Below are 41,462 nucleotides of genomic sequence, written 5' to 3'. Positions count from 1 at the left end.
CCCCAACGCCGCCGCCGCGCCGCCGCGCCTGCCCGGCGCCCGCGAGCTCGGGCTGCCCCGGGCCGCGCGCGAGCTCTACACCAAGCTCAGCCAGGAGCGGCCCGGCGACTGGACCGCCCTCGCCGCCCGCTGCCAGGCCCACGCCGCCCGCTTCGAGGAGCTCACGGCGACCAACGAGTTTCTCCCGGTCCAGGAGGCCCGCAAGCTCGCCGCGCGCCTCCCTACCCTGATCGAGCGGGCCCGCGCCAGCGACGAGCCCTGCGCCACGCGCCTCGCCTGGATCGCCGGGCGCTACTTCGAGATCGCCGACGACGTGGGCGATGCCGGCGATGTGCGGGCGCAGGGGCTCGCGCCCGTGCAGGTCCCGCAGGGCGCGGGTGTAGGCGCTCACGCGGGTCACGCCCTCGCCCTCGTTGAGCAGGTTCATCATCAGCTCGGGCTGGGTCGGGATGCGGACGCCGTCCCAGGCGTCGAGGCCGATGCCCGAGCGGTTGGCGATGATCGTCGGTCGCGCGCGGGCGACGACGGCGACCATCTTGGGGCTCCACTGGGCGTGCTCGGGGCTGAGGGCGTGGAGCTCGGCGAGGGCCTGATGGAAGGACAGGCCGCGGCCTCGCTGGCGGAGCACGACCTCGAGGTGCTCGCCGGCGGCCTGGATGGCGTCGAGGCCACCGACGAGGTCCCGGGCCGCGAGGCCGAGGCGGCCGTCGCCGGTCGGGAACACCGGGAGCGAGGTCCGCAAGGAGTTGAAGGTTGTGTCGAGGACCTCGACGCGCTCGCTGAGGCGCTCGCGCAGCTGGGCCTCGGAGATCGGCCCGCCCGCGCGCTCGAGGATCTCGACGGCGGCGTCGAGGAGGTGGACCCGGGCCTGGGGCGAGCCGCCCTCGAGGGCGAAGCGCTGGCGGCCGAGATCCTCGACCTCGCCACAGCGCCGCAGCATGCTCGTGAGCAGCCAGGGGGTGATCCAGTCGGGCAGCCGGACCTCTTCGCCGGCCAGATCGAGCAGGTCGTGGGCCATCCACTGACGGTCGGGGCCCTCGCGCTCCATGATCCGCCGGGCCAGGGGGACGAGGCGCCGCTCCCAGAGGTCGAACTCGGGGAAGTGCCGGGCCAGCGCGACGTGGCCGCGACGGACGATCAGGCAGGCGTCGGGCAGCGCGCCGCGGCCGAACAGCTGCTGCAGCTCGCGCACGCTCACGGGGCCGTCGCGGGTGGCCATGTAGGCCAGGATCCGGCCGCTCCTCGACTGGCCGACGTGGAGGACCTCGGTCGGGTGATCGGCGTCGTCGAGGACCAAGGTGGCCTCGGCCCGCTGGATGAACAGGCCGCGCAGGTCCGACTCGTCGTCGCGGAGCTGCTCGCCGACGAGCTCGAGGAAGACCGAGTAGGGGGCCGGCCAGCTCGCGTCGCGCAGGGCCCCGGCGAGGCCCTGGTAGGCCAGCTCGGGCTCGCGCCCGCGCTCGCGGGTGAGCAGGAGGTCGTCGCGGTCCCAGCGGTAGGCCTGCCAGTCGTCGGGCAGCACGCGCCGGGTCAGGTAGCGGACGAACTCCGGGCGATCGACGAGGGGCTGGAGGAAGGGGTCGTCTTCGAGCTCGCTGAGCCACAGGTAGGTGGCGTCGCCGCGGGCCTCGGCCAGGGCCGCGCGGAGCCGGCTCATCCAGCTCGGGTCGGCGCGGAGCCGGACGAGGCCGCGCCGCTCGAGCTGGCGGACGCGCTCGCGGGTGACGCCGAGGGTCGCGCTGATCGCCTCGAGGGTCTCGGCGTCACGCAGGGCGCCGCTGCGGCGCAGGACGACCTGGGCGTCGCGCTCGTCGAGGTGCGAGAGCCGAGCCTCCCAGAGCTCGAGGACCGTGGCGAAGGCGTCGGGGTCGAAGCTCTGCTCGGGGTCGGCGGAGGTGCCGCTGTCGAGGTGGGCGGGCGTGGGGTAGCGGCGCGCGAACTCGACGATCTGCTCGAGGGTCCCGGCCAGGGTCGTGCGCCCGACCCCGCGAGCCTCGCGGATCTCCTGCTCGGGCCGGGCGACGAGCTCGCGGACGGTCTCGATCGCTTCGCGGTGGCAGAAGGTCAGCATCCGCGTGGGCGGATCGAGCTGCTCGATCCCCTGGGCCAGGATGTGCTCGGGCAGGACCTCGGCGAGCTGGTTCCAGCCGGGGTCTTCGAGGTCTTCGAGGTCCTCGAGGGTCGGCGCGGGCGCGCGGATGTTGGCGAGGTCGAAGCCCTCGGGCCAGGTGAGCTCCGCGCGCTCGAGCGCGGCCGCGAGCTCGTCGATGGTCTCGCCCGGCGGCTCCTGGGCGAGGAGCCCCTCGACCTCACGCAGCGAGGTCTGGCCGAAGGCGCGCAGCGCGAGCAGCCCGGCGCTGGTTAGGGCGACGGGCTGATGCACGTACTCGAAGCCCTCGCGCCGAAAGACGTTGGTGGTCCGGGCCGAGAAGTGAAAGCGCGACAGCGGCCGGGCCAGGAGCTGGCCGCGCAGCTGCTCCACGCTCGGGCCGCGGTCCTCGGGCGCCAGCTGCTCGAGCCAGGTCCGCAGGGTCTTGGCCCGGCGCTCGGTCGTCGCGGGCGCGAGGTCGGTGGCGTCGACCAAGAAGGCCTCGGCCGAGGCCGGGTCGACGCCCCAGAGGCTGGTCTTGGACCACCGCGCCCAGCCCTGGCCGATCGCGCTGCGCTCGAAGCCGCCGCGGAGGAGCTCGAGGGGATCGGCGCCGGTCTCGACGAACTCGATGACGCTGGCGCTGGGTTGGCCCGCCGCGTCGATGAGGCCGAGGATCTGGGCCGCGCAGCGGTAGTACATCGCGTCGCGGCCTCTATAGATGAGGTCGCGGAGGGCGAACTGGCGGTAGTGGAGTAAGACCGCGTACTCGAGCGCGCGCTCGACACGGTCGGCCTGGGGCACGGCGGATGAGGGCAGAGGCTCGAGCATCGAGGCGCCGAGCCTAACGTAAAGCGAGCCTCAGTGGTGATTTTCGCCGGTCACGACGGGTCGCCCTGTTCGGGCGTTGCGAGCAGTCCGCGCGCGCGCATGAATTCGCGCAGCTCGGGCCAGCGCCGGGCGAGATGATCGAAGCGCCCCGGCCGGATGCCGTGGAGCAGCGCGTTGATCTCGCGGCCCGAGTGGAGCCCGCGGTAGTTGTCTTGGCGCTCGCCGACGCGCGCGAGCGCGTAGGCCTCGAGCAGCTGGAGCATGCGGATCCCGGCGCCCGAGACCGTGCCCTCGATCGCGTCCCAGCTGGTCTCGAGCGCGCGCAAGAGCTCGTCCCAGTGGTTGCGGCGGGCGGCCATGAAGGCGTCGGCGACGAACCAGTGGCGCTTGAGGTTGGCGGCGCAGCGGTGGCCCTCGGCCCGCCAGCGGTCGGCGGCCTGGGTGTCGCCGTCGAGCACGCAGGCCAGCATCGCCGAGGCGTAGACGGCCGGGGCCAGGCTCTGGAGGGTCCGGCGGTTGCCGAGCCAGCCCGACTCGACGACCGCGCGGATCCTGGCCCGGGCGTCGCCGAACTCACCGCGGCGGATCGAGACCAGGGCCCGGTAGTAGGCCGCGAAGGGCCGAATGTTGGCCGGGGTTTGGCGCGCGCTCAGGAGCTGGTCGAGCAGCGCCGTGGCCTCGTCGGTCTGGCCGAGATCGAGCAGCTCGCGGGCGCGCTCGTTGGCTGCGATCGCCCGGTGGGTGTTGCCGCGGCGGCGGAAGGTCCAGGCCAGCAGCCCCGCGAACAGCAGCCCAAAGGAGAGCCAGGGCCAGCCGGTCAGGTACCAGCCGACCAGCGCGAAGAGCTCGGCGCCAAGGACCGCGCCGAAGGCCCGCATCGAGACCTCGCGCGGCTTGAGCAGCCGGGGCAGCGGGGCGTCCTCGCGCACGGCGAGCTCGGCCTTGTCCGTGGGCTCGCTGGGATTGTCCTCGGTCGTCTCGTCGACCACGAGCGGGATGATAGTCGAAGCGAGTTCCACGTGCCCGAAGTCCGTTCCGGGTCATGCAGGGGGCTGAGCCGCACCCCGGGCTGCGAGCTCTTCGCTAGGTGCGAGTCGCGCATGGTCGATGTGGGCGTCGACCCCCTCGAACACGACGCCGTCCAGTAGGTGCCGCAATCGCTGCTTCGAGAAGTGACCTACGAAGCACCGCCTCCAGCCCGGCTTTGGCTATTCGAACTCACGGAAGGTGAGGTTGACTCGAGGCTCGGTGACCCGCTTGCGCCTCGGGATAGCGTGTTGCCAATTCCCTTGGGTCTCTCCGCCCATCACCAACAGGCTGCCATGGGTGAGCTTGATGTTTCGCTTCTCGGTCTTGTCGTCGGTGCGACGCAAGAGAAAGTCCCGCTCGGCCCCCACGCTCAGACTGGCGATGAAGGGCGACAGGCCGAGGCCGGGCTCGTCGTCGGCGTGCCAGCTGACTGTGTCGTTGCCGTCTCGGTAGTAGTTCAGGAGGACCGAGTTGAAGTCGCGCTTGGTCGCTCGCTGGACCGCCTCGCGGACCTCGAGAAGCTCGGGGATCCAGGGGAGCGGCCTCATCTCGATTCCCGACCACAGGTAGACCTGGCCTGGGTCGCCGTACCACTGCTGCAGCCGCGGGAGGTCGTGCTCCTTCCCGAATATCTTGATCTTGTCCTGGCGCCACGGGACAACGTCGATGAGCCGGCGCAGGAGCTTCGTGGCGGCCACCGGGCCCAGAAAGCTTCGCTTGATGCAGATGAGCGCCCCAGGCGCAGAGATCTGCTCCCAGCCACGGGTTGAGGGCTCTGCCGGGGCGGCTGGTGGCTCGATGAAGAGGGCGGGCTGGGTCATGGCTGTACGGATGACTAGATCACATTACCCAAGACCGCGCCACCCTGACCTGGGGCCGTGGTCTGGGTCGGATCAGCGGCTCAGCCAGCGCCATCCAGAGTCAGCTTCGAACCAGCAGGCGGTGACTTGGGTGAAGCTGTTCCACCGAAGGCCAGTCCGCCGTCGCCGCTCCTGGACTCCCCGGCCTTCAGGGAGCAGGCGATCTCTGTAGCAGGGCGCGAAGCTCCCGCCGTAGTCTTGAAAGCTGATGACAGGCGGGCGGCCCGCCAATCCCAGTACGCTCGAGACGACCTGCCAGAAATCCTTTGTTGAGTGCTCGTGCTTCATGTCCACCAGGACGACCCGCTCGACCCTGGCCTGGAGGTCTTCGAACCACCGCGCGAGAGAGCTTGTGTCCGCCACCGGATCGATGAGCCCGACGATGTGGTTCATGACCATCGGCAGCAAGACTGTCGACCCCTCGGGAAACGACCTGGCCTCGACCGGCCGTGTGCGCCTTGCCGAGCACTGCGGTGGCGCGTCGGCGGGGAAATGATAGCCCGAGTAGGTCTTGAGCTCTGTGGGCCCGATGATGTCCTCGAGCAGCCGCGCGTGCGACGAGAGCTTTCTGACCCACGACCAGTCGAGGGCATCGAGGGCCCACAACTTGCTCTCCGGTATGGGAGGCTGATCGAAGAACCAGCCCATGAGGCAAAACTGGGGCCCCGCTCCGACAGAGACGACTCGCGTTGAAGATGGTGTCCCAACAGGCTCGACGAGGTCCCGTATCGCCCACCACGTCGCCACGGACTTGGCGAAGTACATGACGCTGTAGGTCGCCTGGTTGACTGGGTGTGTGTAGGTTTGGACGGTGTTCTCGTGGCCGCGGAAGTCTGAGCGATCATCATGCTCGGCGTAGCAGTCATCCAAGAACACTCTGCACAGCTCCAGGCGGTCCTCTGAGATTTCCATCGACTCAGAGTAGAACGGCCGAGGAGGCCGCGTAAACTGCGCAAGCGCTCACCCGCTGTGTGGCCGGTCCACACAAGACTTTGCTCGCGCTAGCGAAAGTCCTCGGCCCGGACGCCGTACTTTCGCAGCAGCCGGTAAAAGCTCTCGCGCTCGATCCCGGCCCGTGTCGCGGCGGCCGCGACGTTGCCCTGGGCGGCCGTCAGCACGGCCTGGAGGTAGCGGGGCGCGATGTGGTCGCGGGCTCGGTCGGTCGTCTGCTGCCAGGTCAGGGTGCTCAGCACGGCGTCCTCGCCGAGGTCCGGATCGAAGACCGGGTGACTGCGCAGCTCGGGCGGCAGGTCGTCGACGTCGATCACGGCTCCGGTCGCGAGGATCGCGGCTCGCTCGACGGCGGCCTTGAGCTGGCGGACGTTGCCGGGCCAGGGGTAGGCGCGGAGCAGATCGAGGGCCGCGGGGCTGAACCCGCGGGGGACCTCGGCGCGCTTGTCGGCCTCCTCGGCCAAAAAGCGCCGCGCGAGCAGCTCGACGTCGCCGCCGCGCTCGCGCAGGGGGGCGAGGCGGAGCACGGCGACGTTGAGCCGGTACCACAGATCTTCGCGGAAGGTCCCGCCCGCGACCATGCGCTCGATGTCGCGGTGGGTCGCGGCGATCAGCCGGACGTCGATGTCGCGCTCGCGGGTCTCGCCGAGCCGACGAATGCAGCGCTGCTCGAGCACCCGGGTCAGCTTGGCCTGCAAGCTGGCCTGCATGTCGCCGATCTCGTCGAGGAACACGCTGCCGCCGTCGGCGTCCTCGAACAGCCCGGGGCGGTCGCGGGTCGCCCCGGAGAAGGCCCCGCGGACGTGGCCGAACAGCTCGCTCTCGAGCAGCTCCGAGGGGATCGCGGCGCAATTGACCGCGACGAAGCGGCGCTCGGACCGGGCCGAGAGCGCGTGGAGGGCCCGGGCGATCCGCTCCTTGCCGGTCCCGGTCTCGCCGAGGACCAGCGCGGTCGCGTCGCTCGGGGCCACGCGCCCGACGAGCTGGGCGAGCTCGGCCATGACCGGGGCGCGACCGTAGACGCCCGGCAACAAGGTGTCGGTCTCGGCTTCGGCGGCGGCGGTGTGGCTCGCGGCGCGGCCGAGGGCGCGGAGGATCACGGCGCGCAGATCCTCGGGGTCGAAGGGCTTGGACAGGTAGTCGTAGGCGCCCATGCGCATGGCCTGGATCGCGGTCGCGACCGTGGCGTAGGCGGTCATCAGCACGAACACCGCGCCGGGCTGGGTCCGCTTGCAGGCCTCGAGCACCGCGAGGCCGCCGACCTCGCGCATCTCGAGGTCACACAGCACGACCGCGACGGCCTCGCGCTCGAGCAGGTTGATCGCGGCGGCGCCGTCGTTGGCGGTCAGGACGTGGGCGTCGGCGCGGAGGATCTTCTGGACCAGGCGCAGCATGTTGGGCCGGTCGTCGACGACCAAGACGCGGGGCAGGGTGCTCATCGTGGGCCTGGCTCGCTTCGTTTGGGGGGCAGCGGGAGCTCGATGACGACGCGGGCGCCGGGCTCGTCGGGCTCGTCGGGCGCGGCGGCGTAGATCCGGCCGCCGTGGGCCTCGATGATCCCACGGCTGACCGCGAGGCCGAGCCCGCTGCCGCCGCGGCGCTCGGAGAAGAAGGGCTCGAACACCCGCTCGCGCTTGTCGGGGGCGATGCCCGGGCCGCGGTCGCGGACCTCGAGCACGTAGCTCGACCCCTGGGGGCGCCCGCGCAGCTCGACCGTGGTCGCGTCCTCGCTGGCGTCGGCGGCGTTGCGCAGCAAGTTGGCCAGGACCTGATGGATGCGCACGGGGTCGAGCTCGAGGGCCCCCGGCTCGACCTCGGTCGACGGCGCCCGCCCGCCGAGCTCGTAGGTCGAGCAAAAGCGCCGGACCGCGTCTTCGACGAGCTCGTCGATCTGCACGGGCTCGAGCTCCAGCGCCGGCTCGCGGGCGTAGCTGAGCAGATCCTCGACGATCCGCTGGCAGGCCGCGGCCTCCTCGTCGAGGATCTCGAGCTCCTCGCGCAGCTCGGACGGCTCGACGGTCGGGAGCATGGTCTTGAGGTAGCCGCGGATGACCCCGATCGGGTTGTTGATCTCGTGGGCGATGCCCGCGGTCAGCTGGCCGATCGCGGCGACACGCTCGGTCCGCAACAGCTCGGCCTCGCGGGCCTCGAGCTCGACGGCCATCCGGTCGAGGGCGCCGCCGAGGGTCGCTAGCTCGGTCGTGTCGAGGGCGTCGTCACCGACGCGAAAGTCGAACTCGCCCGCGCCGAAGCGGCGGGCGGCGGCGGTCAGGCGCGCGAGCGGGGCGAGCACGGCCTTGCGCAGCTGCACGGTGATGACGACCGCGGTGACCCCGAGCAGGACGACGCCGACGATCCCGACGACGATCGCCAGGCGCGACAGCTCCAGGGCCTCGCGCCCGGTCTGCTCGGCGCGACGATCGAGGGCCTCGACGATCGCGTCGGCGGCGGCGGTCGCGGTCCGCAGCAGCTGCGCGGAGCTGCGCTGATGGGCGCGGATGGTCTCGCGGTCGCCGGCGAGCGCGGCCGGGACCAGGCGCTTGCGATACTCCTCGTCGATCGCCCGGCTGGTCTCGCGCAGCTCGATTAGAGTTTCGCGCTCGGACTCGGGCACCCGCGGGAGCAGCTCGCTGACGCGGTGCTCGATGTCGGCGATCCAGTCGTGGTGGTGAGGGACCTGCGCGCGGTCGCCCTGGATGACGGTGTGGGTCTCGTGGAGGTAGTGCTCGCGGACCGCGAGCGCGAGCCCGAGGGCCTCCTGGGCGGCGAGGCCATCGGCGCGGGTCGTCTCGAGCGCGGCGGTCACGCGGACGTGGAGCGCGAGGATGCCGGCGCTGAGCAGCCCCGCGATCACGACCAGCAGGGCCAGCGAGGCCGCGATCCGACGGCCGAGGGTCGGCCCGCTCGGCGGCCCGGTTGTCGCTCGCGACGGCGCCACGCTTGGGTTCATAGCATTGGAGGATATTCTCGCCCCGTGCTCTCTCGTGCACGACCCCGGACGCGGCCGCTGCGGCGCGCACATGGCCGCTGCGCGCTGCCGCCTGGGTTCCTCGCCCTGGCCTTCTTGCTCCTGACCCTGCTGCTGCCCCGCTTCAGCGCGGCCGCGCCGGCGGCCGAGCCGACCGACCTCCGCCCGGTCATCGTCCCCGGGCGCGAGGCCGAGATCACCGCGCTGTTTCAACCCTACGCCGTCGGCGAGGAGCTCGCGCCGGGCTGGGCGCTGCACTCCTTCTCGCTCGACGTCAGCACGATCAACGTGTGGATCTCGGGCCCCGACCAAAGCTACGCCCAGCTGAGCCTCGATCACCTCGACTACGCGCCCCCCGACGCCCGCGCCCTCGACGGCTTCGCGCTGAAGGTCGTCGAGCAGCCGCCGGGCAGCGCGGCGGCGGTCGAGGCCCTGGTCGCGGCGATCGAGCGCAACGACGACGGCTCGTTTTGGTCGACCGACGTGGTCTACGCCGGCGAGCCGCGCGAGCACCCCTACGACCTGGCCTGGGATCGCAAGAAGCTGGTCAAGACCCTCGGGATCTGGGCTCGGGACGGCGTCGTGTTCTTGGTCGGGCTCACGCTCACGCTCCTGGTCCTCGTCGCCCACAAGCTCCGCGGCGCGCAGACCTGGATGAAGTGGTCGCTGCTCGGCGTCGTGATCCTGGCCGGGGGGCTACGGCTCACGCTCTCGCCCGAGGTCGCGCTGGCGCCGTGGCCCTACACCCGGCTGCTGATCTCGGCCGGCAAGATCTTCCACGGGCCGGGCCTGGCCGCGCTCCACCCGGACCCGGTCTGGCTGAGCGACGCGATCCTCGACAGCACCTTGCTGTTCTCGCTCCTGGCCCCGCTCGCGGTCTACGTCCACGCCCGCTACCTCCTCGACGACTGCCGCGCGGCGCTGATCGCCGCGCTCGTCGTCGCGATCTTGCCGCTGCACCTGCGCTTCTCTCACAGCGACGCGGCCTTCATCCCCTCGATCACGGTCAGCTCGACCGTGTTCGCGCTGATCCACGCGGCGACCCGCGAGCGCTCCCAGCTCGGCGGCTGGATCGCGCTGGCGCTGCTCGGGGCTCCGCTGGCCCTGATGTACGACGTCCGCCCGCTCAACATGATGTACTACCCGCTGCTGCTGGCGACGGCCTTCGTCAACGGCGGGCTGCACACCGACAAGCCCAAGGCCGACCGCGTCCGGGTCGTGGTCGCGTTTGGGGTCATCAGCGCGGTGACCTTCGGGATCGGGGTCCCGAACCTGCTCGAGCATTTTGGCGCCCAGGTCAGCGAGGGCATGAGCCTCAGCACCTTGAGCTCCGCGCTCAGGGTCATCTTCAGCCCCCGGCTCAACGAGCTGATCAACCCGATCTTCACGCCGCCGGGGCTCACGCTCTTGGCCGTGCTCGGGGCCGTGGATCTGTGGCGACGCGGCCGGCGTCCGCTGTTTTGGTTCCTCGTCACCTGGCTGCTCGGGTTCCTCGTCGCCCACGCCTACGTCATCCCGAGCTCCATCTACATGCAGGCCCGCTACCACCTGCACCTGATCGTGCCCTACATGCTCCTGGTCGCGTGTGGGGCCGACGCGAGCTTGCGCTGGCTCGCGGCCGAGCGCGAGCGCAGGCCGTGGCTGGCCGGGCGTCGCTACGACCTCGTCCGCGGGGTCGGGCTCGCCTACGTGCTCGCCTCGCCGCTGATCCACCTGCACGGGGTCCGCTACGTCGGCTTCAACGACGCGCAGGAGTGGCTCTTCGTCCACGCCCAGCGCGAGCGGATCCCCGCGCAGTGCACGGTCATCGAGTACACCGGCGACGGCGCGGACATGCGCTTTCGTCGGGTCGGGAGCTGGGTCGAGAACGGGGTCCCGCGCGAGCGCTGGCGGGTCGTCGAGATCCCGCGCGCCGAGGCCGGCGAGCCCGAGCTGCCCGAGAACGTCCGCGCGCTGCTCGAGGATCCGCCCGAGTGCCTGTACTGGTACGAGGGCCTGCCCTGCGTCGGGGCCAAGCCCGTCGAGGAGCCCAAGGCCGCGGCGTGTGACGCGATCGAGGGCTTCGTCGAGCTCGAGGAGGTCGCCGCGACCCGCTTCGAGTCGGAGCCCTACGACGAGAACCTCGGCGAGGGGCTCGGCGACCGCACGCACATCGAGCTGGGCCTGTTTCGTGCCCGAGCTCGGGACTGACCTAGCCGCACGCTTTGCGACGCTCTCGGGTGCCCCGTGGTGATTTAATCGGACCCGCGCGGCCCGATAAAGCTCGTGCAGTGCCGGCTCGTATTCTAGCTTGAAAGTAGACAATTCGTGGTCGAGGCGGCCACGCGAGCGCTGCATCGCAGTGCCAATTGTATCCTGAAATGTTCTGAGTCCGATCGGCATCTCGCCGGTCGGAGGGTTGCTGTGGATCGCCCTCCCCGCAGGCCCTCAATCGCCAGGGCATCGAAAGCAACCATATGAAACGCAACGCTGCCGTTCTAGCCTTAGCACTCACCGCCAGCGGAGGGTGCGGCGACAATGACCCGAATGACACGGGCGAGAGCCGATACTCGAATGGGAGTCTCGGCGCGGATGGCGAAACGGGAGCGAGCGACGAGGCCGCGCCTTCGGATGGCGACGGGGATGGCGACGGCGACGGAGACGGGGACGGCGACGGAGATGGCGACGGGGATGGGGACGGGGACGGCGACGGCGACGCGGACGGCGACGGCGACGCGGACGGCGACGGCGACGCGGACGGCGACGGAGACCCGGACGGCGACGGCGACGGCGACGGCGACGGCGACGGAGACGGCGACGCGGAGTGCCCCGAGGTCTCCGAGGCCGCCGACATCGTCGCCGTGCCTGTCGACATCATCTTCATCGTCGACAACTCGGGCAGCATGACCGCTGAGGCGGGCTTCGTGCAGGCCGAGATGAACGGCTTCTCGAGCCAGATCGAGATGAGCGGGATCGACTACCACGTCGTCTTGATCTCCTCGTATCCCAACAACGGCAACGGGATCTGCATCGATCCCCCCCTCGGTGGCGGCGGCTGCCCCAACGACGACGAGGATCTGCCGGTCTACCGTCACGTCAACGACCTCGTCGGCAGCCACGACGCGCTCATCACGATCATCCAGACCCACGAGCAGTGGGAACCCTCGATTCGCGAGGACTCGATCAAGCACATCGTGGTCGTCACCGACGACGAGTCGGGCCTCACCGCGAACGCCTTTGACACCCAGTTCAAGGCCCTCGACCCCGCCTACGAAGACTACGTGTTTCACGCGATCGTCTGCCCCTGGGACTGCCTGCAGGCCGCGGGGATCGGGCAGAACTACATGGACCTCATCAATCAAAAGGGCGGAGTCCTCGGCGACCTCTGCGCCCAGGACTTCCAGCCGGTGTTCGACGAGCTCGCCGACGCCGTCATCCAGGGCACGCCCTTGTCGTGCAAGTTCGACATCCCCGAGCCGCCGATGGGCATGATCCTCGATCCGGAGCTCGTCAACGTCGAGCTCACCGACGGAAACAACGGCGCCGAGGTGATCCCGAAGGTCAGCGACGAGCTCGACTGCATGAACTCGCCCGAGGGTTGGTACTACAACAACCCGAACGATCCGATCGCGATCTATCTGTGCCCGCAGACCTGCAACAAGGCCCAGAGCTATGCCGAGGGCACGCTCAACGTCAAGTTCGGCTGCGAAAGCCTCATCCCCCAGTGAGGGCAATGAGGGGATAGCTCGCCGCCAGCCAAACGTCCGAACGCCCTACAGCTGAGCTTGTAGGGCGTTCGAGCATGGGCCTCGAGGCCTCGAGCCTTCGAGGCGTCAAGGATAGCTCTCGCCGTTGGGGATCGACACGCTGGCGAGCTCCTCGGTCCGGCCCTCGGCCGGTCGCTCCTCGCGGACCTTTCCGATCCCCGGCGCGTACCACGACAAGACCCGCTCGCCGGCCTTGGTGCCGACGGTCCGGACCCGCTCGACCTTGACGCAGCTGAAGGTCCCGGCCCCGACCGTGACGGTCTCGTCGACGGCCAGGACCGTGTAGCGGTGGCCCCGAGGCTCGACCTGGGGGTTCAGCCCCGCGCCGTCGGTCTCGGTCCGCTCGTAGAGGAACTCCTCCATGTGCCCGGGGGTCTCCCAGCCGTCGTCGGCGCGGACGAAGCCCGGATCGTAGTCGACGATCTCGATCGGGCCGCCTTGGGTCATGATCTCTTTGTGGACCCGGGCGGTGATGTCGCCGTCGCGGGCGATGACGCTCTTTGTCCACTCACCCTTGTCGTTGGGGTTGTCGGTCAGGACCCAGGCTGGCTCGCCGTCCCACTCGACCTCGGTCGCGTCGACGACCTCCATGCCGAGGACCTGGCCCTTGTCGTTGCTCGCGATGTAGACCCAACTGGCGCCGTCGACGAGGGGGTAGAGGCTGCCGTCGGGGTCGGACGGGCCCTCGTCGCCCTCGGTGTCGTCGGTCTCGGCCTCGCCTCCGTCGAGGCTGTCCTCGCCGTCGAGAACGCCGACGCCCTCGTCGGTGTCACCGAACTCGGATCCCGGCGGCGGCTCCTGGCCGCACGCGAGGCTGAGCGAGGGCAGGACGAAGAGCGCGAGCCGTGACCATCGAGCGCGAGCGCTGGAGGTGGAAGAGGAGGAGGAGGAGGAGGAGGAGCTTGGAGTGGTGTTCATGTCATACCAGCCCGGGCAGCGGGCCCGTACCGAACTCTGGGTTGCCGAAGGTCTCGGTCTCGATGCCCATCGCGTTGAGCAGCGAGACCATGAGCTTGTTGTGGCCGACATCGCCGTCTTGGGTGATGTAGCGGCCGGTCTTGAAGTAGCCGCCAGCGCTGCCCGCGAGCAGGTAGGGCATGTCATGACGCGAGTGGTTGTTGCCCTTGGCCTGCTCGTTGGTCCACAGGATCACGGTGTTGTCGAACACCGTGCCGTCGCCCTCGGGGATCGCCTTGAGCCGGGTGATGAGATAGGCCAGCTGCTCGGCGTACCAGGCGCTGACGAGGGTGTTTTGGGCGATCTTGACCGTGTCTTGATCGCCCTTGTGCGCGAGCGAGTGGTGGCCCTCGACGATCATCGGATCCACGAACGAGAACACGTGGTTCGCGGCCGAGCGGGTCCACATGATCGTGCCGACCCGGGTGATGTCGCAGGCGAAGGCCATGGCCATGAGGTCCATCTGGAGCGCGCCGATGACCGGCATGTTGGCGACGACCTCGGGGTCGATGTACGCGCCCTGCTCCAGCGGCTGGCACGCGCCGTCGAACTTGATCACGCCCTGGTCGAGGCGCGTGCGGATGTCCTCGATCGCAATCAGGTGGTTGTGGAGCTTCTCGCGGTCCTCGACCCCGAGCCGGTCACGCAGCGCGCGATGTTCGTCGGCGACCGAGTCGAGGACCGCGCGCTGGCGAGCCGCGCGGCGCTCGACCGCCATCGGATCGGCGATCGCGTCGCCGAACAGGCGCTCGTAGGCGGCGTAGGGGCTGTTCTCCGGGGGCAGGGGCTGGCCCGCGGAGCGGTAGTTGATGCGCGAGCCGACGTCCGAGCCCTGGACGGCGACGCCGAGCTCGAGCGAGGCGAAGGGCGTGGCCTGGCCGACGTGGTTGGCGACCTCCTGGTCGAGGGAGATGCCGCCGGCCCAGCCGGCCGAGAGGCCCGCGTCGCCGGGGAAGTCGCCCTCGAGCAATTCGGTCGCCGTCAGGCACTGGCCCGTGCCCTTTTGGTGGGCGTCGCCGGGCCCGCTGAGCGACGAGAGCATGTCGATGCCACCGAGCACGAGCAGGTCTTGCTTGTGAGCCTCGAGCGGGGCGAGGATCGGCGAGAGCGAGAAGTCGGTCTCGGACCCCGTCGGCCAGAAATTCTTCGCGATCGTGCCGTTGGGCGTGTACATGATCAGCAGGCGCTTGGGCGGGTCGCCCTCGCCCGCGCGAGCCCGGCGGCCGCGCATCGCGTTGAGCAGGGGCAAAGAGATCGCGACGCCGCCCAGACCCCGCAGGATCGTCCGACGGCTGAGATGATGACGCTTGTGCTGGCTCATGACGCCTCCTCGGCGCTGACGGCTCGGCGGTAGCGGAACGCGTCGGTCTGGGTCAGGGAGATGATCAGCTCCTTGATGTCGTAGTCGGCCGCGGCGAAGGCCTCGTTGATCTCGTCGATCGAGCAGGCGTCGTCCTCGGTCTCGACGCGGCCGTAGCCGAAGCGAAACCACTGGGTTGCGACGCAGTTCTTGACCTGCTCGCTGCGCCCGAGCAAGGTCGCGAGCTCGACGACGCCGTCGTAGGGTCCGTTGATGTCGAGGGTCTCGACCAGCTCACCGCTGGCGTCGATCTCGAGGCCCCACTCGGTCTCGCGGTAGCGGCCGATCCCGTCGAAGTGCTCGAAGCCGAGGCCGATCGGGTCCATGAGCCGATGGCAGCCCTCGCACAGCGGGTCGGCCGAGTGCTGGGCGAACTGCTCGCGCGTGGTCTGGCTCTCGTCGACCGAGGGCGGCTCGGGCACGATGTCCGGCGGCGGCGGCGGGGCCTGACACAAGAGGGTCTCGCGCACGAACTTGCCGCGATGGATCGGCGATGAGCGATCCGGCTTGGAGTAGAGCGCGAGCAGGCCCGCGTGGGTCAAGAAGCCGGCAAATTTGCTCGGGTCACGGTTGACGCGGACGAACTCCGACCCGCTCGGACCCTCGACCCCGTAGAACTCGGCCAGGGCCTGATTCATCATGGTGTAGTCGGCCGTGAACAGGGTCTCGACGCTGGCGTCCTCCTCGAACACCGCGTAGTCGATGAACGCCTCGGTCTCCTTGCGCCACAGCGGCAAGAGCCCGTTGTTGAAGTCAGGGTAGATCTCGGGGTTCTTGCCATTGGCCGAGATCAGGGGCTCGATCTTGCCCAACTGCAGCCATTGCCGGTGGAAGTTCTTGACGGCCTCGCGGGCGCGCGGGGTGTCCATCATCCGCCGGGCCTGCTGCTCGATCTGCGCCTTTGTCCGGAGCTCGTCGGCGTCGGCGGCCGCGAACAGGGTCGCGTCGGGCATCGTGTTCCACAGCAGATAGGACAGGCGCGAGGCGACCTCGTAGGAGGTCAGCGGGACGACCTCGTTGCCGTCGGGGTTGGGCATGCCGAATTCGACGCGGTACAGGAAGTGTGGCGATTGCAGCATCGCCTGGATCACCATCTCGACCCCGACCTCGGGGGCGTAGTCGGTCTCGCCGAGGGTCGCCCCTTGTTCGAAGAGCGCGAGGTGGCCGTCGACCTCGGCCTCGGTCAGCGGCCGTCGATAGGCCCGCTTGCCGAAGCTGCGGATGAAGGCGTCGGCGTCGCCGCTGCAGCTGTCGGAGTTGGCGCCCCCGCCCGCGCAATTTGGCAGCTGGGCGATGAGTGCCGGCGTGTGGGTCGCCGCGAGCTCCTCGGCGGCGCCCATGTAGTGCTCCGCGAGCAGCGGGCTGACGACGAGCGCGGCGGCCTGGTTGTCGAAACCGGCGGCCTCCTCGTCGGGCGGGAAGGCGTTGGCCGGATAGCTAGAGTCGCCCAATAGCTGATATACGGTGTTGTTGTATTCGACGCGCGTCAGCCGACGAATTGGCGTCGGGCCTGGTTGGGTCGAGCCCGCGCAAGACGGCGGGCGAATATCGGTCGCGGGCTCCGCCTCGCATGCGGCGAGCGCCGCGGCGGGTAGGGCCATAAGACCGAATAGGATGTGCGCGTTGATACGCATATAAACCTCGCTACAGTGCCAAGCTAATCGCCCGTGCGCCGCCGGGCAAGCTTCCAAACGCCGGCAACAGATGCGGCGCGCTTGGAATTGTGTACAGTTGATCAAAATGTAGAAAATGAGGATTTGTGTGACACTGTAAGGGGCGGAGTTGGCAATGGACACGCGTCTCCCTCAACCATCCTATCACCACTACATGATCTCCTGTTCGGCCGCGCTGCTATTGAGCTTCGGTTGCGAAGCTCGAGACGAGCCCGACGACGTGGTCGCGCTCGAGTGCGACATCCCGCAGTTGTTCGCGGACCGCTGCGGCGGGTCGACCTGTCACGGGGCCGGCGAGTCGACCGCCGCGGGCTTGGATCTGACGACGCCGGGTGTCGAGGATCGGGTCTCGAGCATGCCAGGAATGAGCTGCGTCGGGGTCCTCGCCAATCCTGCGGTCCCGGAGCAGAGCTTGCTCTACGAGAAGGTCGCGGGGGCGCCGAGCTGCGGCGCGCCGATGCCAGTCAATGGGGATCCGCTGACCGAAGACGAGCTCGCGTGCATGCGTGACTGGATCTCCGGGCTGCTGCCCCCAGGTGGCGGCGGCGGTGGCGGCGAGGGGTCCGAGACCGGGATGGACACGGGCGGTCAGGAGACCGTGTGCGAGGCCGGGGCGGTCGAGGACTGCTACAGCGGCCCGCCCGAGACCGTGGACGTCGGGATCTGCGTGGGCGGGATGCGGACCTGCGCGGCCGATGGGACCAGCTGGGGGGCGTGCGAGGGCGAGGTCACCCCGCGGGGCGAGGACTGCCTCACGGCCGATATCGACGAGAACTGCGACGGCAACACGCCGGCCTGCACCGAGCTGTGGAGCCGGAGCTTCGGCGACCCGATGTCCCAGGGCATGCGCAGCGTGGCCGTGGACTCGGCCGGCAACATCTACAGCGTCGGAGACTTCGAGGGCGTCGTCAGCTTCGGCGCCGAGCCCCTCGCGGCCGACGGGGTGAAGCACGACCTCGTGATCGCGAAGCACGACCTCTACGGCAACCCCATTTGGAGCAAGCACTTCGGCGACACCAGCAATCAATACGCGTCCAAGGTCGTCGTCGACGCCGCGGACAATTTCTATTTCCTGGCCCGGATCTTCGGCAACGTCGACTTCGGCGGGGGCAAGCTCCACGGCGAGGGCCAGGGCGACCTCGTGATCGCCAAGTTCAACCCCAGCGGTCAGCACATCTGGAGCCGGCGCTTCGGTGACCTCGACCCCGATCGCGCCGAGCGGATGGCCGTCGACGGCCAGGGCGACCTGCTGATCACCGGCAGCTTCGCGGGCAGCGTTGACTACGGCGCGGGCTTGTTCAGCAGCGCGGGCCTCCGCGACGCGGTCGTGATCAAGCTCGACGGTGACACGGGGGCGCACATCTTCTCGCGCCAGATCGGCGGGGCCGGGGATGACTACGGCTTTGGCATCGGCGCCGATCAGGCCGGCAACGTGGTCATCGCGGGCCGCTTCCAGGAGTCGATCGAGCTCGGCGGCACCCTCAACAGCGCGGGCGGCATGGACATCTACGTCGCCAAGCTCGAGCCGAACGGGGCGCTGCTGTGGAGCGAGAGCTTCGGCGGGTCCGGAGACGACGGCGTCCACGACCTCGAGGTCCAGCCGGTCACCAACAACATCGTGCTGACGGGCTACATGTCCGAGACCATGAGCTTCGGCGGCCCCGACCTGGTCAGCGCTGGCGAGCGGGACATCTTCCTCGCAACCCTCGACCCCGACGGCGGCCACGTGTGGAGCGCCGCCTACGGCGACTCGACCGACCAGTTCACGAGCACCTTCGAGATCAACACCTGGCTGACCCTCGCCCTCGGTGCCAACGGTGACATCTACCTCGGGGGCTCGCTGATGGGCGTGGCCAACTTCGGCGGCGCCGACGTGTCGTCGGCGAGCGAGAAGCCCGACGTGTTCTTCGCCAAGCTGAGCGCCGACGGCTCGCTGATCGCCAGCAATCGCTACGGGGGCATCGGCACCGACATGGCCCTCGACATCGCGGTGACCGCGACGGGCCACAAGATCCTCGCCGGACGCTCCTTCGCCAGCTCGATCGACTTCGGGGTCTCGGGCGTGGTCTCCTTCAACGGCGGGAGCGACGGCTTCATCGTCAAGCTGGCCCCCTGAGCGCGGACGGCACTCGCGCGCCTCGGGCTCGTCGCCGTGGCTCGATCGGCGAGGACGGCGAGGAGCCCGAGGCGGGCCCGCCGATCCGTAGTAGGCTGCGGCGGATGAGCGCCCGCAACGGAGGCGAGACGGCCGCGCGCCTGAGCGTCGAGCTCGAGGCCAAGCTGGCCAAGCGCCTGCTCTACGAGTGGAACGCGATCAACTACACCTACTTCAAAGAGGCGCTGCGCCAGCCGGTCTTGCGCCTCTCGGACACCCGCCAGCGCCTCGGCCAGTGGCACGGCGAGCTGCGCAGCCTCGAGGTCTCGCGCACGCTCGTGCTCGAGCGTCCCTGGGCCGAGGTCGTCGAGGTCCTCAAGCACGAGGTCGCCCACCAGTTCGTCGACGAGTGCCTCGCGGTCGAGGAGACCGCCCACGGGCCCGCCTTTCGCAGCGTCTGCGAGCGGCTCGGGATCGACGGCCGGGCGACGGCGAGCCCGGTCGCGGGCGAGCCCGACGACGACCCGGCCACGCGCACGGTCGCCCGGATCCGCAAGCTGCTCGCGCTCGCCCAGAGCCCCAACCAACACGAGGCCGAGGCCGCGGCCACGGCGGCGCGGCGGCTGATGCTCAAGTTCAACATCGAGGTTGACCAGTCCGAGACTCGAGAGCCCGAGGGCCGCCGCTACGGCTACCGCCACCTCGGGCGGCCCTCGGGCAGGATCTTCGAGCACGACCGTCGGCTCGCCGTGATCCTGACCACCTACTTCTTCGTCGAGGGCCTGTGGATCCCGGTCTACCGCCCGCTCGAGGGCAAGCGCGGCAGCGTGTTCGAGATCTGCGGGCTCGAGGCCAACCTGATCATGGCCGAGCACGTCCACGCCTTCTTGACCGCGACCGCGGCCCGGCTGTGGTCCGAGTACAAGCGCGAGACCGGGCGCAGCTCCAACCGCGATCGCCAGGCTTTCTTGGCCGGCGTGATGAAGGGCTTCGCGGCCAAGCTCGCGGCCCAGAGCGTGCAGTTTCAGGAGCAGGGCTTGATCTGGGTGCCCGGGGCCGAGCTCGGCGCGTACTTTCGTCGCCGCTACCCGCGGGTCCAGACCGTGCGTCGCGGCGGCGCCCGGCGCAACGAGGCCTACAGCGAGGGCCACCGGGCCGGGCGCGACATCGTGCTGTCGAAGCCGGTCGAGTCGGGCTCGAGCAAGGCGCGGCCCAAGGCGCTGCGCTCGGGCGGGTGACGCATGACTGACGCCGGGCAGCGCCGCGCTCGTCGGACCTGGTATCGCGAGCCGCTGATCCAGTTCGCCGCGATCGGGCTCGCGCTGCTGGGCGGGGCTCGGCTCGTCGGGCTCGCCGAGCCGCGCGCGACGATCGTCGTCAGCGACGACACCCTCGCCCGGCTCGAGGCCGACCTGACCCGCTCGCTCGGTCGCGCGCCGACCGAGGCCGAGCTCGACGCCTCGCTGCGGGCCTGGGCCGACGACGAGATGCTCTACCGCGAGGCGCGAGCGCGGGGGCTCGACCGCAGTGATCCGATCATCCGTCGGCGTCTGACCCAGAAGATGCAGTTTTTGCTCGAAGACACCGCGGGGGTCGAGGCCATGGACGAGCTGCGCGATCGCTACGAGGTCGTGATCGAGGAGCCTCGATGAGCCCGGGCCGCGCCGCGTTTGCGCTGCTGCTCGCCGTGCTGGCGCTGCTCGTCGCGGCCCCGGCCTCGGCCCACGAGTTTCGCTCGGGCTTGCTGCGTGTCGAGCCGCTTGACGAGGCCGCGCACCGCTACGAGCTGGTCTTGCTGACCCCCGAGCTCAGCAGCGCCGGGCCGATCCCCGACGGCGAGCTGCGCCCGATCGTGCCCGAGCACTGCGCGCTCGAGGCCCGGGGCGCGGTCACCTGGCAGCTCGACTGCGGCGAGCGGGGCCTGGTCGGGACGCTCGGCGTCGACGGCCTCGACCGCCACCCGATCGACGTCGTCGTCGACCTCCGCTACGCCGACGGCACCGAGCTGAGCGCGGTCCTCGGCCCCGACGAGGCCAGCGTGACCCTCGACGGCGCGGCGACCCGCGCGGGCTCGGTGTTCGTCGACTACCTCGGCCTGGGCGTCGAGCACATCCTCCTCGGCATCGATCACCTCCTGTTCGTGCTCGGGCTCGTGTTGCTGGTCGGCGATCGCAAGACCCTGCTGTGGACGATCACCGCGTTCACCCTCGCGCACAGCCTGACCCTGGCCAGCGCCGCGCTCGAGCTCGTCACGCTGCCCGGGCCGCCGGTCGAGGCTGGGATCGCCGTGTCGATCCTGCTGCTCGCCCGCGAGCTCGCGCTCGGGCACGACGACGAGCAGCAGCGCGACACCTTGACCTGGCGCTACCCGTGGCTGGTCGCGTTTGGCTTTGGGCTCCTGCATGGCTTCGGCTTCGCCGGGGCCCTCGGGGAGATCGGGCTGCCCCAAGACCAGATCCCGAGGGCGCTGCTGGCCTTCAACTTGGGCGTCGAGGCCGGGCAGCTCGGGGTGATCGCGGTGTTGTTGCTGAGCTTCGCCGGTCTTCGGCGGCTCGCGCTCATCGTCAAGCCGAGCGCGAGGACCGAGGAGCTGGTCCGGCGTGCGCCGATCTGGGCGATGGGCGGGCTCGCGTTCGCGTGGACGGTCCAGCGGGTGCTTGGCTTTTGGACCTGAGCCCTACTCGGGGCCCTGCCGCGCTCCTTCGAGCACGCTGCCCAGCGTCTCGAGCAGGCGATCGCTGAGATCGACGGGCGCCCGCGGGCCGACGCTGAGTCGGACCACGCCCTCGGCCGCGGTCCCGAGGGTCTCGTGGGCGAGGGGCGCGCACTGTCGACCGCCCGAGACGATCACGCCGCGGGCAGCGAGCGCGCTCGCGAGCCCACTCGCGGACCAACCCTCGACGGTCAGGGCCAGGGTCGGCATCCGCGAGCTCGGCGCGCGCGGGCCGTGCAAGGTGACGCCCGCGAGCTCCTCCAGACGATCGGTGAGCTGCGCGAGCGCGGCCCGGGCTCGGGCGAGACGCTCGCGCTGCTCGGGCGCGTCGAGCCACGCGAGCCCGGCGACCAGGCCCGCGAGGGCCAGCCGATCGACCGAGCCCGTGTCGCAGTAGCCGGGCGTCGGCGCCGGCTCCGAGCCGCGCCGCGGCGAGCTCATCTCGACCCGAGGCGCGACGTAGAGGCCACCCACGCCCCACGGGGCCTGGAGGCCCTTGTGGCCGGCGAACGCGAGCAGATCGACGTCGAGCTCGGCGACGTCGAGATCGACCCAGCCGGCGAGCTGGGCCACGTCGAGCAGGACCATCGCGCCGTGCGCGTGGGCGAGGCGCGTGAGCTCGTCGACCGGCAAGACCGCGCCGGTGACGTTGGCGGCCGCAGACATTGCGACCATCCGGACCCGGCCGCCACCGAGCACGCGCTCGAGCTGCGCGAGGTCGAGGGGCGCGCGGCCGTCGGGACCCACCACGACGTGCTCGACACCGCGGGCGGCGAGGCCGAGGACGGGCCGAAGCAACGCGTGGTGCTCCCAGCCGCTGGTCACGATGCGGTCACCTGGTTGCCACGGATGATCCTCGATGCCCACGTTCAGCGCCGCCGTGCAGCCCGGCGTGAGCAGGAGGCGCTCGGGATCGCTGATCCCGAACGCCGACGCCACGGCCCGATGCTGACTCGCAAAGGCCTCGGCCCAGCTCCGCGGCGAGCTCTGCAGGGCCTCGCTCACCGCGCGTTGAACCGGGGCGGGCTTGGGCCAGCTCGTGCCTGCGTGGTTGAGGTACAGCACTGGAACAAATCAGAGCACACTCTCTCGACTCAAACGAGCGGCGTTCGGCGCGGTGCGCCCGCGGGCTCATCACCGACTGGACTCCGACTGGTCGAGGAGCCGCCAGCCGTGCGACCTTCCCTGTCATGAAGACGTCCATCACCAAGGTCCTCCTCTCGCTGACCTGCGTCCTCGGCCTGACCGCTTGCGGCGGATTGATGAAGGTTCAGCGCGCCGTCGAGGCCAAGGGCTACGAGGTCGAGAAGGTCGGCGTCAGCTCGGCCAGCGGCCAGGGCCGAACGCTCACGGTCTACACCGAGGACACGCTCGACTCGGCCCAGAAGCAAGAGGTCGTCGAGACGGCCAAGGAGGTCTACCCCAAGGCCGAGACGGTCAAGGTCGTCAAGGGCGACGGGTCCGGCGTCGGCTCCAGCAGCGGCAGTAGCGAGAGCAGGCCCAACACCGGACCCAAGTCCAAGCCCAACCAGTAGGGCGTGAGCTCGACCGAGGGGCCGCGCCCGGGATCGGGGGGGCGCAGCTGTGTTCAGCACAGCGTGCGTCCGCGCGCGCCCACGTAGGCGGCGCGCGGGCGGATCAGCCGACCTTCGCGTTGTTGCTCCTCGTAGTGGGCGATCCACCCGGCCGTGCGCCCGATCGCGAAGATCGAGGTGAACACCGCGGGCTCGAAGCCGAGGCCGTGGAGCAGCAAGGCGGTGTAGAACTCGACGTTGGTCGCGAGCACCCGCCCGGGCTTGTGGGCGCGGAGGACCTCGAGCACGGCGCGTTCGTGGATCTGCGCGTCTTCGTAGAGCCCGGTGCCCGCGAGCAGCTGCGCGGCCGCGGCCCCGAGCACGTCGGCGCGAGGATCTCGGGTTCGATAGACGCGGTGGCCAAAGCCCATGATCCGCTCGCCCGCGGCCAGCTGAGCGGTCGCCCAGGTCCGGGTGTTGGCCTCTAGATCGCCGGGCTGCTCGCGCAGCTCGAGCAGAGCCTCGAGCGCCGGGCCCGGAGCGCCCCCGTGGAGCGGGCCGCCGAGCGCCGCGATCGCGGCCTCGATCGCCGGGCCGAGCTCCGCCCGGGTGCTGGCGACGACGCGGGCCGTGAAGGTCGAGGCGTTGAGCCCGTGGTCGGCGATCGTGCTCAGGTAGGTGTCGAGGGCGCGGGTCTGGCCCGGCGTCGGCGCGGTGCCGGTCGCCATGCGCAAGAAGTCGGCGGCCAGGCTGAGGGCAGGGTCGGGCGCGAGCGGCTCGGCGCCTCGACGCAGGCGGTCGTAGGTCGCGACGATCGTCGGCACGGCCGCGAGCAGCCGGGGCCCCGAGACCGGCCCGAGCGAGAGCGAGGCGACGCCGAGGCGCAGCGCGTCGATCGGCGCGACCTCGCGCGCGGCCGCGCGGCGGAGCAGATCCACGGTCACGGGCTCGAGCGCGCGCTGCCCGGCGAGCTCGGCGACGAAGGCTTCGAGGGGCGCGGGCGCGAGCACGCTGTCGGTCCACAGCAGCGCGGCCACGCCCTCGAAGCCCAGCTTCGGGGCCAGGTCCTCGAGCTCGAAGCCGGCCAGGGTCAGGCGCCCGGCCTCGCCGTCGACGCGAGACAGGCGGGTCTGGGCCACGACCGCGCCGTCGAGGCCGGAGCTCGTCGATGTTGATGTTGATGCTGACGTTGTTGCCGATGCCGATGTCGATGCAGCCATCGCTTCAAGCTGGGCGAGGGCCATATGGTTGTCAATCTTGATTGATTAATCAATGATTGAGAAGGTAATCAAGATGTCCGCGTTCATCAGCGCCGAGCAAGCCATCGCCCGCCTCGGGGTCACCCGGGCGACCCTCTACGCCTACGTCAGCCGCGGGATGATCCGCTCCCAAGCAAGGCCCGGGAGCCGCCGCCGGGCGTACCTCGCGGCCGACGTCGAGCGCCTCGTCCAGCGCAAGCGGGGTCGCCAAGATCCGAGCAAGGTCGCGGCCGAGGCCCTCGGCGTCCATGGGATGCCGGTCCTGCGCTCGGGCTTGTCGTTGATCGACGCGGGCGAGCTTCACTACCGCGGGCGCCCGGCCTTGACCCTCGCGCGCGAGGCCACCTTCGAGGAGGTCGCGGCGCTGCTGTGGGATGCCCCCTTTCCCGCCGACGCGGCGCCGGCCCCGACCCGCGCGGCCCAGCGAAAGCGCTGGGCGAAGCTGCCCTTTGTCGCCGCGGCCCAGGCCTGCCTCGCCCACGCCAGCGCTGACGACGTCGGGGCCTACCACCGTTCGCCCGCCACCGTTCGCCGGGTCGGCGCGGGGATCTTGCGGGCCCTGGCTGGCGTCGCGACCGGGCAAGCTCCGTCGCGCATGGCGATCAGTCAGACCCTCGTCGAGGGCTGGGGGGTCCGGGGCCGCGGGGCCAGGGCCAAGCTCGAGGCCGCGTTGGTCTTGTCTGCCGATCACGAGCTCAACGCCTCGGCGTTCACCGCTCGCTGCGTGGCCTCGACGGGCGCGACGCCCTACATGGCGGTGATCGCCGGGCTCGCGGCCCTCTCGGGTCACAAGCACGGCGGTCACACCGAGCGCGTCGCCGAGCTCGTCGACGAGGCAGGCGAGCCCCGGGAGCTGCTCGCCGCTCGGCTGCGGCGCGGCGAGCTCATCCCCGGGTTTGGGCATCCGCTGTACCCCGACGGTGATCCCCGGGGCGCGGCGCTGCTGGAGCTGTGCGAGGGCCGAGGGGCTGCGCGGGCGCGGGCGGTGGCCGAGGCGGTCGAGGAGCTGCTCGGGATCCGGCCCAACCTCGACTTCGGGCTGGTGGCGCTGGGCCGGGCGCTGGGCCTGCCCCGCGGGGCGCCGCTGATGCTGTTTGCGGTCGGGCGCTGCGCTGGGTGGATCGGGCACTGCCTCGAGCAGTATGAGGACGATCAGCTGATCCGGCCGCGGGCTCGCTACGTCGGGCCAGCGCCGGGTGAGGTCGAGGAGGCGGGACTTCGCTGAGCGATCAATGAGCTGCTTGCTGGGATCGGGCCGGAGGTTGGGTTGTGCGAGTGTTCGCGACAACTGCCGCTAAACGCGGATGAGGTGACGCCTGAACTCGATCTCCGAGTCAGGCCCCGCCAGGCTGGAGGCGGCGAGAACGAAGGGCTACGCGTGGGCTGCTATCGTCCATCGATGAAGCTCTCAATCATTCTCACCACCATCCTTTCCAACTTCGCGACGACGACCCCAAATTTATGTGACCTCGTATACACGGCCGCAGACGGTTCGCCCTACACCGACAGGCTCGGACAGACGCTGTCACGCTACTGCGCCTGGGCGGGGCCAGATGCGCCGGTCTGGGACGCTGACGTCTGCTGTACCGTCGACAGCGATGGGGCGGCGTGCACGGCGCCTGACGCCAACAACCGTTGCTTCGATGGCACGCGGTACTCCTGCGACCACGGCGAGGAAGTGCCGGGCGGCGGCGTGGTCTGCTATCAGCCCTTCGGCAGCATGTGCGACCAAGGTCTATGCATTCAGGCCCCCGAGGAGAGGCCGCCGGTCGCGGCGCTCCTGACCGCGTGCTGCAGTCCTGGGGGGGTGTGCATTCATCTCACATCCGAGACGATCGGCGACTGCCAGGGCACCTTCCTCTACTGCGGATACGGGATGGTCGACGTGGACGGCTACCTCGAGTGCTACGAATAGCTTGTCGACTATGGCGGCCGCTACGGCACGGGAACCAACTCGAACTCGAGTTCGAGCGCGAGTCCTTCGTCTAGCACCCCGGGCTGCTAGCGCGCCGCTCCATCGAAGCCGGTACGTAGCTCGCTGGAGGGGCGCCGACTCGTCGAAGGGCCGCGGCAGGAGATGGGCGTCGTCACCCGGCATGGGCTCGCACGCGCACTCCTGCACCGTGAGGCTCGTCCATTCAGGCACGGTCCCGACCATCTCGAAGCGTTGGCTGGAGTCCAGCGTCAGCGTCCACTCGACATGTGTACGAGGTAGTTGCGTAGTTCGTCTGGAGTGTTCGCAGATCGACGTAGCCTTCCACAATTGCAAGATGCGGCATTTCTTGCGGTTGGGTAATTGCGGTGTTTGTCCGCTCATGGGTCGATTGATGTCGTCGGCCGGGCCTGGCGCAGTCTGCTTTTGGCGCCTCCGGCGTTCCCGGTCGCCTTGGCGCTGAGGCCTGATATTCAACCATGCGGATCAGCGGGTAATGGCCCCAGAAATAGGTCCGGTAGCCCCGAGAACTTGCGGGGACGAGTCATGCGCGGCACTTCTCTCGTTCCCCGGGTCGCTTAGCGCGGGGGGCCGCCTTCGCACTTGTCGGGACCTCGAGCGCGGGCTGCCGGGACGCGACAACGGCAGCCCGCGGCCCCAGATGTGTCTGGCGGCGTGAATTCAAGCTGGTCACCGCTCCACAGCGGCGATCACCCCGCGCTCCCCTCACTTTCGTGTTAGAACAGCGACCACTCTCGCTATGAATGCCCGTGCAACCCAGACCGAACCAAGATCCACGCGACGTCGGGTCTTCCTTGGTGCCCTCGCCCTCGGTGCTCTCCTCGTCGTTCCCGGGGCCGGGTGCGGGGGCGAGCCGAGCCCCGCGGAGATCCCCAGCGGCTACAGTCCGAAGCTCGGGCAGGCCTTCGAGTCTGCGGCCGCAGGCCTGGACATCCGCGACGCCTCCGCTGGCGCTGTGCCGCGCTGGAGTGCGCCGCCGGAGGATTGCGAGCTTCGCTATCGCTACCGCGCCATGACAGACATCGGCGCCGGGGAATTGGCCAGCGAGGAGTCGACGCAGCTCCACACCTGGTGGGAAGAGGGAGACTGGACGGCCAGCGATCTCCGTGGGGCCATGCGTCTCAACCTCCGCCACCGCCACGGAGACCTACGAGACGGCGTCTACGAGAGCAGCTCTGGGGTGGGCGACGAGACCCTGCAGTTGAAGAGCCCTCGTGGTCGAGCCTGGGTCGAGACCTCGCAGGTGAGCGAGATCTGGACCGATTTCGGCATGTGGTCGGGCGTCAACGAGTATTTCCCGCCCTTGCCCGAGTCCGACGCGGCGCTCGAGGTGTCGCTTCCGCTGCGCGGCGGCGCCAACGACAAGACCCGCGCGCTGGATCTGCCCACGCCTCGCGCCGAGGCGATGCCCACTCGCATCGAGCTGTTTCGCTGGATCGAGGTCGCCGGCCAGCGCGCGGCGGTGATTCGATCGCGCTATGCCTACAGCGGCGGTTCGGAGCTCCTCGGCTACAGCGACCCCGAGAGCGGCTGCGGTCTATCCCGAACCATCAAACTCGAGGGCGAAGCGCAGTACGTCGTGCTCGAGTCGGGCATCTTGCTCCACGCCGAGATCCGCGAGGAGATCGTTCAGGGCGTGGGCAACGTGATCCTCGGCGGGGCGTTCACGTCACCGATCCGCAGCGAGGCCCGGCTCGTCGCAGGCTGCGGCCAGCCGGAGCTGGCCGACTTCCCCGAGCTCCCCGGCGCCGGGCCGATGCCGGAGGCGCAATTGTGACGTCTCCAGGGGCCTCGCGCGAGCACCAGCAGGACGTCAGAAAGGTCCTCGCCTGCGAGCCCAAGCCTGGATTGTCTCGGTCGCTACACTTGGCAAGGCGGCGACAAGACCCTGACACTCGAGGAGCTGTGACGCTTGGGATCTTCTTCACCTGACGAGCGCCCGGCCGGGGTCCCGCCGGAGGCGTGGTGGTCGGCCGACGACAACGAGTGGGTCCTTGGCCCCAAGGACGCCGACGGCGAGTTTCACGGGGAGGTCCGCTATTGGCGACCCGACGGGACGCTGTGCGAGGTCGCGCAGCATCGCCATGGCCGGTGTCACGGGCCCTTCGAGCGCTTTCACGAGACCGGTGAGCGGTCCCGGACCGGCAACTTCGAGGACGGTAAGCTCCACGGCCAGCATACTTATTTTCACGCGTCCGGGCCCACGACCGAGAAGATGCACGGGCCCAGTCTCGATCGAGCGGTCGCACGCGCAGAGTTCGACTGCGTCCACGGCGTCATCGTCACCTACCGCTACTACGGCGCCGACGGGGCCGCGCTCGGGGGAGATGGCCGCCCGCTCCCCGACCGCCCCGCGGGCGTCCCGGCCCACGCAATCTATCGCTGCAATCGCGGCGATTGGGTGGTCGGGACATGGGAGATGGATGGCCACCGTGACGCGCGGCTCGAGGTGTTCGAGTCCGACGGTCGGCGAAGCATGATCGAGTCGTTGCGAGCGGGGCGCCTCCACGGGCCCACGACTCGGTTCTATCCCGGTGGTGGCAAGTGGGCGGTGCTCGAGTACGAAGAGGGGGAGCTCCACGGGGTCTGCGAGCACTACCGTCGAGATGGCAGCCTCGCCCGCCGCGCGCACTTCGAGGCCGGTGCGTGGGCAGGGACCTTGACCGACTTCGACGCGAAGGGCCGCGTGTTGGAGGAGCGCACGATCATCGCGCCTGCGTCGGCACCCACGCCGGCCACTTCGTTGGCCGCGGCCAGCGGTGAGCCTGATGACAGCGAAGTCTCGGAGCCGAGCGCTCCTGCACGACTCGCCCGCTTGATCGCGTCTGGCTGGGGGGGCGACGAGACCCGCGATGCCGACCTCGCTCGCGCGGCTCGGCGTACGATTCGGGAGCACGAGGACCCCGCGCTCGCCGAGGCTCTAGCAGCCCGGGGTGCAATGCATCGCGCCGCCTCGCTTGGCCTTTTCGCCGAGGGCTTTGTCGCCAAAACTTGCAGTACGCCCGGTACAGCGGCGTTTTGGCTTCGCGCCCTCGGCGAAAATTCCGGCGCGAGGCGACACGATGCATTGCACCCCGGGCTGCTAGCTGCGACCGGACTCGACACGGCGCCGCGCCTGCTCACCGCGACTCGGGTCCGTCGCGTGCTCACGGAGATGGGCGCGGTAGCGACCGTCGACGTCGAGGTGCTGACCGATGCGCTCGGGCAAGGTGGCGGGGCCGGGGCGGCGGCCATGCTCACCCGCGACGACGCGCGCGGCGTGGACGCGCTGCGTGCTCGGGTTGTGGACGCTCGCCTCAACCTGCTTGGTCAGGGCCTCGTTGTGCTACCTCGCGCGGTCCAGCATCTGCCGTGGTTGGACACGATCGCCGCCAGGAGAAACGCGATCGAGACGGTCCCCCCCGAGATCGGCCACGTGTTCTTGTTGCGCGAGCTCGACCTCCAGGGCAACCGGCTCACGACCTTGCCCGCCGAGCTCGGACGGCTCGGTGAGCTCCGCTCGCTGTCGCTGGCCGAGAATCACCTCCGCGCGCTGCCCGAGGTCGTCCCCGAGCTCACCGAGCTCGTATCGCTGTCTGTGGGCAACAACGAGATCGCGGCGCTGCCCGAGCGCTTCGGCCAGCTCGGGCGTCTTCGTCAGCTGGGGTTGGAGGGCAACGCCCTCACGAATCTGCCCGACTCCTTCGCCCAGCTGACCTCGCTGAGCTTCCTCCACCTCGGCGGTCTCCCGTGGTCAACGCCGCCGGCCGTGATCTACGAGCTCTCGTCGCTGCGCGTGCTGTGGATCGGGTCGCCCAGCTTGACTCACGTGCCCTCCGCGATCGCGCGCCTGACCCAGCTCGAGTGTCTGTCCCTGTGGTCTTCGGCGCTGACCGAGCTACCCGAGGCCCTGTTCCAGATGACCACACTCCGCGAGCTTCGGGTCCGCCGCAACAATCCCCTGCCCGAAGCCACGATCGACCGACTGAAGGAGGCGCTCCCTGACTGCAAAATCTACTAACGGCGATGACGCCGGGCCGGACGAGACCGAGCTCGAGCTCGCGCGCATGGCGATCGAGGCCGGCGAGGTCGAGCTCTCCGACGTGCTGTGCCTAGCAGCCCGGGGTGCAATGCCTCGCGCCGCCTCGCTTGGCCTTTTCGCCGAGGGCTTTGTCGCCAAAACTTGCAGTACGCCCGGTACAGCGGCGTTTTGGCTTCGCGCCCTCGGCGAACATTCCGGCGCGAGGCGACACGATGCATTGCACCCCGGGCTGCTAGCGAGCGCTGAACCCCCGTGGGCGCCCGCGGTCGTCGTCGACTCGATGGTCGGGCTGTTCATGTCCGAGCGTGACTACCAAAATGGCGGCGCCGACCAGTTCGTCTGGAACCATGGTGCCGCGCTCGCGCGCGCGATCGGGACGGCCTGGCGCGCCGTCGGGGCGGTCGAGAACGGCGAGCTGCTGCTCGAGCTCGCCGCTGCGCTCGAGCGCTTCGAGGCCGCGGGCGAGCGCGAGTCGGCTGACCCGGTGAAGGCGTTCCTGGCCTACCGCACGCGGGTTGAGGGGCCCTACTTTGGCCGGCCCGAGCCCCACATCGAGCTCGGCGAGGCGCTGGTCGAGTGGGCGATGGAGCACCCGGACTCGTTCGGCGCGGCGGCCTTCGAGCAGGGTTGACGGAGCCCGGGCTCAGAGCTCGATCAGCACGCCCTGGCTCTCGACGTTGTGCCAGCCGACGGCGGTGATCGCCCAGCGCCCGGGCCCGAGCTCGACGAGGTCCCCGAGCGGGTCGGCCGGGATGATGCGGTCGAGCTGCCAGGCCCCGCCCTCGTCGGCGTAGACGACCCACGCGCGCAGGCGCTGATCGTCGACGTCGTCGAGCATCGCGGTGTCGTCGACGATCGTGACCTGCGGCGGCTGGACGGCGGCGGCGCGCCGCTCGGCGAGGGGCGGGGTCAGGGCGGGCTGGGCGTAGAACTCGTCGTAGAGGGCCGCGTTGACCCCGAGGGTGTCGGCGAGCAGGGGCTGGACCTGAAAGAACACGTTGCCCATCGAATTTTGGTCGCTGTAGAGCCGGCTGAGCTCGACCTGAAGCAGGATCTCGTCGAGCGACCACTCGGGCCCGGACCCGAGCTGGCTGAGGTAGTTGCCCGCGAAGATGTAGCGCCCGTTGTTTTGCTGCGACCACCAGTCGAGCAGGACCTCGTAGTCTTGCTGGGCGTAGGTCGTCGGCCAGTACAGCTGCGGCGCGAGGTAGTCGACCCAGCCCTGCTCGATCCACAAGAGCGGATCGGCGTAGAGCTGGGCGTACTGATCAAAGCCGACGATGCCCTCGGGGATGCCCGGGCGGTAGATCCCAAAGGGCGAGATGCCGAAGCGGACGTCGGGGTCGGCGGCGAAGATCGAGTCGTGGAGCTCCTCGACGAGGTCGTTGACGTTGTCGCGGCGCCAGTCGGCGAGCGCGAGCATGCCCCCGTCCTGAAGGTACTGCTCCCAGGTCAGATCGTCGGGGAAGGGGCTGTTGTCGGGGTAGGGGTAGAAGTAGTCGTCGAGGTGGACGCCGTCGATCTCGTAGCGCTCGACGACGTCGAGGACCACGTCGACGACGTGCTCGCGGACCGCGATCGCGCCAGGGTCCATCCACAGCGCGCCGTTGTAGGTGTGGGCGTGATCGGGCTCTTGCAGGGCGATGTGCGGCGCAGCCAGGTTCGAGGCGGCCGAGGCGGCCGCGCGGTAGGGGTTGATCCAGGCGTGGACCTCGATGTTGCGGGCGTGAGCCTCGGCGAGCAGGAAGTCGAGGGGATCGAAGCCCGGGTCACCGCCCTGGGCACCGGTCAGGTAGCGGCTCCAGGGCTCGAGCTCGGACGCGTAGACGGCGTCGGACTCGGGCCGGATCTGAAACACGATCGCGTTGAGGTTGATCGCCTCGCAGGTCTCGATGATGTCGAGGAGCTCGGCCTGGGCCGCGCCGACGTCGAGGCCCGAGTTGCTCGGCCAGTTGATGTTGTAGACGGTCGCCACCCACACGGCTCGAAACTCGCGCTGGTGCTCGACGTCGACGAGCTCCTGATCGGGGGGACCGGGGATGTCGAGCTCAGCGCCCGAGTCGCCGTCGCCGTCGCCGTCGCCAGGATCGCCGTCGCCATCGCCGTCGCCGTCGCCGTGTCCGAGGGTCTCGCCCTGGGTGTCGCCCGGTCCACCCGAGTCGTGGGCGGTGCCCTGGGCGCAGGCGAGGGCGAGGCAGACGAGCGAGAGCAGCGGGACACGCAAGCCAGACATGGCCCGGGTCTAACCGGCGCGGCCGGGTCCCGTCCATGCTCGGGACCGCGCGCAGGGGCCTTTTTGAAAGGGCCCTTGAAGAAGACGAGTACGAGCCGCAAGGCGAGCGTTTGGGGGGGAGCGGAGGGGGCTTCGCCGCCGCAGCGAGGGGCCTTTTTGAAAGGCCCCTTGAAGAAGACGAGTACGAGCCGCAAGGCGAGCGTTTGGGGTGAGCGGAGGGGGCTTCGCCGCCGCAGCGAGGGGCCTTTTTGAAAGGCCCCTTGAAGACGATAAAGCCTGAGTCGAGCGCGCAGCGCTTGATTCAGGATTCGTACGGCGCGAGATCAGCCGCCGCTGGACCGGCGGGTGAACCATAGCCGCGCGCCGCTCTCGACCCCGAGCAGCAGCAACAGGATCAGTGCGAGTTCGCGCCAGCGCGGCTCGTAGATCGTCACGGTCCCGGACTCGCCGCTGGACTCGTCGCCAAGTTGGGCGCGGGCGAGGCCGACCGCGCTGGTGTCGGCTTCGCGGGCGTCGAACTCGACGACGAAGCGCTCGACCTCGCTGTCGCGGGCGGTCGCGCGGTAGTGGCCCGGGAAGTCGGTGGCCTCGAAGATCGCCGGCTCGCCTTCGCGCGGGGGCGTGATCGGCACGCTCGCGCCGCTCGGCGTGGTCACCGAGTAGGTCGCCGCGCGGTCGAGGGTCTTGCGCGCGCCGACGGCCACGACGCTGCCGCGACCGTGGCCGCGGGCGCCCGCGAGCCACGAGAGCGTGCGCGTGGCCAGGGGGACGAAGCCGGGCCGCAGGGGGAGGTCGCCCCAGTCGCGGTCGATCGTGGTCGTCAGGAGGGCGACCCGGCCCTGCTCGTACTCGCGGGTGACCAGGGCCGGGGCCCCGCTCGTGAACGCGGCCGCGATGTCGGCTCCGCGCCGGGGGTCGGGCTCGAGCAAGAACATCCGCCGGGTTCGGGTCGCGCCGAGATCGATGTCACCGTCGGCGTCGGCCGTCGACCCTTCGAAGATCGGGTGCGAGAGCTGGACCGGCGCGACGCCCTCGCTGCGGGCCTCGGTCCGACCCGGGGCCGTGCCCGCGTAGACGGCCTCACGCATGAGCAGGGGCAGGACCTCGGCGAAGCGGGCGTTGTACTCCTTCGCGCTGACGCGATCGCCGACGGTGATCCACAGACCCATGCCCTCGGCGACCCGCGCGTTGACCCGCGGCGCGAGCTCGGCCGAGAGCGCGCGGACGTTGGCGAGCACGAGCACGTCGACCTCGGCCAGGGGATCGTCGCCCTGCTTGCCGCTGAGGCGATCCTCGAGCTGGTCGAGGGTCAGCCCGCGCAGCGAGATGCCCTCGGCTAGCTCGCCGCTGCCGAGCGCGGTCGAGAGGAAGAAGATCTCGTCGTTGGCCCGGGTCTCGCTCGGATCGCCGTTGATGACGAGGACCTCGACGGCGTCGGTCGCGGTCAGCCACAGGTGGCGGCGGTCGTCGACGAGCAGGGGATCGTCGTCGCGCTCGAGCAGGCGGACGCGGGCGCGGGCGCCCTCGCTGGCCCCGTCGAGGGTGTGGGTGAACTCGGCCGCGGCGTCGCCGTTGGGCTCGAGCGTGACCCGTGTCCGCGCGACCTCGCGCTTGTCGATCTCGAGCGCGGCCGCGACTTCGAGCTGCTCGTCGCCCTCGCCCTCGCCCTCGCCGGACCCGGGCCCGTAGCGGTGGATGAGCGCGCGGATGCGGACGGCCCTGGGGTCGAGCTCGGGCGCGGGCTCCCACTCGAGCTCGCGCAGGCCCACGTGCTCGGGGGGCGCGGGGGGTTCTGCGCCGGGCTGCCCGCGGGTTGGGACCGGGACCACGGTCACGGCGCCCGCGGCCAGCTCGGGCAGCGAGCCGAGGCCGCGCTCGGTCGGATCGCCGATCGCATAGATCACTCGCGGTCGATCCTGGCCGTCGGTGCCCGCGTCCGACAGCAGCGCCGCGGCCCGGGGCAGGGCCTCGGACAGCGACCACGCGCCCGGACGGGGGCCGTGGTCCTCGCTGCGCATCCACCCGTCGAGCGCGGCGCGAACCTGGGGGGCGCCGTCGCTGAGCTCGCGCAGCGTCACGCTTGGAGCCCGAGGATCGGAGATCGCCAGACCCACGCGGCTGCCCGGGGGCAGGGCGTCGAGCAGGGTGTCGAGCTGCTCGGCGGCGCGCTCGCGATCGCTGCGGCCGTCGACGCGCAGCTCCATGCTCGCCGACGCGTCGAGCAAGATGATCGCGTCGTGGGGCTCGGCGAGGACCGCGACCGCGGCCTCGCTGCCGACCACGGGCCGGGCCAGGACCAGGACGAAGATCGCGAGCAGCAGGAGGCGGATGAGCAGCAGCGGCCAGTCTCGCAGCTCGCGGCGCTGGGTGACCACGGGCTCGCGCGGCCTCACGAAGCGGACCGCCGCGAAGCGGATCTTCTGGGGACGCTCGCGCCCGAGCAGGTGAGCGACGAGGGGGAGCGCGAGGCCGAGGAGGCCGAGCAGAGCCAGCGGCGCGAGCAGGCTCATCGCGCGTCGCCCTCGTGTCCAGCGCCGCCACGCCCGGCACCCGTGGGCATGCTCGCGTCGGTCGGGGCCCCGGCGAGGCGGCCGAGCAGATCCAGGACCTGCGCGGCCGGGTCTTCGTCGGTGACCACCTGGGCGAGCAGGAGGCCGCCGCGCTCACACGATCGCTTCAGCCAATTCAGGTGAGCGTCGAGGCGGTCGAGGTAGCCCTCGCGCAGGCTCGCGCCGGGCCCCTCGATCGTCGGTCGGCGCCCGCGTGGATCTTCGAGCTCGATCACCCGCTGTTGATCCCAGGGGAACTCGAGCTCGTCGCGGTGGAGGATCTGGACCAGCGCGACGTCGTGGCCGCCGCTGCGCAGCAGGGTCAGCCCGCGCAGGAGCGACTCGTCGGCGCTGCGGTCGAGCTCGGGCGCGCCGTCTTCCGCGAGGCCCGGCCCGCGACCGCCAGGATCGAGGAAGTCGGACAGCACGACGACGAGCGCGCGACGGCGCAGGCGCGGCGCGACGGCGTCGAGCAGCGCCTCCCACTCGCAGTCTCCGGCGGCGGGCGTGGTCCAGATCTCGGCCAGCGCGCGGAGGCGGTCGCGTCGGGCCGCGGGCTCGAGCGCGGCGGTCTGAAGCTCGCCCGCGCGGCCGACCGCAAAGCCCACGCGATCGCCCTGGCGCAGGGCGAGGGTGGTCAGGGCCGCGGCCACGGTTCCGGCCCGCGACCACTTGTGCGCGCTCGATCCGCGCTCGCCGTAGTCCATGGCGGCCGAGCCGTCGACGACCAGGACGAGGTCGAGCTCCTCCTCGCTCTCGGTCTGGCGCACGACCAGGCGCTGCGATCGGGCGGCCGCCCGCCAGTCGAGGCGGCGCGGGTCGTCGCCGGGTGCGTAGGGGCGGTAGTCGCGAAAATCGCGGCCGATCCCCGGTCGGAGCGAGCGATGGACGCCGTGGCGAACCCCCGCGACGGGCCGGCGGACCAGCAGCTCCCGCCGCGCGAGCGCGGCCCGCAGCGAGGCGGGGATCAGGCGCTCGATCGGATCGACGGCCATGGCTGGCGGAGAACCTACCCCATGTGCGCGGCAGCGACGACTGGCTCGCGCCTGGCGCAGGCGAGCACGACCCGCGGCTGTCGACGGCGACGGCTGCTAGGCCGGGACGGCTTCGAGCACGCGGGCGAGCAGCTCGTCGGGTCCGACCCCGCGGCTCTCGGCGGCGAAGCTCGGGACCAGGCGGTGGCGCAAGGCGGCGGGCGTCAGCGCGCGGACGTCGGCGATCGTGACGGCTTCGCGGCCCGCGAGCGCGGCGCGAGCCTGGGCCGCGACGACCAGCTGCTGGCCGGCCCGGGGCCCGGCGCCCCAGCGCAGCAGCTCGCGCAGCGCGGGCGGGCAGCGATCTTCTTGGGGCCGGGTGGTCCGCAGCAGCGCGACGACGTGCTCGACGACCGAGGGCGGAACCGGCACGCGACGAACCAGGGCCTGGAGCTCGAGCAGCTGGGCCGGCGTCAGGATCGGCTCGAGCTGGGCCCGCGCGTCGAGGCTCATCGAGACGATCTGCCGCTCGGCGTCCTCGTCGGGGTAGTCGACGAGGATCTCGACCATGAAGCGATCGAGCTGGGCCTCGGGCAGCGGGTAGGTGCCCTCTTGCTCGATCGGGTTTTGGGTCGCGAACACGTGGAAGGGCGGAGGCAGCGGATGGGTCTTGCCGCCTGCGCTGACCTTGGCCTCTTGCATGGCCTGGAGCAGCGCGGCCTGGGTCTTGGGCGGCGTTCGGTTGATCTCGTCGGCCAGCAGCAGGTTGCAGAACACCGGCCCGGGCACGAAGCGAAAATTGCGTCGACCGCTGCCGTCCTCCTCGAGCACCTCGGAGCCGGTGATGTCACTCGGCATCAGATCGGGCGTGAACTGGATGCGCGAGAAGTCGAGGTCCATGGCCTCGGCCAGGCTCGAGACCAGGAGGGTCTTGGCCAGGCCCGGAACCCCGACGAAGAGCGCGTGTCCCCCCGCAAACAGCGAGATCAGCAGCAATTCCACGACCTCGCGCTGACCGATCACCCGCCGCTCGATCTGCTCGAGCAGGCGACCGTGGGTGCGGGCGAGGGCCGCGAGGGCCTCGGTGTCCGATCGCCCACCGGACAGGGGCGTGGCGTCGGGGTTGGACGTCGGTGTGTCGGGCATGCCGTCGCGAGAGACTGCCGTGTGGCCACAGACCTGTCGAGACGACGCGGTAATTTCGGCTACTAGAGTGAGGGTGTGAGCCCCCGGAAGCACACGGAAAAGACATGAGCAATTTGTGCAAAGTGTGGTCTGCGAGGGCACAGGAAGCTACCTATGCGGAATAGAGTGTCGCGTCGCCCGCCGATTGGCTTTCTTGCTCCAGGCGACCACAGGTTGCCAATCTCATGGCTTTGGCGCATCTAGCGGTCATGCGAGCGAAGCACACTTCCGCGTCCGTCGTGGCGGCGGCGCTGGGTCTCGGCTTGTTGGCGACCGGTTGTGGACCCATTGCGTTCAACGACACGGTCAACTTCAAGCTGGCCGCGCCGGAGCCGGAGCCGGAGCCGGTCACCACGTCCCACGCCAAGCTGTCTGGTGACACCATCGTGATCGACGACATGATCCAGTTCGAGTACGACTCGGCCGAGATCAAGTCCGTGTCTCACGGGATCCTCGACGACGTCGTCAAGGTCATGCAGGACAACCCCCGGGTCGAGCAGCTCAACGTCGTTGGTCACACCAGCTCCGAGGGCTCGAAGAAGCACAACGACAAGCTCTCGACCGAGCGCGCGGAGTCCGTCAAGAACTACCTCGCCGATCACGGCATCGACGCGAGCCGGCTGACCTCCGAGGGCAAGGGCCCGTCCGAGCCGATCGCCGATAACGACACCGAGGAGGGCAGGATCGCCAACCGCCGGGTCGAGTTCAAGGTCACCCAGATGGCAGAGGCGCCCGCCGAGGGCGAAGCATCCGCCGAGGTCGCGGGCGGCGCCCGTGGCAAGCCCGGGGCGAACTGAGGAGCACGATGATGAAGACTCGAGCTTTTACCCGAACCATCACTCGCGCTGGCGTCTGCGCCGGGCTCGCGCTCCTCATGACCGCCTGCATCGCTCGCGGGCCCGACGACTACCGCGCCGTCACTCGCAGCCTCGTCGACACCAAAAAGGGTGACATCGAGGCCTGCTTCGGCGGCGAGAAGGGCACCGTCGTGGTCAACTTCACGGTCGAGAAGAAGACCGGCAAGATCGCCAACACGCTCGTCGACGAGAAGAAGAGCGACGCCAGCGCCGAGGTCAGCAGCTGCGTGGTCTCGAAGATCGAGGGCCTCGCGATCGACCGCGGTGACATGCGCGACGGCGCCGCCAACTTCACCTGGCAAGTCACCCAGTAGCGCTCCGCGGGCCTCTGCGTCCGTGAAAATCGCCACCCGGGCCCCGAAGTTTACAAGTCGCGGGGCCCGGCGTTCATTTAACCGGTACAGTGGGGGCCATGGCCAAGCGCCTGCGCGTGGGCGTCGTGTTTCCCGTCGGCGAGGTCGATCCTCACCTCGGCGTCGACCACGGCTCCGGGTTGGTTCAGCGACAGGTGTTCGAGTCGCTGTACCGGCGCAGCGATGGTCGGGCGGTGCCCGATCTCTTCGCCCGCGAGCTGCGTGTGGTCGAGGGGGGCTATGAGGCGCGGTTGCGCGAGGGCGTGTGCTTCTCCGACGGCAGCCCGCTGACGGCCGAGCTCGTGTGCGAGTCGCTGCGTCGCTGCCCGGCGCTGTCGTCGGAGGTCGAGTGCAGCCACGAGGGCTCGACCTTGCGTCTGTCTGGCGAGCTCGGGCTCGCCGAGCTGCGCGATGTGCTGTCGAGCCCGGTGTCGGCGATCATGAAGGCCGGGGCGGACGGGGCGCTCGGGACCGGGCCCTTCGCCGTCGTCGCGCGCGAGGGCGAGGTCCTGTCCCTCGGCTGCAACCCGCACCACGCCGGGTTCAAGCCGAGCATCGAGGGCGTCGACGTGATCCCCTTTCACGATCACCTCAACCTCGCCCACGCGATCGCCAGCGGGGACATCGACTTCACCACCATGCTCGCGCCCGGAGAGCTGCCCAAAGGCTCGTTCGTGCGCACGAGCTACCTCCAGACCCCGAGCACCGCGCTGCTGTGGGTCAACGTCGAGCGGGTCTTGGACGCCCGCGTGCGTCGAGCGATCGCCCACGGGCTCGACAGGGCCCGGCTGCTGCGCCTGAGCTACCCGGGGATCGCCGGGCTCAACGCCGCTTCAGTGGTGCCGCGGAGCCTCGGCCAGGTTCCGGATCAGCTGCGCTTCGACCCCGACGAGGCCCGTCAGCTGCTCGACGAGGCCGGCGGTTCCTCGCCGCGTGTGCTGCGGATGTGCACGATCTGGGGCGCGCGTCCCTACTTGCCCGATCCCGTCGCCTGCGCCGAGGACATCGCCGCGCAGCTCGAGCCCCTCGGGATCGAGGTGAAGGTCGAGCGCGCGGCGGGTCCGCTGGAGTGGAAGCACGCGCTCGCGGCGGGCGACTTCGAGCTCGCCCTCGGAGGTTGGTACGCCGACGAGCCCTCGCAGGCCTTCTTTTTGTCTGCCGTCTACGGATCCGAGAGCGTCCCGCGGGTTGGCGTCGACGCGGTCATGGGCTCCAACTTTGCGCGCTTTTGCGACCCCAAGGTCGACGGCTTGCTCGCGCGCCTACGCTCGACCGGCGAGGACGTGCTCGACGAGCTGGGCTCGCACCTGCGCCGCGAGGCTCCCGTGGTCGCGCTGCACCACGGCGCGATGACGGCCGCGCTCGGCTCCCGGATCCGCGGTCGGGAGTTCGACGAGCTGTCCTTTCCGGTCTTCTCCTGCTTCACCCTCTCGGACCTTTGATCCACGCACGGCTGCTGCGCCTTGGGTCGCTCGGTTCGCGTGGGGTCGATTCGTGAGAGCTTCGCGATCGGGCGCCGGGTCTCCCAAGGGGGGCCTGGCTTCGGTGTGCGTGGTCGGGCTCGGCGCCGGAAGGACTCGCGCCTTGTCCTGCTAGACAGCGGGCGCGGATCGCGGGATTATTCGCGGAGTGTCAGTCGCCAAGCTACGGGTGCTGGTCGTCGACGATGAGCCCTTCGTCTGCAAGATCGCCGAGCGGGTGTTGCAGCGGGAGGGGTTTGAGGTCGTCACGGTGACCGACGGCGAGCAGGCGCTCACCGCGTTGGCCGAGCACGACGACTTCGCCCTCGTCCTGCTCGACTCCAGCCTGCCCGACATGGACGCCGAGGGCGTGCTCGAGCTCATGCGTGCGCGCGGGTTCACCACCCCGGTCTTGCTCAGCAGCGGCTACGGTGCAGACGCCGTGCCCAAGGCCGACGAATACCCCAACATCCGGGGCTTTCTGGCCAAACCCTACGCCGTCGCCGCGCTGGCGGCCCGAGTGCGAGAGCTGCTCGGGCTCGCCGATCCCTGAGCCAACCCCGCCGCGTGGGCGCGTCGGCTGGCAGACGCGCCAGGCGCGATGCTAAGCATGGGCCCCAATGCCGCTGCTCGCTCTGCTCACGCTCACCTTTGCTGCCCTGCTCGCGGGCGCGGTCGTCGGTGTGCTGCTCAACCGCGCCGCCTTCGAGCGGCGCCTCGACGCCCAGGTCGCCGAGCTCTTCGCCGAGATCGAGACGCTCCCGACCTACTACTCCGACGCCGACGTGGCCGAGCTGCCCGAGCCCGCGCGCCGCTTCTTTGGCCGCAACCTCCACGATGGCATGCCGCACCAGTCGTGCGTGCGGATCTGGGAGGCGGGCAAACTGCGCCAGACCCCCGGCCAGCCCTGGTCCGAGTTCGAGGCCGAGCAGTACATGGTCTCGACCCCGCCGGGGATGCTCTGGTACGCGCGGATGCGGCCCTTTCCGCTGGTCTGGGTCGATCTGGTCAACAGCTACTTTCGCGGGCGCGGGCGCGTGCAGGCCAAGCTGCTGAGCTCCGTCAGCTCGGTCGACGCGGGCGACGACGCGACCCGCCGCGCGACCTTGCTGCGCTATGTCTCGGGCCTGGCGCTGTTCCCGGGCGCGATGCTGCCCGCCGATGACCGCGGGTGGACCGAGCACGGTGAGGACTCGGCGACCTTCACGCTGCGCGACGGCGAGCTCGAGGTGACCGGGGTGTTCTTCTTCGACGAGTTTGGGGACGTCGTCCGCTTCGAGACCGACGAGCGGCCCTACGCTGGCATGAAGAAGGCCGAGCAGGCCCGGTGGATCGTGCGCTACGCCGAGCATCGGAGCTTTGGGAGCGGGGGGGATCTGCAGCTGCCGACGAAGATCGACGTCGAGTGGGAGCTCGACGGCCAGCGCTTTCACTATGTGGAGAAGACGATCGAGAAGTTCGACCTCGACATGCCGCGGCGGTGGAACGCGGTGATCCCGGAAGGCTCGGAGCCGACTTAGGGGCTACTGCGTGTCGTCGATCGCGCCGCCCTCGCTGGCGGCGGGGTCGGGGTCGGCGCTGGGTGTGACCGCGACGGGGCCGCCGGCTTCCTCGACGAGCTCGTCGAGGTACTCGCCGGGGTTGGCGGCGACCTTGTCGAGGCAGCCGCCGGAGCAGCAAAAGACGAAGCTGTGGCCCTGGTAGTCGAAGTGGCCGGATTTCTCGTCGACCTCGAAGGGCTTGCCGCTGATCGGACACACGGTGACGTCGCCGGGCTGGGCTTGCCAGTTGGGGGTGAGCTCGCGGTCTTCGAGGGTTGTGGTGGAGGGGG

At 70.2% G+C, this 41,462-nt stretch carries 32 protein-coding genes and 1 pseudogene; 17 read left to right on the top strand and 16 right to left on the bottom strand.

Translation table 11 applies throughout. From position 1 onward, the window contains the following. From ENSA5_RS06630 to ENSA5_RS06605, 6 genes are all read right to left on the bottom strand, one after another. Window positions 1-2,920 (bottom strand): DNA-directed RNA polymerase subunit alpha C-terminal domain-containing protein (locus ENSA5_RS06630; RefSeq protein ID WP_219906740.1); only part of this gene is annotated, 2,920 nt, incomplete at its 3' end. A gap of 50 nt (window positions 2,921-2,970) precedes the next feature. Next, the gene (locus tag ENSA5_RS06625; RefSeq protein WP_106390781.1) at window positions 2,971-3,909 is read right to left on the bottom strand and encodes a hypothetical protein; all 939 of its coding nucleotides are present in this window, start codon (window positions 3,907-3,909) and stop codon (window positions 2,971-2,973) included. Between the two features lie 219 nt (window positions 3,910-4,128). Then, window positions 4,129-4,770 carry an alpha-ketoglutarate-dependent dioxygenase AlkB family protein gene (locus tag ENSA5_RS06620; RefSeq protein ID WP_106390780.1) on the bottom strand — a complete coding sequence of 214 codons (642 nt, stop codon included), beginning with the start codon at window positions 4,768-4,770 and terminating at the stop codon, window positions 4,129-4,131. 72 nt (window positions 4,771-4,842) lie between these two features. Then, window positions 4,843-5,721, bottom strand: coding sequence for a hypothetical protein (locus ENSA5_RS06615; protein WP_106390779.1), 879 nt, complete (start codon window positions 5,719-5,721; stop codon window positions 4,843-4,845). Window positions 5,722-5,810: 89 nt separating this feature from the next. Continuing rightward, window positions 5,811-7,199 (bottom strand): sigma-54-dependent transcriptional regulator, encoded by a 1,389-nt coding sequence (locus ENSA5_RS06610; protein WP_106390778.1) that lies wholly within the window; start codon window positions 7,197-7,199, stop codon window positions 5,811-5,813. Next, window positions 7,196-8,698 carry a sensor histidine kinase gene (locus ENSA5_RS06605; RefSeq protein ID WP_181197445.1) on the bottom strand — a complete coding sequence of 501 codons (1,503 nt, stop codon included), beginning with the start codon at window positions 8,696-8,698 and terminating at the stop codon, window positions 7,196-7,198. The genes ENSA5_RS06610 and ENSA5_RS06605 overlap by 4 nt, the downstream gene beginning before the upstream one ends. Before the next feature lie 36 nt (window positions 8,699-8,734). Here ENSA5_RS06605 and ENSA5_RS06600 point away from each other — a divergent pair, with 36 nt between their 5' ends. Together ENSA5_RS06600 and ENSA5_RS37155 are read left to right on the top strand one after the other, a co-directional pair. Beyond that, entirely contained in the window at window positions 8,735-10,918 is a 2,184-nt protein-coding gene (locus tag ENSA5_RS06600) for a hypothetical protein (RefSeq protein ID WP_258182762.1), read from the top strand. A 266-nt stretch (window positions 10,919-11,184) separates the two neighbouring features. Next, a complete protein-coding gene (locus ENSA5_RS37155) occupies window positions 11,185-12,435 on the top strand; it encodes a vWA domain-containing protein (protein WP_181197444.1) in 1,251 nt (416 codons plus the stop codon). A gap of 105 nt (window positions 12,436-12,540) precedes the next feature. Here ENSA5_RS37155 and ENSA5_RS06590 read toward each other — a convergent pair whose 3' ends face one another. Genes ENSA5_RS06590 through ENSA5_RS06580 form a run of 3 tightly spaced genes read right to left on the bottom strand, consistent with a single transcriptional unit; the run spans window position 12,541 to window position 16,392 of the window. Continuing rightward, complete coding sequence (locus ENSA5_RS06590; RefSeq protein ID WP_106390776.1) at window positions 12,541-13,392, bottom strand: TapB family protein; 852 nt, start codon at window positions 13,390-13,392, stop codon at window positions 12,541-12,543. Window position 13,393: 1 nt separating this feature from the next. Continuing rightward, on the bottom strand, window positions 13,394-14,752 hold the full coding sequence (locus tag ENSA5_RS06585) for a DUF1552 domain-containing protein (RefSeq protein ID WP_106390775.1): 1,359 nt from the start codon (window positions 14,750-14,752) through the stop codon (window positions 13,394-13,396). Beyond that, window positions 14,749-16,392: a DUF1592 domain-containing protein gene (locus tag ENSA5_RS06580; protein WP_308726534.1), complete on the bottom strand. Its 1,644-nt coding sequence runs from the start codon at window positions 16,390-16,392 to the stop codon at window positions 14,749-14,751. Before ENSA5_RS06580 ends, ENSA5_RS06585 begins: the two co-directional genes overlap by 4 nt. Before the next feature lie 226 nt (window positions 16,393-16,618). Here ENSA5_RS06580 and ENSA5_RS06575 point away from each other — a divergent pair, with 226 nt between their 5' ends. The 4 genes from ENSA5_RS06575 to ENSA5_RS06560 all read left to right on the top strand — a co-directional run bounded on the left by ENSA5_RS06575 (window position 16,619) and on the right by ENSA5_RS06560 (window position 21,233). Further along, window positions 16,619-18,580, top strand: a complete 1,962-nt coding sequence (locus ENSA5_RS06575) for a nucleotide-binding protein (protein ID WP_106390773.1) — start codon at window positions 16,619-16,621, stop codon at window positions 18,578-18,580. A 104-nt stretch (window positions 18,581-18,684) separates the two neighbouring features. Beyond that, window positions 18,685-19,797 (top strand): SprT-like domain-containing protein, encoded by a 1,113-nt coding sequence (locus tag ENSA5_RS06570; RefSeq protein ID WP_106390772.1) that lies wholly within the window; start codon window positions 18,685-18,687, stop codon window positions 19,795-19,797. 3 nt (window positions 19,798-19,800) lie between these two features. After that, window positions 19,801-20,211, top strand: a complete 411-nt coding sequence (locus ENSA5_RS37150; protein WP_181197443.1) for a hypothetical protein — start codon at window positions 19,801-19,803, stop codon at window positions 20,209-20,211. Beyond that, a complete protein-coding gene (locus tag ENSA5_RS06560; RefSeq protein ID WP_106390771.1) occupies window positions 20,208-21,233 on the top strand; it encodes a HupE/UreJ family protein in 1,026 nt (341 codons plus the stop codon). The genes ENSA5_RS37150 and ENSA5_RS06560 overlap by 4 nt, the downstream gene beginning before the upstream one ends. A 3-nt stretch (window positions 21,234-21,236) precedes the next feature. On the opposite strand, the gene ENSA5_RS06555 is transcribed toward ENSA5_RS06560, so the two are convergent. Then, complete coding sequence (locus tag ENSA5_RS06555; protein ID WP_106390770.1) at window positions 21,237-22,337, bottom strand: aminotransferase class V-fold PLP-dependent enzyme; 1,101 nt, start codon at window positions 22,335-22,337, stop codon at window positions 21,237-21,239. Window positions 22,338-22,462: 125 nt separating this feature from the next. On the opposite strand from ENSA5_RS06555, the gene ENSA5_RS06550 reads away from it, so the two are divergent. Next, on the top strand, window positions 22,463-22,807 hold the full coding sequence (locus tag ENSA5_RS06550) for a hypothetical protein (protein WP_106390769.1): 345 nt from the start codon (window positions 22,463-22,465) through the stop codon (window positions 22,805-22,807). A gap of 53 nt (window positions 22,808-22,860) precedes the next feature. On the opposite strand, the gene ENSA5_RS06545 is transcribed toward ENSA5_RS06550, so the two are convergent. Next, the gene (locus ENSA5_RS06545) at window positions 22,861-24,006 is read right to left on the bottom strand and encodes a citrate synthase (RefSeq protein WP_106390783.1); all 1,146 of its coding nucleotides are present in this window, start codon (window positions 24,004-24,006) and stop codon (window positions 22,861-22,863) included. Between the two features lie 73 nt (window positions 24,007-24,079). Between ENSA5_RS06545 and ENSA5_RS06540 the strand changes: the two genes are divergently transcribed. The 5 genes from ENSA5_RS06540 (at window position 24,080) to ENSA5_RS06520 (ending at window position 30,651) form a co-directional block, all read left to right on the top strand. Continuing rightward, window positions 24,080-25,270, top strand: coding sequence for a citrate synthase family protein (locus ENSA5_RS06540; RefSeq protein WP_106390782.1), 1,191 nt, complete (start codon window positions 24,080-24,082; stop codon window positions 25,268-25,270). Between the two features lie 174 nt (window positions 25,271-25,444). Further along, the gene (locus tag ENSA5_RS06535; protein WP_106390768.1) at window positions 25,445-25,960 is read left to right on the top strand and encodes a hypothetical protein; all 516 of its coding nucleotides are present in this window, start codon (window positions 25,445-25,447) and stop codon (window positions 25,958-25,960) included. A 1,051-nt stretch (window positions 25,961-27,011) separates the two neighbouring features. Beyond that, window positions 27,012-27,776, top strand: a complete 765-nt coding sequence (locus ENSA5_RS06530) for a hypothetical protein (protein ID WP_106390767.1) — start codon at window positions 27,012-27,014, stop codon at window positions 27,774-27,776. Window positions 27,777-27,911: 135 nt separating this feature from the next. Next, window positions 27,912-29,999 carry a hypothetical protein gene (locus ENSA5_RS06525; RefSeq protein WP_106390766.1) on the top strand — a complete coding sequence of 696 codons (2,088 nt, stop codon included), beginning with the start codon at window positions 27,912-27,914 and terminating at the stop codon, window positions 29,997-29,999. A 46-nt stretch (window positions 30,000-30,045) separates the two neighbouring features. Then, window positions 30,046-30,651, top strand: coding sequence for a DMP19 family protein (locus ENSA5_RS06520; protein ID WP_146155394.1), 606 nt, complete (start codon window positions 30,046-30,048; stop codon window positions 30,649-30,651). A gap of 12 nt (window positions 30,652-30,663) precedes the next feature. Here ENSA5_RS06520 and ENSA5_RS06515 read toward each other — a convergent pair whose 3' ends face one another. The 4 genes from ENSA5_RS06515 to ENSA5_RS06500 all read right to left on the bottom strand — a co-directional run bounded on the left by ENSA5_RS06515 (window position 30,664) and on the right by ENSA5_RS06500 (window position 36,922). Then, a complete protein-coding gene (locus tag ENSA5_RS06515) occupies window positions 30,664-32,253 on the bottom strand; it encodes a glycoside hydrolase family 10-like protein (protein WP_106390764.1) in 1,590 nt (529 codons plus the stop codon). A gap of 323 nt (window positions 32,254-32,576) precedes the next feature. Further along, on the bottom strand, window positions 32,577-34,763 hold the full coding sequence (locus ENSA5_RS06510; RefSeq protein ID WP_106390763.1) for a BatA domain-containing protein: 2,187 nt from the start codon (window positions 34,761-34,763) through the stop codon (window positions 32,577-32,579). Further along, complete coding sequence (locus ENSA5_RS06505; RefSeq protein WP_106390762.1) at window positions 34,760-35,797, bottom strand: DUF58 domain-containing protein; 1,038 nt, start codon at window positions 35,795-35,797, stop codon at window positions 34,760-34,762. The genes ENSA5_RS06510 and ENSA5_RS06505 overlap by 4 nt, the downstream gene beginning before the upstream one ends. A gap of 96 nt (window positions 35,798-35,893) precedes the next feature. Beyond that, window positions 35,894-36,922 carry an AAA family ATPase gene (locus ENSA5_RS06500; protein WP_106390761.1) on the bottom strand — a complete coding sequence of 343 codons (1,029 nt, stop codon included), beginning with the start codon at window positions 36,920-36,922 and terminating at the stop codon, window positions 35,894-35,896. A 248-nt stretch (window positions 36,923-37,170) separates the two neighbouring features. Here ENSA5_RS06500 and ENSA5_RS06495 point away from each other — a divergent pair, with 248 nt between their 5' ends. From ENSA5_RS06495 to ENSA5_RS06475, 5 genes are all read left to right on the top strand, one after another. Then, a complete protein-coding gene (locus tag ENSA5_RS06495; RefSeq protein ID WP_181197442.1) occupies window positions 37,171-37,758 on the top strand; it encodes an OmpA family protein in 588 nt (195 codons plus the stop codon). A gap of 77 nt (window positions 37,759-37,835) precedes the next feature. Next, window positions 37,836-38,132 carry a hypothetical protein gene (locus ENSA5_RS06490; RefSeq protein ID WP_106390759.1) on the top strand — a complete coding sequence of 99 codons (297 nt, stop codon included), beginning with the start codon at window positions 37,836-37,838 and terminating at the stop codon, window positions 38,130-38,132. 98 nt (window positions 38,133-38,230) lie between these two features. After that, the gene (locus ENSA5_RS06485; RefSeq protein WP_146155392.1) at window positions 38,231-39,613 is read left to right on the top strand and encodes an ABC transporter substrate-binding protein; all 1,383 of its coding nucleotides are present in this window, start codon (window positions 38,231-38,233) and stop codon (window positions 39,611-39,613) included. A 187-nt stretch (window positions 39,614-39,800) separates the two neighbouring features. After that, entirely contained in the window at window positions 39,801-40,184 is a 384-nt protein-coding gene (locus ENSA5_RS06480; RefSeq protein ID WP_181197441.1) for a response regulator, read from the top strand. Window positions 40,185-40,251: 67 nt separating this feature from the next. Then, on the top strand, window positions 40,252-41,151 hold the full coding sequence (locus tag ENSA5_RS06475; RefSeq protein WP_106390756.1) for a DUF6544 family protein: 900 nt from the start codon (window positions 40,252-40,254) through the stop codon (window positions 41,149-41,151). A gap of 3 nt (window positions 41,152-41,154) precedes the next feature. Here the strand turns inward: ENSA5_RS06475 and ENSA5_RS37145 are convergent. After that, window positions 41,155-41,462: pseudogene (locus ENSA5_RS37145) on the bottom strand (hypothetical protein); the annotation flags it as partial.

This window comes from Enhygromyxa salina, from assembly GCF_002994615.1.
Taxonomy (GTDB): domain Bacteria; phylum Myxococcota_A; class Polyangia; order Nannocystales; family Nannocystaceae; genus Plesiocystis; species Plesiocystis salina_A.
The sequence above is the reverse complement of the archived record's forward strand: the minus strand, read 5'-3'. Positions and strand labels throughout refer to the sequence as shown.

Excerpts from the sequence above, each read along its gene's own strand:
- ENSA5_RS06505 (WP_106390762.1), bottom strand. The coding sequence starts at position 35,797 with ATGGCCGTCGATCCGATCGAGCGCCTGATCCCCGCCTCGCTGCGGGCC.
- ENSA5_RS06545 (WP_106390783.1), bottom strand. The coding sequence starts at position 24,006 with ATGGCTGCATCGACATCGGCATCGGCAACAACGTCAGCATCAACATCA.
- ENSA5_RS06490 (WP_106390759.1), top strand. The coding sequence starts at position 37,836 with ATGACCGCCTGCATCGCTCGCGGGCCCGACGACTACCGCGCCGTCACT.
- ENSA5_RS06520 (WP_146155394.1), top strand. The coding sequence starts at position 30,046 with ATGGCGATCGAGGCCGGCGAGGTCGAGCTCTCCGACGTGCTGTGCCTA.
- ENSA5_RS06620 (WP_106390780.1), bottom strand. The coding sequence starts at position 4,770 with ATGACCCAGCCCGCCCTCTTCATCGAGCCACCAGCCGCCCCGGCAGAG.
- ENSA5_RS06575 (WP_106390773.1), top strand. The coding sequence starts at position 16,619 with ATGATCTCCTGTTCGGCCGCGCTGCTATTGAGCTTCGGTTGCGAAGCT.
- ENSA5_RS06560 (WP_106390771.1), top strand. The coding sequence starts at position 20,208 with ATGAGCCCGGGCCGCGCCGCGTTTGCGCTGCTGCTCGCCGTGCTGGCG.
- ENSA5_RS37155 (WP_181197444.1), top strand. The coding sequence starts at position 11,185 with ATGAAACGCAACGCTGCCGTTCTAGCCTTAGCACTCACCGCCAGCGGA.
- ENSA5_RS06510 (WP_106390763.1), bottom strand. The coding sequence starts at position 34,763 with ATGAGCCTGCTCGCGCCGCTGGCTCTGCTCGGCCTCCTCGGCCTCGCG.
- ENSA5_RS06590 (WP_106390776.1), bottom strand. The coding sequence starts at position 13,392 with ATGAACACCACTCCAAGCTCCTCCTCCTCCTCCTCCTCCTCTTCCACC.
- ENSA5_RS37150 (WP_181197443.1), top strand. The coding sequence starts at position 19,801 with ATGACTGACGCCGGGCAGCGCCGCGCTCGTCGGACCTGGTATCGCGAG.
- ENSA5_RS06475 (WP_106390756.1), top strand. The coding sequence starts at position 40,252 with ATGCCGCTGCTCGCTCTGCTCACGCTCACCTTTGCTGCCCTGCTCGCG.
- ENSA5_RS06570 (WP_106390772.1), top strand. The coding sequence starts at position 18,685 with ATGAGCGCCCGCAACGGAGGCGAGACGGCCGCGCGCCTGAGCGTCGAG.
- ENSA5_RS06515 (WP_106390764.1), bottom strand. The coding sequence starts at position 32,253 with ATGTCTGGCTTGCGTGTCCCGCTGCTCTCGCTCGTCTGCCTCGCCCTC.
- ENSA5_RS06540 (WP_106390782.1), top strand. The coding sequence starts at position 24,080 with ATGTCCGCGTTCATCAGCGCCGAGCAAGCCATCGCCCGCCTCGGGGTC.
- ENSA5_RS06610 (WP_106390778.1), bottom strand. The coding sequence starts at position 7,199 with ATGAGCACCCTGCCCCGCGTCTTGGTCGTCGACGACCGGCCCAACATG.
- ENSA5_RS06495 (WP_181197442.1), top strand. The coding sequence starts at position 37,171 with ATGCGAGCGAAGCACACTTCCGCGTCCGTCGTGGCGGCGGCGCTGGGT.
- ENSA5_RS06530 (WP_106390767.1), top strand. The coding sequence starts at position 27,012 with ATGACAGACATCGGCGCCGGGGAATTGGCCAGCGAGGAGTCGACGCAG.
- ENSA5_RS06585 (WP_106390775.1), bottom strand. The coding sequence starts at position 14,752 with ATGAGCCAGCACAAGCGTCATCATCTCAGCCGTCGGACGATCCTGCGG.
- ENSA5_RS06580 (WP_308726534.1), bottom strand. The coding sequence starts at position 16,392 with ATGGCCCTACCCGCCGCGGCGCTCGCCGCATGCGAGGCGGAGCCCGCG.
- ENSA5_RS06485 (WP_146155392.1), top strand. The coding sequence starts at position 38,231 with ATGGCCAAGCGCCTGCGCGTGGGCGTCGTGTTTCCCGTCGGCGAGGTC.
- ENSA5_RS06535 (WP_106390768.1), top strand. The coding sequence starts at position 25,445 with ATGAAGCTCTCAATCATTCTCACCACCATCCTTTCCAACTTCGCGACG.
- ENSA5_RS06550 (WP_106390769.1), top strand. The coding sequence starts at position 22,463 with ATGAAGACGTCCATCACCAAGGTCCTCCTCTCGCTGACCTGCGTCCTC.
- ENSA5_RS06615 (WP_106390779.1), bottom strand. The coding sequence starts at position 5,721 with ATGGAAATCTCAGAGGACCGCCTGGAGCTGTGCAGAGTGTTCTTGGAT.
- ENSA5_RS06500 (WP_106390761.1), bottom strand. The coding sequence starts at position 36,922 with ATGCCCGACACACCGACGTCCAACCCCGACGCCACGCCCCTGTCCGGT.